42 protein-coding genes, 1 rRNA gene, 1 pseudogene and 1 other annotated feature (2 of these 45 running past the window's edge) are annotated in these 41986 nt (G+C 38.6%); of the genes and pseudogenes, 26 read left to right on the forward strand and 18 right to left on the reverse strand.

The features are described 5' to 3' along the window. From cysS to BW721_RS08940, 5 genes are all read left to right on the forward strand, one after another. Window positions 1–837: the 3' portion of a cysteine--tRNA ligase gene (gene cysS / locus BW721_RS08920; RefSeq protein WP_076767980.1), read on the forward strand. 576 nt of this gene lie to the left of the window's left edge; only the last 837 of its 1413 coding nucleotides appear in the window; its start codon lies off the left edge, out of view; the stop codon is at window positions 835–837. Further along, a complete protein-coding gene (locus tag BW721_RS08925) occupies window positions 834–1235 on the forward strand; it encodes a Mini-ribonuclease 3 (protein ID WP_076767982.1) in 402 nt (133 codons plus the stop codon). The genes cysS and BW721_RS08925 overlap by 4 nt, the downstream gene beginning before the upstream one ends. Next, a complete protein-coding gene (gene rlmB / locus BW721_RS08930; protein ID WP_083686843.1) occupies window positions 1235–2086 on the forward strand; it encodes a 23S rRNA (guanosine(2251)-2'-O)-methyltransferase RlmB in 852 nt (283 codons plus the stop codon). The genes BW721_RS08925 and rlmB overlap by 1 nt, the downstream gene beginning before the upstream one ends. A gap of 20 nt (window positions 2087–2106) precedes the next feature. Then, the gene (locus BW721_RS08935; RefSeq protein WP_076767984.1) at window positions 2107–2634 is read left to right on the forward strand and encodes an NYN domain-containing protein; all 528 of its coding nucleotides are present in this window, start codon (window positions 2107–2109) and stop codon (window positions 2632–2634) included. A gap of 156 nt (window positions 2635–2790) precedes the next feature. Further along, on the forward strand, window positions 2791–3390 hold the full coding sequence (locus BW721_RS08940) for a hypothetical protein (protein WP_076767986.1): 600 nt from the start codon (window positions 2791–2793) through the stop codon (window positions 3388–3390). A 63-nt stretch (window positions 3391–3453) separates the two neighbouring features. On the opposite strand, the gene BW721_RS08945 is transcribed toward BW721_RS08940, so the two are convergent. Genes BW721_RS08945 through BW721_RS08955 form a run of 3 tightly spaced genes read right to left on the reverse strand, consistent with a single transcriptional unit; the run spans window position 3454 to window position 7454 of the window. Beyond that, window positions 3454–5232, reverse strand: a complete 1779-nt coding sequence (locus tag BW721_RS08945; protein ID WP_076767989.1) for an AlwI family type II restriction endonuclease — start codon at window positions 5230–5232, stop codon at window positions 3454–3456. A 27-nt stretch (window positions 5233–5259) separates the two neighbouring features. Next, window positions 5260–6213: a Dam family site-specific DNA-(adenine-N6)-methyltransferase gene (locus tag BW721_RS08950; protein ID WP_076767992.1), complete on the reverse strand. Its 954-nt coding sequence runs from the start codon at window positions 6211–6213 to the stop codon at window positions 5260–5262. After that, window positions 6210–7454: a DNA adenine methylase gene (locus tag BW721_RS08955; RefSeq protein ID WP_083686844.1), complete on the reverse strand. Its 1245-nt coding sequence runs from the start codon at window positions 7452–7454 to the stop codon at window positions 6210–6212. Before BW721_RS08955 ends, BW721_RS08950 begins: the two co-directional genes overlap by 4 nt. Before the next feature lie 141 nt (window positions 7455–7595). On the opposite strand from BW721_RS08955, the gene BW721_RS08960 reads away from it, so the two are divergent. From BW721_RS08960 to rpoC, 17 genes are all read left to right on the forward strand, one after another. Further along, the gene (locus tag BW721_RS08960) at window positions 7596–8186 is read left to right on the forward strand and encodes a Gx transporter family protein (RefSeq protein ID WP_076767994.1); all 591 of its coding nucleotides are present in this window, start codon (window positions 7596–7598) and stop codon (window positions 8184–8186) included. 278 nt (window positions 8187–8464) lie between these two features. After that, the gene (locus BW721_RS08965; protein ID WP_076767996.1) at window positions 8465–10330 is read left to right on the forward strand and encodes an FAD-dependent oxidoreductase; all 1866 of its coding nucleotides are present in this window, start codon (window positions 8465–8467) and stop codon (window positions 10328–10330) included. Window positions 10331–10446: 116 nt separating this feature from the next. After that, the gene (locus BW721_RS08970) at window positions 10447–10893 is read left to right on the forward strand and encodes a NusG domain II-containing protein (protein ID WP_076767998.1); all 447 of its coding nucleotides are present in this window, start codon (window positions 10447–10449) and stop codon (window positions 10891–10893) included. Beyond that, on the forward strand, window positions 10893–11870 hold the full coding sequence (locus BW721_RS08975; RefSeq protein ID WP_335617477.1) for a polyprenyl synthetase family protein: 978 nt from the start codon (window positions 10893–10895) through the stop codon (window positions 11868–11870). Before BW721_RS08970 ends, BW721_RS08975 begins: the two co-directional genes overlap by 1 nt. 208 nt (window positions 11871–12078) lie before the next feature. Continuing rightward, window positions 12079–12576, forward strand: a complete 498-nt coding sequence (locus tag BW721_RS08980; RefSeq protein ID WP_076768000.1) for an FMN-binding protein — start codon at window positions 12079–12081, stop codon at window positions 12574–12576. 323 nt (window positions 12577–12899) lie between these two features. Beyond that, entirely contained in the window at window positions 12900–13955 is a 1056-nt protein-coding gene (locus BW721_RS08985; RefSeq protein WP_076768002.1) for an FAD:protein FMN transferase, read from the forward strand. Between the two features lie 7 nt (window positions 13956–13962). Then, a complete protein-coding gene (gene menA, locus BW721_RS08990) occupies window positions 13963–14907 on the forward strand; it encodes a 1,4-dihydroxy-2-naphthoate polyprenyltransferase (RefSeq protein ID WP_076768004.1) in 945 nt (314 codons plus the stop codon). A 111-nt stretch (window positions 14908–15018) separates the two neighbouring features. Further along, window positions 15019–15171 (forward strand): 50S ribosomal protein L33, encoded by a 153-nt coding sequence (gene rpmG / locus BW721_RS08995; protein ID WP_076768006.1) that lies wholly within the window; start codon window positions 15019–15021, stop codon window positions 15169–15171. A 27-nt stretch (window positions 15172–15198) separates the two neighbouring features. Beyond that, window positions 15199–15369 carry a preprotein translocase subunit SecE gene (secE, locus tag BW721_RS09000; protein ID WP_198031338.1) on the forward strand — a complete coding sequence of 57 codons (171 nt, stop codon included), beginning with the start codon at window positions 15199–15201 and terminating at the stop codon, window positions 15367–15369. A gap of 147 nt (window positions 15370–15516) precedes the next feature. Further along, window positions 15517–16065, forward strand: coding sequence for a transcription termination/antitermination protein NusG (nusG, locus tag BW721_RS09005; RefSeq protein WP_076768010.1), 549 nt, complete (start codon window positions 15517–15519; stop codon window positions 16063–16065). A 153-nt stretch (window positions 16066–16218) separates the two neighbouring features. Continuing rightward, on the forward strand, window positions 16219–16644 hold the full coding sequence (gene rplK, locus BW721_RS09010) for a 50S ribosomal protein L11 (protein ID WP_156892225.1): 426 nt from the start codon (window positions 16219–16221) through the stop codon (window positions 16642–16644). Between the two features lie 101 nt (window positions 16645–16745). Next, window positions 16746–17438, forward strand: a complete 693-nt coding sequence (rplA, locus tag BW721_RS09015; RefSeq protein WP_076768014.1) for a 50S ribosomal protein L1 — start codon at window positions 16746–16748, stop codon at window positions 17436–17438. 48 nt (window positions 17439–17486) lie between these two features. Beyond that, window positions 17487–17611, forward strand: a sequence feature (ribosomal protein L10 leader region). A gap of 36 nt (window positions 17612–17647) precedes the next feature. After that, window positions 17648–18148 (forward strand): 50S ribosomal protein L10, encoded by a 501-nt coding sequence (rplJ, locus tag BW721_RS09020; RefSeq protein ID WP_076768016.1) that lies wholly within the window; start codon window positions 17648–17650, stop codon window positions 18146–18148. An 80-nt stretch (window positions 18149–18228) separates the two neighbouring features. Beyond that, window positions 18229–18597, forward strand: a complete 369-nt coding sequence (rplL, locus tag BW721_RS09025; RefSeq protein ID WP_076768018.1) for a 50S ribosomal protein L7/L12 — start codon at window positions 18229–18231, stop codon at window positions 18595–18597. A gap of 114 nt (window positions 18598–18711) precedes the next feature. Beyond that, entirely contained in the window at window positions 18712–19317 is a 606-nt protein-coding gene (locus BW721_RS09030) for a class I SAM-dependent methyltransferase (protein ID WP_076768019.1), read from the forward strand. A 264-nt stretch (window positions 19318–19581) separates the two neighbouring features. After that, window positions 19582–23148 carry a DNA-directed RNA polymerase subunit beta gene (rpoB, locus tag BW721_RS09035; RefSeq protein WP_156892226.1) on the forward strand — a complete coding sequence of 1189 codons (3567 nt, stop codon included), beginning with the start codon at window positions 19582–19584 and terminating at the stop codon, window positions 23146–23148. Window positions 23149–23274: 126 nt separating this feature from the next. Then, window positions 23275–26931 (forward strand): DNA-directed RNA polymerase subunit beta', encoded by a 3657-nt coding sequence (gene rpoC / locus BW721_RS09040; RefSeq protein WP_076768023.1) that lies wholly within the window; start codon window positions 23275–23277, stop codon window positions 26929–26931. A 53-nt stretch (window positions 26932–26984) separates the two neighbouring features. On the opposite strand, the gene BW721_RS09045 is transcribed toward rpoC, so the two are convergent. Further along, window positions 26985–27707 carry a prepilin peptidase gene (locus BW721_RS09045; protein ID WP_076768024.1) on the reverse strand — a complete coding sequence of 241 codons (723 nt, stop codon included), beginning with the start codon at window positions 27705–27707 and terminating at the stop codon, window positions 26985–26987. 185 nt (window positions 27708–27892) lie between these two features. Between BW721_RS09045 and BW721_RS09050 the strand changes: the two genes are divergently transcribed. Together BW721_RS09050 and BW721_RS09055 are read left to right on the forward strand one after the other, a co-directional pair. Beyond that, complete coding sequence (locus BW721_RS09050; protein ID WP_076768026.1) at window positions 27893–28783, forward strand: DUF368 domain-containing protein; 891 nt, start codon at window positions 27893–27895, stop codon at window positions 28781–28783. A gap of 198 nt (window positions 28784–28981) precedes the next feature. Next, window positions 28982–29653 (forward strand): annotated as a pseudogene (locus BW721_RS09055) (IS30 family transposase); the annotation flags it as partial. Between the two features lie 70 nt (window positions 29654–29723). On the opposite strand, the gene BW721_RS09060 reads toward BW721_RS09055, so the two are convergent. The 3 genes from BW721_RS09060 to BW721_RS09070 form a co-directional block, all read right to left on the reverse strand. Further along, entirely contained in the window at window positions 29724–30173 is a 450-nt protein-coding gene (locus BW721_RS09060; protein WP_076768029.1) for a hypothetical protein, read from the reverse strand. 1 nt (window position 30174) lies between these two features. Beyond that, a complete protein-coding gene (locus tag BW721_RS09065) occupies window positions 30175–30375 on the reverse strand; it encodes a helix-turn-helix transcriptional regulator (protein WP_076768031.1) in 201 nt (66 codons plus the stop codon). A 362-nt stretch (window positions 30376–30737) separates the two neighbouring features. Further along, a protein-coding gene (locus BW721_RS09070; protein WP_442905244.1) for an IS3 family transposase occupies window positions 30738–31810 on the reverse strand; the annotation gives its coding sequence in 2 pieces (ribosomal slippage) (window positions 30738–31603 and window positions 31603–31810; 1074 coding nt in all). Here BW721_RS09070 and BW721_RS09075 point away from each other — a divergent pair. Beyond that, window positions 31703–32017, forward strand: a complete 315-nt coding sequence (locus tag BW721_RS09075) for an aquaporin (RefSeq protein WP_076768034.1) — start codon at window positions 31703–31705, stop codon at window positions 32015–32017. The two genes, BW721_RS09070 and BW721_RS09075, sit on opposite strands and share 108 nt — an antisense overlap. Window positions 32018–32224: 207 nt before the next feature. On the opposite strand, the gene BW721_RS09080 is transcribed toward BW721_RS09075, so the two are convergent. From BW721_RS09080 to BW721_RS09120, 11 genes are all read right to left on the reverse strand, one after another. Further along, complete coding sequence (locus BW721_RS09080) at window positions 32225–33892, reverse strand: FAD-dependent oxidoreductase (protein ID WP_076768036.1); 1668 nt, start codon at window positions 33890–33892, stop codon at window positions 32225–32227. Window positions 33893–33927: 35 nt separating this feature from the next. Continuing rightward, entirely contained in the window at window positions 33928–35001 is a 1074-nt protein-coding gene (gene arsB / locus BW721_RS09085) for an ACR3 family arsenite efflux transporter (RefSeq protein ID WP_076768038.1), read from the reverse strand. 33 nt (window positions 35002–35034) lie between these two features. Continuing rightward, window positions 35035–35373, reverse strand: a complete 339-nt coding sequence (locus tag BW721_RS09090) for an ArsR/SmtB family transcription factor (protein ID WP_076768040.1) — start codon at window positions 35371–35373, stop codon at window positions 35035–35037. A gap of 14 nt (window positions 35374–35387) precedes the next feature. Beyond that, entirely contained in the window at window positions 35388–35729 is a 342-nt protein-coding gene (arsD, locus tag BW721_RS09095) for an arsenite efflux transporter metallochaperone ArsD (RefSeq protein WP_076768042.1), read from the reverse strand. A 23-nt stretch (window positions 35730–35752) separates the two neighbouring features. Beyond that, on the reverse strand, window positions 35753–37492 hold the full coding sequence (gene arsA / locus BW721_RS09100; RefSeq protein WP_076768044.1) for an arsenical pump-driving ATPase: 1740 nt from the start codon (window positions 37490–37492) through the stop codon (window positions 35753–35755). A 19-nt stretch (window positions 37493–37511) separates the two neighbouring features. Next, the gene (gene arsD / locus BW721_RS09105; protein ID WP_076768046.1) at window positions 37512–37880 is read right to left on the reverse strand and encodes an arsenite efflux transporter metallochaperone ArsD; all 369 of its coding nucleotides are present in this window, start codon (window positions 37878–37880) and stop codon (window positions 37512–37514) included. Window positions 37881–38110: 230 nt separating this feature from the next. Next, on the reverse strand, window positions 38111–38416 hold the full coding sequence (locus BW721_RS11830) for a hypothetical protein (protein ID WP_156892229.1): 306 nt from the start codon (window positions 38414–38416) through the stop codon (window positions 38111–38113). A gap of 270 nt (window positions 38417–38686) precedes the next feature. Beyond that, entirely contained in the window at window positions 38687–38842 is a 156-nt protein-coding gene (locus BW721_RS11835) for a hypothetical protein (protein WP_156892230.1), read from the reverse strand. A gap of 67 nt (window positions 38843–38909) precedes the next feature. After that, on the reverse strand, window positions 38910–39227 hold the full coding sequence (locus tag BW721_RS09115) for a hypothetical protein (RefSeq protein WP_076768051.1): 318 nt from the start codon (window positions 39225–39227) through the stop codon (window positions 38910–38912). A gap of 117 nt (window positions 39228–39344) precedes the next feature. Continuing rightward, entirely contained in the window at window positions 39345–39494 is a 150-nt protein-coding gene (locus BW721_RS11840; RefSeq protein ID WP_156892231.1) for a hypothetical protein, read from the reverse strand. A gap of 335 nt (window positions 39495–39829) precedes the next feature. Next, complete coding sequence (locus tag BW721_RS09120; protein ID WP_076765119.1) at window positions 39830–40897, reverse strand: IS30 family transposase; 1068 nt, start codon at window positions 40895–40897, stop codon at window positions 39830–39832. A 480-nt stretch (window positions 40898–41377) separates the two neighbouring features. On the opposite strand from BW721_RS09120, the gene BW721_RS09125 reads away from it, so the two are divergent. Beyond that, a 16S ribosomal RNA gene (locus BW721_RS09125) occupies window positions 41378–41986 on the forward strand (it continues 947 nt past the right edge of the window).

A 41986-nucleotide genomic window follows, 5' to 3' on the forward strand; every position in this document is an offset into this window, starting at 1 on the left:
GATGGAATTTCTTGGGACTCACCATGGGGTAAAGGTCGTCCGGGCTGGCATATTGAGTGCTCGGTAATGGCAACCAAGTACTTGGGAGATACCATTGATATTCATGGAGGCGGACATGACTTAACCTTCCCTCACCATGAAAATGAAATTGCCCAAAGTGAAGCTAAAACAGGTAAAACATTCGCTAATTATTGGATGCACAATGGCTTTGTGACATTGGGTGATGATGGCGAGAAAATGAGTAAGTCGCTAGGAAACTTTATTTTAGTACATGATATTTTGAAAGAATTAGACCCACAAATCTTACGCTTTTTACTAGCAACGTCTCACTACCGCCGTCCGATTAAATTTGGTGATAAGGCAGTCGAAGAAGCTCGTATTAATTTTGAAAAAATTAAACATGCTTACTTAAACGCTAGCTACCGTTTAAATGATGCTGTTGAATCGGCAGAGGATGACCAAGCTATAGTGGCAAACTTTACAGCTTTAGAAGCTAAGTTCATTAATGAAATGGATGACGACTTCCAAGCGGATAATGCCATGTCGGTTATTTACCTTTATGCTAAAGAAATGAACCTTTATACAGAGCGTTCAATTGTTTCTGAAGCGGTTCTGAAGCAAGCGATGGCATTGTTGGCAAATATGATGGCTGTCTTTGGTATTACGTTTGAAGAAGAGGGCATGCTAGATGATGACATTCAAGCACTGATTGATGAGCGTACACAAGCCCGCCTTGACCGTAATTTCGGACGTAGTGATGACATTCGTGATTACTTAAAAGAGCAAGGGATTATCTTGGATGATACGCCGCAAGGAACGAGATGGAGACGAGCATGACAGATAAGCAATGGGATTTACTAAATGGCCTAGCACTAGCTTATATAGGGGATTCTGCCTATGAAGTATTTATTCGCCAACACTTACTTGAAAAAGGGTGGACTAAGCCGAATGATTTACATAAACGCGCAACCCATTATGTATCTGCTAAGGCTCAGGCTGCACTAATGCATAAAATGTTAGAAAATGATGGCTTCCTAACTGAAGACGAAGCGGTTATTTACAAAAGAGGTCGTAATGCTAAGAGTCATACGATTGCTAAAAATGCAGATGTGACTACTTACCGGATTTCAACAGGCTTCGAGGCTGTTATGGGTTATTTGCATATGACAAACCAAAATGATCGGCTAAAGGAACTTGTCGATTGGTGTATTAAAGAAGTTGAGGATGAAAAATAATGAGCAAACAAAATAGAAAACCAAACCGCCAACGACCTGATAAGGATCAAAAGCGTCGCCCGCGTCCAAATCGTGTGGCACAGGCTGATAAAAAAGATGAGCGTGTTGAACAACAGAGCGAGGATTTCGTTGTTGGTAAACATGCTGTTCTCGAAACCTTAAAATCAGATCGTGATATTAACAAGTTGTTTTTACAAGAGGGTATCGGTGGCGATAAAATTGGAGAAATTTTAGAGCTAGCTAAAGAGCGACGTATTCAAATCCAAACCGTTCCTAAAAGTAAATTGGATTTACTATCAGATAACGGTGTTCACCAAGGGATTATGCTAGCAACAGCAGCGTATCAATATGCAACTATGGATGATTTATTCGCTATTGCTGCTAAAAAGGAAGAAGATCCTTTCTTCTTAATTTTAGATGGCATTGAAGATCCACATAATTTGGGATCCATTTTACGAACAGCTGATGCAAGTGGTTGCCACGGTATCATTATTCCTAAACGTCGCGCAGTAGGATTAACCGGAACGGTTGCTAAAACATCGACAGGTGCCATTGAACATGTGCCGGTTGTCCGCGTTACCAACCTAAGCCAAACGGTTGCAGACTTAAAGGAACGCGGTGTTTGGGTGTTTGCTACCGATATGAAGGGCCAAGCATACCAACAATGGGATGCGACACTACCGCTAGCTCTTATCATTGGTAATGAAGGAAAAGGTGTTTCACGTCTTCTAAAAGATGCCGCAGATGATTTGCTAACGATTCCGATGACTGGACACGTTCAAAGTCTAAATGCTTCTGTAGCAGCAGGCTTAATGATGTATGAAGTGTTCCGAAAACGACACTTATCTTAAAAAAGAAAAGAGGTGAGATCATGAAGAAGAAGGACATCTTAGTTGTGGATGGGTACAACATGATTGGGGCATGGCCTGAGTTGGTAAATTTAAAAAATCGTGATCTCATCGAAGAGGCGAGAGATCGTCTTCTTCAAATTCTTTCAAACTACCAAGAGTTTGAAGGACGAGAAGTTTGGGTTGTGTTTGATGCCCAGTTTGTACCAGGTATTACGAAAGAGTATACCAAGTATCGGGTAAAAGTTGTCTTCACTGCACAAGGTGAGACAGCGGATACCTATATTGAAGGCATGGTAGACAAGCTAAAAACAGTTCTGTCTGAAGTGACAGTTGCAACCAGTGACTTAGCCGAACAGCAGCTCGTCTTCGCAAGAGGCGCTAACCGTATGTCTGCCAATGACCTTGCTAAGGAAATAAAACGCTCCAAACAAGCCATTCAACAAGAAAGCCGGCACTTCAAAACCACATCCCAACGCAAGCGCGGATCACTGTCAGAAGACCAGTTGGATTTGTTGAAGGATTTGAGGGAGCAGTTGATGAAAAAATAGTAGTTATTTGGAGTTGATAAAATTAATATCCTATATAAAAAGCATTCTTGTTTTGGTGGAAAAAGTAAGGTCAAAAGAGATTATGCAATCTTCGAATATAGATTTTCAGACTTTTCAACCGAGGAGCAAACACAAATTAAAGATTATGCTTTAGAATTGAAAGCGAACACAAAAAAATATGCAGCCAATGGTGGTTATGAAAGAAGTGAGGATATACAGCTAAAAGATTCATTTGCAGGCATTCTTGCTGAATTTGCAACACTGGATTTTTTAAATAGAAATTATCCTCAGAGTGCAAAAAGGCCCATTGTTACAAATATCAAAAATCAGATAGATATAGAATGGGATTATAGAAATGAAAAGGTATATATTGAAGTTAGGTCATCTTTTGTAAAAAACGGAATAGACTTCGCGTTATATGCAGTAGATAATAGAACTGGAAGAACTTTTTTTGATATTATTGGACCTTATTACCAATTACGATATAAGAAAGATTATGAGACCACAAAGGATTTGTATTTTAGAGTTTTTTTTGAAGGGGATAAAACAAGATTTATAGATAATTATATTAGTAAAAACGCTCCTTTCTACCTTGTTGGAGCAATGTCAGGCAAAGATATTATTATGCAAGGAATTAAAAAAACTATGTCCAGTTATGAGTTAAATATAAAAAAGAATCACGGCGGAGATTATTTTACTGCTCCTATAGATAAGATTTTAGATATAGAAGAATTCTTAAACCAATTTCATCCCTGATATGCTAAATAAAAGGCTTAGTAGCTATTTTCTACTGAGCCTTTTATTGTTGTATATAAAAATTTAACTTGTAAGATTTGGCATTTTTTGAGGTTCAGCATAAGGTCTAATAACTTTGTAATCTTTTATCGTAGAGACCTTCCTAGAATAGTCTACAAAATCTTCTATGTCCCATGGATAAATTTCAACGCCATTTGTCTGTTTTATCAGAGCAACTTGGTCACCTACATCTCTACTCATTTTAGATGCAATAAATAAACCAAACCATTCATTGTAGCTATTCTCTTCTGCCGTATCTTTTTTATAAGACTCAATAACATGATTTCTAATAGATGGTAGTTCGTGCTCAACCTGGAAGCTTCTTGCTTTCGAAATAGTAGGCTCTAAAATAGCGTGGATAGAACCTTCATAAACATCTATATCTGATCCAACACTATTATTTTTCCCTCCAGAAGCAGTGTGAAATGGTATTCCCTGATCATCTGCTTTATAATTTGCAATTATTTTTAAACTAGGTAATGCTTTTTTTATTACTATTGCCGATAAAAATTCTAGACGAGCAGTTTCTTTTATATATTTTAAAATATTGTGATTAGATGCTGTTTTATCAACACTATTTTTCATTTCACGTTTTAAGAAATCCCAATCATTCTTTTTAGCCCATTCCTCTATTGTCTGCTCTTTAATATCTTTTTGACTCTCTGTCTCTGGAGAATCTGATTTAAATATAAGGATTTTGTCGATGGCACCCATAAAAGATAAATATTCTTCTTTATTATCTGAAAAACTTCTATTACTAGAATAATTATCTAAAACATGGTTGATTTTTTCCATCTCGTTTGAGTTTATATCTATAAAGTTACCTGCTCCTCGCAAAGATATAAGCATTGTCAATCTTAATTTTCTTATGACTTCATCGGGTGTCTCTGTCATAATTTTTTCAAATTTATAATCTCTCTTCTTACTTTCAATAAAGCTCAGACTTGCCGGCGCTAAAACAGATTTGTCTGAATTCTCATCCATTAAATTCATTGCATATTCATAAACTGTTTCATCAGATGTTTTATATCCATACTTTTTTCTAAAAGTAATAATGATTTCAGCTAGTGTTTTATAATCATCATTTCCCCAAGTTATTATAAAAGGTATATCTTGTTTTGAAATTCCCGGACGATTGTACGTCTCTTTAAGATATTTAATTACATTTAAGACTAAAGGGAAAAAGTTTACTTCTATAGTATTACTTCTATAAGGATTATTGATTTGGTATTTTGAAAATGCAATTAAGAATGCAGATTGTTCATAACTTTCATCGTAGTTATCGTTTTTTGGATATCCATTACTATATTCTGTAATCATTAATTTTCCATTATCAGAAATTTTAACAGGCTGACCTTTAATTACTTGAACAAATCCCAATTCATTAAGAAAATTAAATTGTGTATGAAGCCGAGATTCCCAACCACCGTTCCAATTTCTTTCTTTATGAGCTGTAATTGTATTCTTTAATAAATAAATTATTTTATCAATATCTACTGTGCCTGGATCGCTATCTTCCCATTCACTAAAATAACGCCTAACTATATTTGGTGCATCATCAGATTGATCGTCTGCTGAAAAAACAAATTTGGCTGAATATTCTTTTTGGTACTTACCTAAAGTAGATTGTGTAGGAACAAAAATTTTTTGACGTATAATTTCACCTTCTATTTCAAGAGCAATTCTGTCATCTATAATTTTGCCTTCAAAATTACTTAATATAGATATGAATTGAGGGATACGACTTGGATTCCTCAAAGTTGTATCAAAAGATATAGGTTTTCTCCTTCTATTTCTCGACATGTGATATTTCCTTTCATAATAAATAGTCTAGTATACATTAGTAATATATATTTCTTTACTATCTTTTTTAAAACTGTTGTCAAATCTTGATATATAATTACTGTTGATATTGTATACATTATACTTCATTGACCATTTAGAAAGAATATCATTTTTTTTATCTTTATGATTAAGCATATTCGAGAGACCCCATTTTATACCTTTTTTATCTAACTCGTCTAAAAGGTTATAGAGACGATATTCTTCTTTTTCGTTCCACAACTTATTATAGTCACTAAAAGTAATTAAATATGGAGGGTCAAAATATAAAAAATCATTCTCAGATAGGTTTTGATTTTTTATAAAAACTTCAAAATCAAAACCTTCAGTTAAAGTTACATTGTTTGAATTATACCAACATGAATAATTTATAAGTGCTGATGTTACATTTTTATTCCAGTCAACATTACCTACTGGTAAGTTAAATTTACCCTCCTTATTAAAGCGTATCATATGGTTGAAACCATATACTAGGAGCAGGTAAAGTAAGTCAACATTTTCTTGATTTAAATTGTAATCTTTTCTTAGTTCTAAATAACTCTCTTTATTATATTTAGAAAAATAAGTTTTTTGATGTTCTGCTTTCAATTTTTTAATTTCTTCATTAATACCAAATTCAGACAAACTAAGTCCATAATGACGTATCAATGTATACATTCTTTCAATAAAGGAAAATATATTCTTAGAATTTTTTTGTAAATGATTGTGGAGCTCTAAAACTTTTTTATCTATATCATTCATGTAGTAATGGTTAGCTTGTACATTTATTGATGCACTTCCTCCACCACAAAAAACATCATAATAATTTTCAATGTTATTTGGAAATAATTCATTTAATTGATGCATTAGTTTATATTTATCACCAACATAAAATAAAGGAGATCTGATAGATTTGATTGAATTATTTACTTTATTCTTTCTGTATAATGCAGTCTCTGTCATGACTTTACCACCTTTGTAATAAAGACAAATTCTTTATGGTCTTTTAAATCAGTTTTTCCTGTATTAAAAAACTGAAATGGTTTTTCAAAAATCTTAGTTTCTCCAACCTTATTTAATGAATTTAAAATTTCATCGTGAGTTATTTTGTTTTTCGAACTGCTACTTTTAGGATTGTAAGTATTATTGTAAGTCACAACAATATAATTGGTATTTAGATTCGAAATAAGATTATCAAAAACAATAGGAGCAGATGTTTTTGAATACTCACTCATATTTTCTAATGGTGGCTTCATTGCCACACCTTCTAACTTTGGTTTGTCCCATTTAGCAATACTCTCTAATACATGGTAGAATCTAGAGTATTGTCTCGAATTATAAGGAGGATCTATAAAAGTTATATCTGCTGAAACTGACTTTACCAGAAGATTAGCATCTTCTCTATAGATTTGTATATTTTTATTCTTAGTATCGAGAGGATTAATAAGTTCAAAAGAAAAACGATCTTGTATATCTACTTTTTTTCTATATGCATCATAGTGACCAACTGTATTAGCAATTTTATCTGCAGAATAAAGTAAAGAAGCTATTAGAATAGCTCTTTCTCTAGGAGATAATGTGGTATCAATTTCAATTCTAGTTCGTATTTCTCCAATTTTTCTAGCATCATTTTCACTAAAAAATTTATTTCCAAAGTTATTTGCAAAATAATCATCATCAAATAGATTTCCTTCTATAGACTGGAATTCAGTTTTGTATTTATAAATTTTTTTGCTATCTATTATATCGTTATCAAAAAATGCTTTATAAATAATATTATTGGAATGTAAGAAATCATTTATAAACAAGGAGTCATATCTATTCATGACTTCTTTAGTTACTACACCAGTTCCGGAGAAAACATCAAAAAATGAATTACCAACGGTGTTTTCATCAATCAAATAGGTTATCCAACTTAGTAATTTATTTTTATTTCCTATGTATCTTCTATTTTCTAAATTATATTTCCCTTTTAGTAAAGTATCATTCTCGCTTCTATTTTTAATTTTTAAATTTTCTAGTTCTTCTATAACTTTGAAGCGTTCTTTTCCAACGGTTTTAGCTATAGCATCAAAATAATCCATTTTCCATTTTCCCATCTCTTTTTTATTTATACTTCTAACAGTAGCTTCAGGAATACCTGAAATCAAATGCATTTTCCTAAGATTTGAATTATTATTTTTTAAATAAGTTTCTAGAATCATAAGAATCACCCCTTAAAGTACAATAGCATATAATCCATCTAATGAACAGAAATAAAGTTATTTTGATGGATTTTATTTTAGTGAAATAATATGCTAAACTAAGGAAAGAATTCAATTACATTAGGAAGATCAGGTCTGATAATGAATAAAAATAAACGATTAATATATATTTCCTTGTTAGCAGCACAGGGCGTTGTGATTACGTTACTTGAGCGGTCCATTCCATTTCCCTTTGCCTTTGCGCCGGGAGCTAAGTTGGGCTTGGCCAATATGGTCACTATTCTAGCTTTATTTACCTTGCCTTATAAAGATAGTTTTAAAGTGGTTTGGATGCGATTAATTATTTCTACCTTTTTAGGCGGTACATTATCGACCTTTATGTATAGTTTTTCGGGCGCGTTTTTAAGTTATTTTGGTATGATTGCGGTTCGACGATTGGGACCAAAACGGGTTAGTTTAATTGGTGTGAGTGCGACGGGTGGGATTTTACATAATGTGGGGCAGTTGATTGTTGCATCCACTATCGCCCAATCTTTCAGTGTCATGCTTTATTTACCGGTTTTAGCGTTTACGGGTATTTTTTCTGGTATTGCGGTAGGTATTGCAGCTAATTATTTAATGGAGCATGTGGTTACTATCCAGAACTTTCAACGTCAAGAAGCGGAAAATGACCGTTTAACGAGAGCGTGGTATCAGGCGAATTATACAAAAGAATATCAGCAATTAGAGTGAAAAGAGTAGGTCGAATAACGACCTGCTCTTTTTTTGCGATAAAACAACTAAATAAAAAGATAATAGAATAAACATAGCCAGTCAAGCAAACGGTACCAATTAAAAAGTCTTAATAATCAAGTTTTCATTCAACTTTACATGGACATCTTTTCACAAGTATTCTATAATATTGGGGTGAGTTGATAAATAGTAAGTGAACTCTAGTTTGTTAAAAAATATACAGGCTCGAAGGAGCTAGGCACTTATTTTATTTTAGGAATTATAAAGGAGAGCATACAATGGCTAAAACAAATATTGTTGTGATTGGCGCTGGATTTGCTGGGGTAGCAGCAACGAAGAAACTTGCTAAACACTTTAAAAAGAATGACGATGTTTTAATCACGTTAATTGACCGTCACTCTTATCAAACATATATGACAGAACTTCACGAAGTAGCTGCGGGACGTGTTGAGCCCGACGCAATTCAATATGACTTAAATCGTTTATTTAATCGCAATCGAAATGTTGACATCGTGACAGACGAAGTGACACATGTTGATCATGCAACAAAAGTTGTGACAACAGCGAAAACAACCTTTAACTACGACCACTTAATCGTAGCAATGGGTGGAGAGCCAAATACATTTAACATTCCTGGTGTAGCTGAACACGGCTTCACTTTATGGTCATGGGAAGATGCTAACACTATCCGTCGTCATATTAAAGATACGGTAGAAGCAGCAGCAATTGAACATGATAAAGAAAAACGTCAAGCAATGCTAACGATGGTTGTTTCAGGTGCTGGATTTACTGGTGTTGAAATGATTGGTGACTTGATGGAATGGAAAGACCGCTTGGCAAAAGACAACAAACTTGACCCAGCCGAATTCAACTTCCATTTAGTAGAAGCAGCGCCAAACATTCTAGCGATGGTAACTGAGAAAGAAGCATCTAAAGCAGAACGTTACTTAGCTAAAAATGGCGTAAATATCATCAAAGGTAACGGTGTTGCTAAAGTTGATCCAGATGCAATTGAGTTAACAGATGGCACAGTTATTCCAACTCATACACTGATTTGGACAGCAGGTGTTAAAGCGAACTCTGATGCTGAAAATTATGGCATTGAATTGGCACGCGCAGGACGTTTAGTTGCTAATAAATACATGGAAGCTCAAGGTGTTGAGGATGTTTACTTGGCAGGGGATATCGTTTACTACGAAGAACCAGACAAAGACAACCGCCCTGTTCCTCAAATTGTTCAGAGTGCTGAACAAACAGGACACACAGCAGCAGCTAACATTATTGCTAAAATCGAAGGTAAAGAAAAGACAGAACATAAAGGAAACTACCAAGGTTTCATGATTTCAATTGGTTCACGCTACGGTGTTGCTTACTTGATGGATAAAATCCATTTGAGCGGTTTCTTAGCGATGGCAGTTAAACATTTAATTAACTTGGTTTACTTCCTAACAATTGGTTCATTGTTCTACTTTGTTAAATATATCCATCACGAATTCTTCCATATTAGAGATGGCCGTAGTATTTTCCGTAAACACTTATCTCGTTATGGTAATGTATTGTGGAATTTACCACTACGTGTATTCTATGGTAGTATGTGGCTTTTTGAAGGGGTCAAGAAAATGTTTGGTCTATTCGGCTCAACATCTTGGTTTGGTAATGAGGTTGTCCTACCATTCTCATGGTTGCAAGACCCAACCTCTGGTGCATCTGAAACAGTTGAAGAAGTTTCTAAAGCAGTCTTTGGATTAAACTATGTTTACGGTGAAGAACCAATGATGGTATTGAAAGAAATGCCAGGTTGGTTTGCTAAGATCATGGAATTCATGATTCCAAACGTGGAAGTTGCTCTATTCTTCCAAAAATTCATGACACTTGTTGAAATTGCAATTGGTTTAGCGATTATCTTTGGCTTGTTTACATGGTTAGCAAATGCTGCTACAGTAGCGCTTGTTGTATCATTCTGCTTGTCAGGTATGTTCTACTGGGTAAATATGTGGTTCGTGCCAGTCGCAATCTCATTGATGAACGGATCAGGTCGTGCGTTCGGTCTAGATTATTATGTGATTCCATGGATTTCCAATAGGCTTGGTAAATGGTGGTATGGTGACATTAAGTCAATTTACGAGCCAGGCGAAGCTAAATAAGAAGCAAAAATAAAACCAACGGAGGTTAAGGTAGGGAAACTTGCCTTAATCTCTGTTTTTGTTTATCTTTAAGGAAGAAATATGAAAGTGGTCTCAGATGGAGGCGGGGATAGAAGATGAAATATATAAAGATGATACGTCGAGGGGACGTTATTATTGTTGTGGTGTTGATGATCGCCTCTTTTTTACCATTAGGTGTCTTTAGTTATCGTCAGGCTACGGCTGATGAAGCAACGATACAAGCTGTGGTAAAGGTAGATGGTGAGGTTGTAAAAGTTTTTGATTTAGTTGATGATGGTGAAACAGAAATATTCCATTATCACGATGATCATGGACACGAAAATACGATTGTTCGCAACGGGGCATCCGTTGAGATGATAGAAGCCAATTGTGGCGACCAAGTGTGTGTGCGTATGAATGCTGTCGATGCTGTTGGTGAAACGATTCTTTGTTTGCCACACCGATTATTAGTAGAAGTAACATCAGACGAACCGGTCGATCAACCGGAAGATAGCCTAGATGTCCTTTCAGACAGCCGGCATGTAACAGGGAGGGAAAGTTAATGATGAACGTCCATCCAATGTGGAATGAATATCCAGACCTACGTGATGAGTTAACTGCTACGCTATCGCTGATTGAACAACACTTAACGATTAATAATAAGGATGTCCAAAATAAAATAAAAGAAATGCTTGCTTCAGGAGGTAAGTTACTCCGACCGGCCTATGCGCTACTGTTTTCCCAATTCGCTACTGATCGTAATGTGGAGAAATCACGAGCATTGGCAGCGGCTGTGGAAGTGTTACATATGGCAACACTTATTCATGATGATGTGATTGATGAATCAGCAACACGTCGCGGGCAGGATACTCTGAATACAGCCTATAGCAACCGAGTAGCTGTTTATACAGGCGACTATTTGTTTACGGTTTGTTTTGCTCTTTTGCAAGATTATGTGACAGATTCAAATGAAGTGCCATTAAATACGAAAGGAATGGAAACCATTTTAATTGGCGAATTGAATCAAATGTCTCGTAAATATGCGGTTAATATGCGGATGCGGGATTACTTGAGTCAAGTTAAAGGGAAAACAGCCCAATTGTTTGCCCTAAGTTGTTACTCTGGTGCCTATCAAGTAGATAATCGTGTCGCTAGGCAAGCCTATCAAATTGGTAGTAACATCGGAATGGCCTTTCAAATTACAGATGATATTTTAGATTATTCTGAGACGGGCGATGTAATCGGTAAGCCCGCTATGCAAGATGTTCGTAATGGTATTTATACGGCCCCACTCTTATATGCCATGCAAACCCATAAAAAAGAAATTGAACCTTATCTCTTAAAAGGAGCAACCATTTCCGATTCTGAAGTGCAAGACGTATTGGAGTTGGTTAAAGCAGCTGGTGGGATTGAGAAAGCTAGAGTATTAGCTGAAAAATACACCAATAAAGCGTTAAAACAAATTAATCAATTGCCAGAAAACCAAGTAAAAATTACTATATCGCGCATTAGTGAACAAATGCTTGCCAGAAAATTTTAGAAAAACAGCTAAAAACAAAGGGTTTACATCTTTTTAAGTTAAAGAAAGATAAAAATATGAGAAAAAAGAACGCTTTTTTTCTCATATTAATTACATTTTGTTTGCAATAGGTTACATACGGTGGTAATATTACGGTGTAATGAATTTGTGAAGTTTTTGGCAGGTGGGCCGAGTTCTTTGCAGAAAAAATAAAAAGGTGGTATATGACATGGCTTTAAATAAAAAATTCTCAGCATTAACATTAACATTCGCTTCTACATTGCTTTTAGCAGCATGTGGCGGTAACGATACAGACACAACTGAAGCATCATCAGAAGTAGTAAGTTCAGAAGTAGCAACTGGTTTACAAGACGGTACTTACACATTAGTTGAAAAGAACTTTGATGAAAATGGTTGGAAAGTTAACTTCACAATTGAAGTTGCTAACGGCGAAATTACAACTTCAGACTTCGACTATGTTAATGAAGCTGGCGAAAAAAAATCTGAAAGTGATGACTACCAAGCAATGATGGCTGAAAAAACTGGTGTAGGTCCACAAGATTTTATTCCAGAATTAAACGGACAATTAGTTGAAACTCAAGATCCTTCTTCAGTGGAAGTTGTATCTGGTGCAACAAGTTCTTCAGAAGGCTTCGTTAAATATGCAGAAGAATTAGTAGCTGCTGCTGAAGCTGGAAACACAGACACAATCGAAATCGATAACTAAGAAACAATAGCGGAAAGAGGGCTGGGACATGTGTCCAGCTCTCTTTTTTTATAGACTAGGGGATTATAAGTTCAGCCATCAATGTCTAGCTCCCAAGTCCTGACCTAGTGAAAAAAAGATAAATTTACCCCATTGCGCGCTTCGCTGCTCGCTAACGCATATCATTCGACTAACCGGCTGAAGCGTGAAGTCTCCTGACAATTCAGGGTCAAATGTCCTATTTTTTCATAGGCCAATGCGGACTTGTCGGCTTTTCTTAGTGTTGCTGTTTTTAGGGTATAACATGGTAAAATAGCGAGAGAAATATATAAGAGGTGGTTGAGATGAAAGAGTCCAAACGACTGTTAGGCGTTTTGGTTGTGATGTTGGGGCTTGTATTAGCGGGCTGTTCAAATGAAAAAGAAGTAGAACTGCGTAAGCAAGCTTATGAAGACACAGAATTTTTAATGGGGACCTATGTGTCATTGAGAATTTATAATGAAGGCAAAGAAGACGTTCTTGAGGACGGTTTTAATGTGGTACGCGAGTTGGCAGATAAGATTACCGGAGAAACGGTTGAATCTGATATTTCAAAAATCAATGCCGCGGCAGGTGACCATGCGGTAGTTGTATCAGAAGCCGTTTATGAATTATTGAAGATTGCTGATAGCTATAGTGATGAGATGGATGGTCAGTTTAATTATGCTATTGGTTCGATTACTAACTTGTGGCGAATCGGCTTTGATGATGCTCGGAAACCGAGCCAAGAAGAGATTGACCAAGCTTTATTAGCTATTGATTTTACAGAAGTTACTTTTAACGATGAAGAGCAATCGGTCTACTTGCCTAATGAGGCGATGGCTCTCGATTTAGGTGCGATTGCTAAAGGATACATTGCAGACCAAGTTCGTGATTTGTTTGAAGAAGAAGATATAACGAGCGCGATTATTGATTTAGGCGGGAATGTCTTTGTTATGGGTGGTTCACCAAGTCGTGACGGCGAAGTTTGGCGTGTTGGTATTCAAGACCCATTAGGTGTTCGCGGGTCGAGTGTTGGCTCTACTGTCCAATCGGATCGCTCAATTGTGACGTCAGGTATTTATGAGCGTTATTTAGAGGTTGACGGTCAGCTCTACCATCATTTAATGGATCCGAAAACAGGTTATCCCTTTGACAATGAAATCGCAGGCGTTTCTATTATTTCGGAAGACTCTGTTGATGGAGATACCTTGTCGACCCTTGTGTTTGGTTTAGGTGTTGAGGCAGGCTTGGATTATATTAATAGCCGTGATGATGTGGATGCTGTCTTTATTACGAAGGATAATAAAGTCTATTTATCAGAAGGTATTAAGAATAATTTTGAACTGACAAATCAATCATACACATTGGTAGAGGAGTAGAGTAAATATGTTAACCATGCCCGTTTTTTTAGAACTCGTTGAAATTAAGACGAAGCTTGCGAGTTTATTTCCCTTTTTATTAGGTACTTTGTTTTCAGCGTATTATTTTTCGTCTTTTGACGGCTGGAACACCTTTTTGTTTTTTGTAGCGATGATTATTTTTGATATGGCAACGACAGCTATTAACAACACCATGGATTATGTCAAAGCTAAGAATACGGAATACCGTGACGGTGAGAACATTCTAGGTCGAGCAGGTATTTCAGTCGAAAAGGCAACGCGTCTCATCGTGACCATGGTGATGGTGGCAGCTGCTATGGGGATTGTCTTAACTTACCGAACAAATAGTTTGTTGTTAGTTATTGGAGCAATTTGCTTTTTAATTGGTATCTTGTATACCTTTGGTCCGTTTCCGATTTCCCGTATGCCGCTTGGTGAAGTGCTGTCTGGCTTGACCATGGGCTTTGGTATTTTCTTTATTGCAGTTTTTATTAATGTGCCGGGAAATGAACTGATAACGTTGGTGATTGATTGGCCCGCTTTTCATTTAGAGGGACATTTGTTGAATGTTTTAATTGTCTTTCTAAATGCTTTGCCGCTTGTCTTTACGATTGCTAATATCATGCTTGCTAATAACACCTGTGATTTTGAAACGGATGTGAGTAATCATCGTTATACGCTAGTCTACTATATAGGTAAACCACTTGCGTTGAAGTTATATGGCTTGTTGTACTATGGTGTTTTTGCGGCGGTCATCTTAGCTGTAGTTTTGAGAGTGACGACCGTATGGATGTTGCTTGTTGTTTTATTATTCCCGCTTGTTCAAAAAAATATTAAAACTTTCCAAGCTAATCCGGATAAAGCATCGACATTTGCGATTGCAATTAAGAATCTTGTTCTGATTCATGGGGTTCAAATTGTAGCCCTAGTATTAGCTGTAGTATTCTCATAATTTGAAAAAGTCGATTGACAAGAAAGCTAGATAGCTCTACTATAAAGGGGTATATCTATTTTTAGTTAACGGATTTAATAAAGAGTAATAATTGAAGAGAGGTGAGCGACGATGGTTCAAAGAAATACTGCGCTAGCTTGTACTGTATGTGGTTCGAGAAATTATACCATTACACCTACTGAAAAAAGTCGCACGAGACGTTTAGAGGTTAAAAAGTTCTGTAGATATTGTGGTAAACACACGTTACACAAAGAAACGAAGTAATTTTTAATAAGAGGAGTGGGACAGACGGTGAAATTCCTAAAGAGTGTTAAGGACGAAATGAAATTAGTAACTTGGCCAACAGGAAAAGAATTAACGCAATACACAAGTACAGTTGTTGTGACCGTTCTTTTATTTGCTGTATTTTTTGCAGTAGTTGATTTTGGAATTAGTGAATTATTAGGATTATTTTTAAACTAATTTTTTACTGCCCATCAGTGAGTGCATATGGTAAAATAATGCTTGTTTTGCTATAATGTGGTCGATAAAGAAAACCTTTCTTATGAGAAAGGTTTTTTATTATACGGTAAATAACTCGAGACAAATAATAGGAGAGAAGTGAAAAGGATGGAAACGATCGAAAATGAAAAAAGTTGGTATGTGTTGCATACTTACTCTGGTTACGAAAACAAAGTTAAAATGAACATTGAGTCACGTGCACAAAGCATGAATATGGAAGACTATATTTTCCGCGTCGTTGTTCCTGAAGAGGAAGAAATTGAAATGAAAGACGGCGAAGAAAAGAAAAAAACCCATAAAACATTCCCTGGTTATGTATTGGTGGAAATGATCATGTCAGATGAGTCTTGGTATGTGGTTCGTAATACGCCAGGTGTAACAGGATTTGTTGGTTCTCACGGAGCAGGAAGCAAGCCAGCACCATTACTACCAGATGAAATTGAATGGATTCTGAAACGCATGGGTATGAGTACACGCATCCACAATATGACATTTGAAAAAGGCGAGAGTGTGACAATCACTGAAGGAGCCTTCAATAACTTGTCAGGTATAGTTGAAGAAGTGGATGCAGAAAAAGGTAAGTTGAAAGTTCTCATCGAAATGTTCGGTCGTGAAACAATCGCAGAACTCGATTACGATCAAGTTGATAAGATTTAAAAAGCGGATTTTTCCGCTTTTTTTATAAATGTTATTGCATTGCTGGAAATGATCTGTTATAATCTATCAGTGCGTTTAGGCGCATTGTAAGTGTGGGAGGGGAAATCTTAACCCCATTAAACCACATCACGAACAATCAAGGAGGTATGTATCGTGGCTAAAAAAGTTATGAAATTAGTTAAGTTGCAAATTCCTGCAGGTAAAGCATCTCCTGCTCCACCGGTAGGTCCTGCGTTAGGTCAAGCTGGCGTTAACATCATGGGATTCTGTAAAGAATTCAACGCTCGCACTCAAGAACAAGCAGGTTTAATTATTCCAGTTGTAATCACTGTGTTTGAAGACCGTTCATTCACTTTCATTACAAAAACTCCTCCAGCTCCAGTTTTACTTAAAAAAGCTGCTGGATTGGACAAAGCATCTGGAGAACCAAACAAAAACAAAGTTGGCTCTGTAACTCGTGATCAAGTAAAAGAAATTGCTGAAACAAAAATGCAAGATTTAAATGCAGCAGATATAGAAGCTGCTATGCGTATGGTCGAAGGTACTGCTCGCTCAATGGGTATTACTGTTCAAGACTAATAATCAGGCAGCTTCTCATGCAGCTTGTTACTTCGTTAAGGAGGTTTCAGGTTGCAAGTGGGAGGTAAATCCGTTAAAACCACAATCAAGGAGGAAATATCATGGCTAAAAAAAGTAAACAATTCCGTGCTGCTCTTGAGAAAGTAGAAACATCAAAACAATATACTATTGAAGAAGCAATCGCATTGGTAAAAGAAATTGATTTTGCTAAATTCGATGCAACAATTGAAGTTGCATACCGTTTAGGAATCGACACTCGTAAAAATGATCAACAAATCCGTGGGGCAGTTGTATTGCCACATGGTACAGGTAAAACACAACGCGTTTTAGTATTTGCTAAAGGTGACAAAGCTAAAGAAGCTGAAGCAGCTGGAGCAGACTACGTAGGCGACGCAGACTTGTCTCAAAAGATTCAAGGTGGCTGGTTCGACTTTGACGTTGTTGTTGCAACACCTGACATGATGGGTGAAGTAGGTCGTCTAGGACGCGTCTTAGGACCTAAAGGCTTGATGCCAAACCCTAAAACTGGAACAGTTACAATGGACGTAACAAAAGCTGTTGAAGAAATCAAAGCTGGTAAAGTTACATACCGTGCTGACAAGCAAGGTAACATCCATGCTCCAATCGGAAAAGTTTCTTTCAATAACGAAAAATTAATCGAAAACTTAAAAACTATCCACGATGTTGTTTTGCGTGCTAAACCAGCATCTGCAAAAGGTCAATACATCAAAAACGTGAGTGTAACATCTACATTTGGCCCTGGTGTTAAAGTAGACGCAACATCAGTTAAATAATTTTAAATATAACTTGACCTAGATGATTGTCTCTGTTACAATCATCTAGGTTAATTATATGTCTTACCGTAGACAGCAGGGGACGCAAGTCTTAATAACCTGCCGAGGAAGAATCCAGTTCATAACAACGGATCCTCTATGTCTAGGTGGCATAGAGTTTTTTGTTTATTCAAAAAATTCTATCAAAATCTCAGGAGGTGAACGATAAGATGAGTGAAGCTGCTATTGCTAAAAAACAACTACTAGTTGAAGAAGCTACTGCTAAATTGCAAGGATCTGCTTCAGTTGTCGTAGTTGACTACTTAGGTCTTACTGTTGCTGAGGTGACAGAACTAAGAAAACAATTACGTGAAGCTGGCGTTGAAATGCAAGTATTGAAAAACTCAATCATTTCTCGCGCTGCACAAGCTGCAGGTCTAGAAGGAATGGAAGATATTTTCAAAGGACCAACTGCTGTAGCATTTAGTACAGAAGACGTTGTAGCACCTGCGAAAATTATGGCTGAGTTTGCTAAAACAGCAACTAAGCTAGAAATTAAAGGTGGCGTTATCGAAGGTAAAGTTTCTTCTAAAGAAGAAATTGAAGCTCTTGCTAAACTACCAAACCGCGAAGGTATGCTATCTATGTTACTTTCAGTATTGCAAGCACCTATTCGCAACTTTGCATTGGCTGTTAAAGCTGTATCTGAAAAAGATAACGAAGCTGCATAACAATCGATCAAACAGACACTCACTTAGTTGGGTTGTCTAACAAAAAAATCCAAAAAACAAAACAAACGGAGGAATTTAAAATGGCATTGAATATTGAACAAATTATTGCTGACGTTAAAGAAGCAACAGTTCTTGAATTGAACGACTTAGTAAAAGCTATCGAAGAAGAATTTGGTGTAACTGCAGCAGCTCCTGTAGCTGCAGCTGGTGGCGCTGGAGAAGCGGCAGCTGAAGAAAAATCTGAATTTGACGTAGAATTAACTTCTGCTGGAGATTCAAAAATTAAAGTAATCAAAGTTGTTCGTGAAGCAACTGGTCTAGGTCTGAAAGAAGCTAAAGCATTAGTTGATGGAGCACCAGGACTAATCAAAGAAGGTCTTTCTAAAGAAGACGCTGAAGCATTGAAAGCTCAATTAGAAGAAGTTGGAGCATCTGTAACAGTTAAATAATCTGTTAAAGTGCTTAAGGGCTGGAACATTATGTTCCGGCCTTTCTTTTTGGACTAAATCCTAAAAATAAGATAGGATGTAGTTAAATAGAGTCTATGATGAGGAGTGATCGCTATGTCGGATCATTACTATACAAAGAATCCTAATGTAAAAAGTGATGAAACAACTTGGACCTTTCCACTAAAAGGAAAAGACTTCCGCTTTACTACGGATGCAGGTGTATTTTCAAAAGGGACAGTTGATTTTGGATCACGATTGTTGATTGATACATTCAAGCTTCCAGAAGAAACGACAGGGCCAATTTTAGATGTTGGTTGTGGGTATGGTCCGATGGGGCTATCTTTGGCTTATGCCTATCCCGATCGTATGGTTGAAATGGTTGATGTGAATGAACGTGCAATGGCTTTGGCTAGACGTAATGCAGCAGCAAATCATATTTCCAACATCAAAGTTTATGAATCTTCTGCTTATGCTAGCGTCGAGGGTAAGAATCGGTTTGCTGCCATTGTGACAAACCCACCTATTCGTGCCGGTAAACAAGTCGTTCACCAAATCTTAAGTGAAGCTTATGACTACTTAGAGGACAATGGCAGTCTAACTGCTGTTATTCAGAAAAAGCAAGGGGCTCCAAGCGCTCAAAAGCTGATGGAAGAGGTTTTTGGCAACGTTGAAGTGATTGCCAAAGATAAAGGGTATTGGATTCTTCAAAGCCTAAAATAGTATTGACAAATCCATGTTGCCTTGTTAAACTAATAGGTACTGTAGACACATAAGATATATGGGAATCAGGTTGAAATATTGTCCAACCGCGGTTCTAAACGGCAAAAAACAAAAGACAGAGTAATTTTTATGGAAATTGCATCGATCTTTTGGTTTTTTTTTGTCAAAAATCAGGTCGTTGCAGTCGGTTGTTAGCTAATTGTCACACTTGTAACGCAATTGTAATAAATTAGTTTCAGTATCTCTAGTCAAATTTTATGAGGGGTGAAGAAGTTGTTAGGACACAATGTTAATTACGGGAAACATCGTACCCGCAGAAGTTACTCACGTATCAGTGAAGTTTTAGAACTTCCAAACCTGATTGAACTTCAAACAGATTCTTACAAATGGTTCTTGGAAAAAGGACTAAGAGAAATGTTTAGCGATATTTCTCCAATTGAAGATCATACAGGTAACTTAGCCTTAGATTTTTTGGATTATGAACTTCATACGCCAAAATACACAGTAGCAGAGGCTCGTCAACACGATGCAAACTACTCAGCTCCTATCTATGTTAAGCTTCGTTTAATCAATAAAGAAACGGGCGAAATTAAAGACCAAGAAGTTTTCTTCGGAGACTTCCCACTGATGACAGAAATGGGAACATTCATCATCAATGGTGCAGAACGTGTCATTGTATCGCAATTAGTACGTTCACCAGGTGTTTACTACCACAATAAGATTGATAAAAATGGTAAGGAAACATTCGGAAATACAATGATTCCAAACCGCGGTGCATGGATGGAATTTGAAACAGATGCAAAGGATATTTCTTATGTACGTATTGACCGTACGCGTAAAATCCCACTATCTGTTTTAATTCGTGCGTTAGGGTTTGGATCGGATGACCAAATTTTAGAAATTTTTGGAAACAATGACAGCTTGAAGCTGACAATCGAAAAAGATGTTCATAAAGTATCTTCTGACTCAAGAACAGAAGAAGGCTTGAAAGATATCTACGAGCGTCTTCGCCCAGGTGAGCCAAAGACAGCAGACAGTTCTCGTAACTTACTATATGCGCGTTTCTTCGACCCAAGAAGATATGATTTAGCCCCTGTTGGACGTTACAAACTAAATAAGAAACTAAACATTAAAACAAGACTTTATAACCAAATCTTGGCTGAAACATTAGTTGATCCAGAAACAGGCGAAATTCTTGCTGAATCAGGTACAGAATTAAACCGTGAAGTAATGGATAGATTAAGTAGCCATCTTGATAATGGTTTGAACGAAGTTGTTCTACACCCATCTGAAGACGGTGTTGTAACAGAACCAGTTCATATCCAAGTTGTTAAAGTATTTTCAAAAGCAGATCCAGAAAAAATTATCAATGTGATTGGTAACGGCGAAATTGACGCAGAAGTTAAACATTTAACAACAGCTGACATTTTTGCATCTATCAATTACTTCTTCAACTTATATGAAGGATTAGGAAACATTGACGACATCGACCACTTAGGTAACCGTCGTATTCGTTCAGTAGGTGAATTACTGCAAAACCAATTCCGTATCGGTTTATCTCGTATGGAACGTGTAGTACGTGAGAGAATGTCTATTCAAGATGTTTCAACGATTACACCACAACAATTAATTAACATTCGTCCAGTAGTGGCTTCTATTAAAGAGTTCTTCGGATCTTCTCAGTTGTCACAGTTCATGGACCAAACAAACCCATTAGGTGAGTTGACGCACAAACGTCGTCTATCTGCACTTGGACCTGGTGGTTTGACGCGTGACCGTGCCGGCTATGAAGTTCGTGACGTTCACTATTCTCACTACGGCCGTATGTGTCCGATTGAAACACCTGAGGGACCTAACATCGGTTTGATTAACAGTTTGTCTTCATATGCAAAAATTAATGACTACGGCTTTATTGAAACACCATATCGTCGTGTTGATTGGAATACACACAAAGTAACTGATACCATCGACTATCTAACAGCTGATGAAGAAGATAATTTTGTTGTTGCCCAAGCAAACTCATTATTAAATGAAGATGGTAGCTTTGTTAACGACATTGTTATGGCACGTTACATCCATGATAACTTGGAAGTGCCGATTGAACGTGTTGACTACATGGACGTTTCACCAAAGCAAGTAGTTGCGGTAGCGACAGCATGTATTCCGTTTTTGGAAAATGATGACTCCAACCGTGCATTGATGGGTGCCAACATGCAGCGTCAAGCTGTTCCATTGATCAATCCTAAAGCTCCGCTTATCGGTACTGGTATGGAATACAAAGCAGCGCATGACTCTGGTGCAGCCTTATTGTGTAACAACGATGGTGTTGTTGAGTATGTTGATGCTAACGAAATCCGCGTACGTCGTCCAGACGGCGCACTTGATAAATACAATGTGATTAAGTTCCAACGGTCAAACTCTGGAACATGTTACAACCAACGCCCAATCATTAGCTTAGGCGAAGAAGTAGAAAAAGGGGACATTCTTGCTGATGGTCCATCTATGGAACAAGGTGAGATGGCACTTGGACAAAACATCTTAGTAGCCTTCATGACTTGGGAAGGTTACAACTATGAAGATGCGGTTATCATGAATGAACGTCTTGTTAAAGATGATGTTTATACATCTGTTCATATTGAAGAATATGAATCAGAAGCTCGTGATACAAAACTTGGACCTGAAGAAATCACTCGTGAGATTCCAAACGTCGGAGAAGACGCTTTGAAAGATTTAGATGAGCGCGGAATTATCCGTATCGGTGCTGAAGTTCGCGATGGCGATATTCTTGTTGGTAAAGTAACACCTAAGGGAGTAACTGAATTATCTGCTGAAGAACGTCTTCTTCATGCTATTTTCGGTGAAAAAGCACGTGAAGTTCGTGATACATCACTACGCGTACCACACGGTGGCGGCGGAATCGTTCATGACGTTAAAGTCTTTACACGTGAAGCAGGCGATGAATTATCACCTGGTGTTAACTTACTCGTTCGTGTTTACATTGTTCAAAAACGTAAAATTAGCGAAGGGGATAAGATGGCGGGACGTCACGGTAATAAAGGGGTTGTATCCCGTATTATGCCGGAAGAAGACATGCCATACTTACCAGATGGTACACCAGTTGATATCATGTTGAATCCACTAGGGGTTCCTTCTCGTATGAACATTGGACAAGTATTGGAATTACACTTAGGTATGGCTGCTCGCCAACTTGGTATTCATATTGCAACACCAGTATTTGATGGGGCAAGTGAAGAAGATGTTTGGGGAACAGTAGCAGAAGCTGGTATGGCGAAAGATGCTAAGACTGTCCTTTATGATGGTCGTACTGGTGAGCCATTTGACAACCGCGTTTCTGTTGGGGTTATGTACTACTTGAAACTATCCCACATGGTAGACGACAAGTTACATGCTCGTTCAACAGGACCATACTCTCTTGTTACACAACAACCACTTGGAGGTAAAGCTCAATTTGGTGGACAACGTTTCGGAGAGATGGAAGTTTGGGCACTGGAAGCTTACGGTGCTGCTTATACACTACAAGAAATCTTGACTTACAAGTCAGATGACGTTGTCGGACGTGTGAAAACTTACGAAGCGATTGTTAAAGGTGAATCAATTCCAAAACCTGGTGTTCCAGAATCATTCCGCGTATTAGTAAAAGAATTACAAGCTCTAGGTCTAGATATGAAAGTATTAGACGAAAATAGAGAAGAAATCGAATTACGCGATATGGACGAAGAAGATGACGTTGTGAATTTCGAACGTTTAAACAAACAAACTGAAGTTAAAAAAGAAGATGCAGAAACTGAGGCAGGAGAAACAAGAGAGTAAGCATAGCCGAACAAGGAACGATCTGTTCCTTGTTCCTATCTGCTTTTTGTTTCTAAAACGTTCAGATTGGCTGTTAAAGTAGGATGAGCATATTGGGCAGCTCAGCAGAAAAGGGAGGGAAGCCCCTTGATAGATGTAAATAATTTCGAACAAATGCAAATCTCTTTGGCTTCACCTGATAAAATCCGTAGCTGGTCTTACGGGGAAGTTAAAAAACCAGAGACAATTAACTATAGAACATTGAAGCCTGAAAAAGAGGGTCTGTTCTGTGAAAGAATCTTTGGACCACAAAAAGATTGGAAATGTTCATGTGGAAAATATAACGGTATCCGTTATAAAGGTATCGTTTGTGACCGATGTGGTGTAGAAGTAACGCGCTCTAAAGTTCGTCGTGAACGTATGGCGCATATCGAATTAGCAGCACCAGTTACACACGTATGGTACTTCAAAGGTATTCCAAGTCGTATGGGTCTTGTATTGGATATGAGTCCACGTGCACTAGAAGAAATCATTTATTTTGCAAGCTATGTGGTTATCGAACCAGGTGACGCAACATTAGAAGCAAAACAATTGTTAACTGAACGTGAATATCGTGAAAAACGTGCACAATATGGAAATAGCTTCCATGCTGCAATGGGTGCAGAAGCAATTAAACAATTACTTCAACGCGTTGACCTTGAAGCAGAATGTGAAGAATTAAAAGAACAACTAAAAACAGCAACAGGCCAAAAACGTACGCGTGCTATCCGTCGTTTAGACATCTTGGATGCATTCCGCGTATCTGGCAACAAACCTGAGTGGATGGTTATGGACGTTGTTCCAGTTATCCCACCAGACTTGCGCCCAATGGTTCAATTAGAGGGTGGCCGTTTTGCAACAAGTGACTTGAACGATTTATACCGCCGTGTCATTAACCGTAACAACCGTTTGAAACGTTTGTTGGACTTAAATGCACCAAATATTATTGTTCAAAACGAAAAACGTATGTTACAAGAGGCAGTGGATGCTTTAATTGACAACGGTCGTCGTGGTCGTCCAGTTGTAGGACCAGGAAACCGTCCATTGAAATCTCTATCACATATGTTGAAAGGGAAGCAAGGTCGTTTCCGTCAAAACCTACTTGGTAAACGTGTAGACTATTCGGGTCGTTCGGTTATCGTTGTGGGACCATTCTTGAAGATGTACCAATGTGGACTTCCAAAAGAAATGGCACTAGAACTATTTAAACCTTTCTTGATGAAAGAATTAGTTCAACGTGAATTAGCAGGAAACATTAAAAATGCGAAACGAAAAATCGAACGTATGGACGATGATGTGTGGGATGTTTTAGAAGAAGTTATTCGTGAACATCCGGTTCTATTGAACCGTGCACCGACGCTACACAGACTAGGTATCCAAGCCTTTGAACCTGTTTTAGTTGAAGGTAAAGCGATTCGTCTTCACCCGTTAGTATGTGAGGCTTATAATGCCGATTTTGACGGTGACCAAATGGCCGTTCACGTTCCGTTGAGTGAAGAAGCACAAGCAGAAGCACGTCTATTGATGCTTGCAGCACAAAATATCTTGAACCCTAAAGATGGTAAACCAGTTGTTACACCATCTCAGGATATGGTTTTAGGAAACTATTACTTAACAATGGAAGAAAAAGGTGCGGTTGGGGAAGGAATGATTTTCTCTACTCCAAACGAAGTGGAAATGGCTTATCGAAATGGTTATGTGCATTTGCATACTCGTATTGCTTTGTATACAAAATCATTACCAGCTAAGCCATGGAAGGATCACCAAAAAGATGCCCTTCTTGTAACAACTGTTGGTAAGGTGATGTTCAACGCTATTATGCCTGATGAGTTCCCATATTTAAACGAACCAACGCAAGAAAACTTAGAAGAAGCAACACCAGATAAGTACTTTATCGATGCAAGTACAAATGTGAAAGAATTTATTGAAGCACAAGAAATTGTAGGACCATTTAAGAAGAAAAACATTGGTAATATCATTGCTGCTGTCTTCAAAAAATTCCATGTGACTGAAACATCACGCATGCTTGACAAGATGAAAGACTTGGGTTACAGCGTCTCTACTCGTTCAGGTATTACAGTAGGTATGGCTGACATTCTTGTATTGGAATCTAAAAAAGAAATTATTGAAAAAGCTCATAAACAAGTTGAAGCAACGACAAGACAGTTCCGTCGTGGTTTGATTTCTGATGATGAACGTTACAACAGTGTTATTAACACTTGGAATCAAGCAAAAGACTTGATCCAAATTGAACTGATGAAATCTCTAGGTCAAGAAAACCCAATCTTCATGATGAGTGACTCAGGTGCCCGTGGTAATATCTCCAACTTTACACAGCTTGCTGGTATGCGTGGATTGATGGCATCACCATCTGGTAAAATCATGGAGTTACCGGTTATTTCTAACTTCCGTGAAGGACTAACAGTCTTAGAAATGTTCTCTTCTACTCACGGTGCCCGTAAAGGTATGACCGATACGGCTCTGAAAACTGCCGATTCAGGCTACTTAACACGTCGTCTAGTAGATGTTGCACAAGATGTTATCGTTCGTGATGATGATTGTGGAACTGATAGTGGTTTGGATATCATGGCTATCCGTGAAGGAAATGAAATCATCGAATCACTAGAAGAACGCCTAATCGGACGTTACGCTCAAAAATCAATTATTCACCCAGAAACAGGTGTTGTTTTAGTTGCACATAACGAGCTAATTACAGAAGATAAAGCAAGAGAAATCATTGATGCAGGTATTGAAAAAGTAACGATTCGTTCAGTCTTTACATGTAACACACGTCATGGTGTATGTAAGTTCTGTTACGGTATGAACTTAGCAACTGGTAACGAAGTTGAAGTTGGGGAAGCAGTTGGTACAATTGCCGCTCAATCAATCGGTGAACCAGGTACTCAGTTGACCATGCGTACATTCCATACGGGTGGGGTTGCCGGAGATGATATTACTCAAGGGTTACCTCGTATCCAAGAAATTTTCGAAGCACGCAATCCGAAAGGACAAGCAGTTGTTACGGAAGTAACGGGAGAAGTAATCTCAATTGACGAGAATGCTGCAGAACGTTCGAAAGAAGTAACGGTTAAAGGTGTAACAGATACACGTACTTATTCCGTGCCTTATACAGCACGTATGAAAGTAGAAGAAGGTGATTTCGTTCACCGTGGTGCGCCATTAACAGAAGGGTCAATCGATCCGAAAGAATTGTTACGTGTTCGTGATGTGTTATCAGTTGAAACTTACTTACTACGCGAAGTTCAGAAAGTATACCGTATGCAAGGGGTAGAAATCGGAGACAAGCATATTGAAGTAATGGTTCGCCAAATGTTACGTAAAGTACGTATCATGGACCCAGGTTCAACAGAAATCTTGCCAGGTACATTGATGGATATTGCTGACTTTACTGACCGAAATGCTGCTAGCATTCGTGCAGGAGAAGTTCCAGCAACAGCTCGTCCAGTATTATTAGGAATCACTAAAGCTTCCTTGGAAACAAACAGCTTCCTTTCTGCTGCATCATTCCAGGAAACGACACGTGTTCTTACTGATGCTGCATTACGTGGTAAGACAGATGACTTATTAGGTCTGAAAGAAAATGTTATTATCGGTAAGACAATCCCTGCAGGTACGGGTATGGCTCGTTACCGCAAGATGGATCCACAAGCTGTTAATATTGGTACATCTAGTGTTTACAGCATTGCTGATTCAGCAAATGCAGAAGATTCTTTTATCGGCTCAACAGATTTAACTGAAGAATAATGAGCAAAAAAGGCAGTAGGGAATTTTAATTTCCTCCTGCCTTTTTGTGTAGCTTATAAATAAAAGTACTCATTAATCATAAAAAAACTTAATGCTAGAAACGGTCCAAAGGGAATAAGCGGCTGAAAAAGAGTGGATTTATAGCGCGATAAAATAAAGAGGTAAACAATCCCCATCAGTGATGCTAAGCAAAGCGTAGCTGAAGACGCATAAAATCCAAAATAAAAACCAAAGATAGCCATTAGTTTCATATCACCGCCACCCAATCCATCTGGAACACACCAACTAGCTGAAATTCCTACGATTATCATCATAACAAGACCAAACCAAATCGGTAGTTGGTTGAGGCTATCGTTGGCAACATGATAGAAGAAAGTAAAGATAAAAAGAAGGAGTTGTAAGCAGTCAGGTATATAGAAGTAATAATAATCAATCACGGCTACTAAAAAAAGAATAGTATAGAAACAACTAAAAAAAACAAACGTAAAACCCTGATAATGAGATGCAATTATTATGAAGATGCTGCCCCCTATCACTTCAAAAACTAAGAGATTACTTTTAATCCTCTTCTGACAGTAACGGCAGCGTCCTCTCAAACTTAGAAATGAAAGTACAGGAACTAAGTCAAAGAAAGCTAATGGATGCTTACAGCTAGTACAAAACGACTGCTGAGCCATGATGGATTCTTTTCTCGGTAATCGGTCAGCTATTACACAGTAAAAGGAAGCAAAGCAACTTCCAATAAAAAAATAATAAATCATCAACATTAAACGCATCTTGTCACACCCTTTCATCTATATAATCCGCTAAAAAAGAGAAAAAGCGTTTATTTTAAAAGGAAACTTATCTTTTCATCATGGAAAAAAAGGCTATAATAAAAAGAGTTAGCTTAAACGTACAAAATAAGACGCAATAGGCTATACTACAGAAGATAAGAATAAAAGAGTGAAGGTGAGATTGAGTGGAAGAAAATCAAATTATTTTAGAAAAAGATAACCCAACAAGATGGTTGATTCGAATGTTAAAGGGAGTCGCTGTAGGAATCGGAGCTATTTTACCCGGACTATCAGGAGGCGTACTAGCTGTTATTTTTAATATCTATGACCCATTATTGAAATTCTTAGGAAATATTAAAAAGAACTTTATGGCTAACGTCCGTTACTTTATTCCAATTGGTATCGGAGGCGTTTTAGGAGTTGTTGTCTTCTCTGTATTTGTTGAAAAGGCATTTGGACAATACGCTGCTCAATTTACCTGTTTATTTATTGGATTTGTAGCAGGAACATTTCCATCGTTATTTAGAACGGCTGGTAAAGAAGGCCGAAATGGTGGCGATTGGTTAACCCTTATTGTGTCTGCTATCTTTATTTTATTAATTATGATGATGGGTAGTGCAAAACTGACCCAAATACAGCCAAGTTTCTTAGCATGGATTTTCTCTGGAGCTATGGTCGGTTTAGGTATGATTGTTCCGGGTATGAGTCCAAGTAACTTCTTAATTTATTTTGGCCTATACGACAAAATGGCGGCGGGTATCTCTGCTTTTGATTTTTCAGTTACGATTCCATTAGCAATTGGACTAATGGCCTGTGTGCTATTATTTGCTAAGTTGGTGAACTGGTTATTTGGCCGTTACTATTCTAAAATGTATCACTTCATTTTAGGAATGGTTGTCGGATCATCAATTGCTATTTTCCCAACAACCGTTTTTCCATCATTGACAACAGCTGGTTTAGCAGAATCTGGTTTAACATTGACTACTGCTATTTTATTCTCGGTGATTATGTTTGCACTAGGAACAGTCTTTTCATTATGGTTTAGTAAAATAGAAGATAAATATTCAAGAGATTAATACTGCTAAACAGCCGACCTCATGCGAGAAGTCGGCTGTTTTTTTATTTTTTAAAAAAATGATGAATTGTAATATTAAGTGCAACACTTAGGGGAAAATAAAAGAAACCCATGACGCCCTCGTGTAGAATGAAGTTACCACACTAACATTCGAACAGAGGGATCGTCATGAATTACACTCATTTTACCATAGCCGAACGAACAAATTATAGGCCGGTTGTTCAAGGGGAAACTGAGTTTTAAAACCATTTACCGTTGGCTGTATGCTGGGATGATTGACCTTCCTTTGACTGCCTTGCGACAGAAAGGAAAAAGACAGAACCCAAAGGAAACACGTGGACGATTTAATGTCGGGACGTCCATTTCGAAACGTCCAAAAAAAGTCAACAATCGGAAATCTTTTGGCCATTGGGAGTTAGATACAGTCGTTTCGGGACGTGGTCAAGCCAAAGGCTGTGTCGCTACGTTTGTCGAGCGGAAAACGCGTTTGTACATCGGTATTAAAATGCACAATCGCTCTGCCGCGTCCAAGGACGCGGCTATTCGCAAACTCTATCACGTTCTCCCCAAAATAGCGTTCCAAACATTCACGACCGACTGGGGAAAGAAATTCAGCTGTTATGCCACAATCGAATCTGACTTGAAGATCCCTGTTTATTTTTGCGATGCTTATTCCGCTTGGCAGAGAGGCAGCAACGAAAACAGCAACGGACTGTTGAGGGAATTTTTCCATAAACGGACAAACGTTGATTTTTTATCTCAAAACCAACTCCAGGAGGCAGTGGCATTAATCAATAATCGCCCACGAAAATGCTTAGACTGGAAAACACCACACGAGGTGTTCAGTGAAGAACTGTTGCACTTAATTTGACAATCTATCGTATAAAAAAAGACGATAGAGTTTTTAATTTCTATCGCCTAATTCCTTTACTATAATATTTTTAAATCTTTTTTGACCAATATATTTTTAATATTATAGAAAATTTTATTTGTACAAATGCCACTATCATTAACGCTAAAAAGGCTTCATAACTTACATATGCTACAATTAAAGAAACAATTACAATAACCATTGAAAATATAGGTATTATATTTGCTCCTGACTTCATCTTTATTAATATCACTCTTTCATCTGTTTCTTTAGTGTACATCTTTTCCAATATCTCTCTATTCCTATATGCTCTAACAAGCATTCCCATATAAAATACAGATACTAGTTCAAGACCAGTAAAAAATCCTACTACATAATCTGTCACATCTTCTTTTAATGGAAATTTATATTTTAAATAGAAATTTCCAATAATAACTGCGAGCAAGGCGACTATACATAATAAAACTAAAATACTAATTCTAGATCCTATCTCTTTTTTATAATTTTCTAATTTGTTCATATTAATCATCCTCCTCTATACTAAATATTTCTTCAATACTCATATCAAAAAACTTAGCAATTTTAAAAGCCAAAGGCAGTGACGCTATATATTTTCCAGTTTCAATGGAAGTTATGGTCTGTCTTGTTACTCCAACTTCATTTGCCAATTCTTCTTGAGTTATTTTATGCCGTTTTCTTAATTGAGAAATTGTATTTTTCATTTTCCCCCTCCAATAGCAAGCTCGCTTTGCATTTGTAGTATAGCTCGCTTTACTTTTTTTGTCAAGCATGCTTTGCTTTTTTTATAATTTCTAAAAACAAAAAAAGACGATAGATTTTTACTTCCTATCGTTTATTGCTATATTCAATCCTAGAATTAGTTTTTTTATATTCTTATTTTTTTATTTTTAATACCTTATTTCTAGTCTTCTAAAATCGATACCTTAAGGTCTATCGCTTTAAATGTAACAGTTATTCCTACTTCGTCCTTTACTGTTTTCTCAAATAGCTCAGCTATATCATATGGGGACATATCATATATATCTTCATACCATGGTATGTCAACACTAAATCAAACAAATTTTTAAAGGTTCATTAACTTGTATTCATTCGGTGTTAAATAATATAATGATCCATGAATTCGGATGCGATTAAACCAATGAACATAATCAAAAAGTGCAAGGTCAAGTTCTTGTTGGTTAGTAAAATAAGCCCCTTTAACGAATTCTGTTTTGATCGTCTTAAATGTAGCTTCTGCAACGGCATTGTCGTACGGTGTTCCTTTTTTACTGAGTGAGCGCTCAATACCGAAGGTTTCAAGTGCCTGATCGATTAATTGATTCTTAAACTCACTGCCTCTATCGGTATGAAACATTTCGAGGTCATGTAGATTGTATGGGACAGATGCAAAAGCGCGTTGAACTAAGGCAGCATCTTTGTGAGGACCTGCACTGTGCCCGATAATTTCACGATTATATAAATCAATTAAAATACATATATAATGCCATCTTTGTCCGACTTTCACATAGGTTAAGTCACTTACAATTACTTTCAATGCTTGGTCCTGATCAAACTTTCGATTCAGCGTATTACCTCTCATGGATTCATTACATGGAGATAGTGACGGTTTAAACTGAGCTACAGTGTATTTGGAAACAAGTCCTTGTTCTTTCATGATTCTCCCAATTCGACGTCTGGACACCGTCCAGCCTAGCTTTTTCAACTCCACTTTGATTTTGCGTCCGCCATAATTTTGACGGCTTTTTTTAAAAATATCTACAATTAAGTCTTTTAATTCTTCTTCTTGCTCATCACGAACCTTGGCTTCATAGTAGTAGGTACTTCTAGCGATTCCAAGGACTTCGCACATTGCTGATACCGAGTATTTATGACGGTTGTTGCGAATCACATCTACTTTCGTCCCATGATCAGCGCGGCTTGCTTTAAACTATCATTCTCCATGGTTAATTTTTTGTTTTCTTTACGAAGTTGTATCAACTCTTCTTGCTCTGGCGTACGATTGTCTTTTTCTTTGAATGACCCATTGTCATGGTATTGGCTGCAGGGATGACCATTCTTGGCAGGTTTATGATTGAACTTGTTTTGACCTTTATCTTTGTCTTGGTTATTCTGGTAACGACTGGAAAAAAAGGCGATTCACATTTAGCAGGACTGATTATCGGTTTGCTCTTGGTTGCTCTTATCGTAATGGGTGGAACAATAACGGATGTATCGTTAAATCCAGCTCGTAGTTTTGGTCCAGCTGTCTTAATGGGCGGAGCTGCACTGTCACAAATGTGGTTGTATACATTGTCGACACTTCTCGGGGGGCTTTGGCTGCACTCGTGGCTCATTATACTTTAGATTCCGAAGCGGGTGCCCCTGGAGTAGAACAAGATAAAACCCGTCCCATTGCTTAACAATGAGTAAACTGTTATCAAAAATTGCACCGTATAAATTATTTTTACTAACACCTTTTGAAGTTTATTGTTTTTATTCTTTACGCAAGGATATTTCAGTGTGTTTCCACAAAAAGAGGACAAGTGGAATGAACCATTTGTCCTCTTTTTGTTATTTTTTAGCGTCCAACATAGTTACGTAACTCTGGTAGTTCTTGTTTCCGCCAGATAGGTTGTAGACTTCCTTGAAGCCATGATTAATCAAAACGTTTTGGGCCGCATTCCCGGTCACGCCTTTATTACAGTAAGTGACGGTCGGTACGTCCTTGTCTAATTCTTCCGCACGGATTCTTAGTTCCCCTAGCGGGATATGGACGGCACCCTTTACATGGGATTTTTCATAATCCTTTTTCGAACGGGTGTCGATGATCTGGATTGCTTCGCCTTTTTCTTGAGCGGCTAATATCTTAGTCGGCGTCATCAACGGGTTACGTTTGATGGCATTATCCAATGCCATACCGGTATAAAGAACGGGATCTTTTGTCGTTGCAAACGGCGGTGCGTAAGCCAAATCTAAGTGGAAAAGGTCTTCCGCTTTGGCGCCGAAAGTAATGGCGGTAGCAAGCACGTCAACCCGCTTGTCAACACCACCTTTGCCAATAACTTGCGCGCCTAGGACACGGCCCGTCTTGCGGTCTGCCAAAGCTTTAATGGTTAATTCCTGTCCGCCCAGATATTCAGCGTGATCGGATTTCAAGTTATAAAGCGTTTCGTATTCATAGCCTTCCTGAATCGCTTCTCTTTCGGTTAAACCGCTTTGGCCGACGTGCAGGTCAAAGATTCGGAAGATCCCGGTTCCCAGTACTCCTCGGTGTTCCAGGTTTCCGCCCGTAATAACGTCCCCAGCAATGCGTCCCATTTTATTGGCCGTCGAGCCCAATGGACGGTAAATCGGTTTGCCGGTAATGACGCTGAAGCTTTCCGCCACATCGCCGACCGCATACACATCCGGCACATTGGTCTGCATTTTTTTATTCACGGCAATAGCGCCTGTAGTGCCAATCTCCACGCCCATTTGTTTGGCCAACTCAGTATTGGGACGAACGCCAACCGAGAGGAAGACGACATCAGCTTCAAGGGTTTCGCCCTTGGTGGTGGTCACACTCTTAACTGAATTTTTACCGTCAATGGTCTTCACGGTATCACTCAAAAGGAGACGAACGCCATGAGCACGCAAGTGTTCCTCGACGCGGAATGCCATATCGGCATCCATTGGCGGCATCACTTGATCCTGCATTTCCACCAAGGTTACTTCCATCCCTTTATGTACCAATTGCTCGGTCATTTCCAAGCCGATAAAACCAGAACCAACTACGACAGCTTTCTTCGGTTGCTTCAGGGAAAGGTAAGCAGTGATGTCGCGGTTATCCTGAATGTTCCGCACCTGGAAGACATTATCGTATTCATTTTGGTTGAAGGGCGGTGGTGTGAATGGGGACGCACCAGTGGCAAGCACCAATACATCATAGTGGTCCTCTTTCGTTTCCCCTGTTACGACATTCAACACTTCCAACGTTTTCGTTTCATGATTGGCTTTGGTTACTTTGTGTTCAGTAAAAATATCAACATTATAACGCTTTTTGAACCAAGCAGCATTCCGGGGAGTCAGTTGGTCAGTGCTTTCGACTTCTCCACCGATTTGATAAGGAATCCCGCAAACAGAATAAGAAATATCTTTTCCTTGGTCATAAACAACAATTTCAGCTTCTTCGGTATTTCTTCTAGCTTTTGCCGCTACGGATGTGCCGGCTGCAACGGAACCAATAATAACTATTTTCATGTTGTCTGCCTCTTTTCCATCATTTTATTCTTTATTTAGTATTCATACCCGTCAAACCAATGTTTTGTTTTATTTGAAAATTTGACTAACAATAACATCATTGGTACTTCAATTAGAACACCAACAACGGTCACAAGAGTTGCGCCTGAATCTAATCCAAACATTGAGATCGATACCGCTACCGCTAGTTCAAAGAAATTACTAGTGCCCACCATAGATGCTGGGGCTGCAATATTGTATGGCAAACGACAGGCTTTGGATCCCCCGTACCCTATAACATAAATCAAAATATTTTGAATAATTAAAGGAACTGCAATAAGTAAAATGTGGAGAGGATTCTCAATAATGGGTTGTCCTTGAGTTGTAAAAATAATAATTAATGTTAAAACCAAGCCCAAATTTGTATAACCATCAAATTTTCCAATAAAAGTATTTTCAAAATACTCTTTTCCTTTTTTATTTACCACTACGTTACGTGTAAAAATAGCAGCTACTAATGGCGCAACTATGAATAATACCAATGATAAAACTAACGTTTCCATTGGAACATCAATGTCTGTGACACCTAGTAACAACGAAACGATTGGAACATATAGTAATAGGATTAAAATATCATTTACCGAAACCTGGACCAGGGTATAGGCTGGATCACCATTTGTAAGTTTACTCCAAACAAATACCATTGCTGTACAAGGCGCTGCTCCTAGTAAAACAGCACCAGCTATATATTCTCCAGCTAACTCTGAACTAACCCACTGATTAAATACAACATAGAAGAAAAATGCGGCAATAGCGAACATCGTAAAAGGCTTAATTGCATAATTAATGAAGCTAGTCAACGCAATACCTTTGGGTTTCTTTAAAGCGCCTACCACACTAAAAAAATCTATTTTTAAAAACATTGGAAATATCATAATCCAAAGTAAAATGGAAGTTGGTATGGAGACGTTATAAAATGTCATTCCCTCTAAAGCTATTGGAACACCGGGTAAAAAATAGCCAATCAATATCCCGGCAATCATACTTAATCCTACCCACAACGATAGATATTTCTCCCAAACACTTATAGCTAGTTTATTATTTTGTTTTTTTTCTGAATTTGTCGTCATAATTATCTCCCTTTGAGTGAGGCTATACCGATATTATTGCAGAACACCAAGATTTGTCTTATCGGTCTTATTTCCTTCTTTGATACAAATACAATCCGCGGCATGTGTCAGCAAGTGAACCGTTTCCTGAATGTACTGCTTTGCTGTTTCTTCGTTAAGAGAGTAATGATGCCAGGTCCCCTTTTTTTCTGCAATCACTAATCCTGCTTCTGTTAACACTTTGATGTGATGAGAGAGAGTCGGTTGCGTGAAGTCGAAGTGTTCTAAAATATCACAGGCACACATTTCCCCACACGATAGCATGTCTAATATTTTGACACGTTGTGGTTCAGAAAGGGCTTTGGCAATCTTTGCATACGATTCGTAAGTCATTTTCAATCTCCTTTCTACTTTACGGTAGAGGCCGTTGTTTTTTCTAAGGATACACCTAACCAATCAGCAATCTCCTGGTTAGTTGGATAATCGCCGACTTTCACTATGGTATCGTTATTCAAAACAGTCACAGGCAAACCGTCTATTCCTTTTTCCTGGAGCACTTGCTGAACGGCTTCATTGCGAATAAAAGAATTTGGATTCGCACTTAGATTGTAACGGACCATTTGCTTTCCTTCTACTTTCCGAACATGTTGCATGACAGCAGTGATACGGATCAAGTTTTCATCTACAGAAGGGCCGCATACGCCGGTGCTGCAACACAATGCTGGTTCATAAATTGCTAATTTCTCCATTTTTTCGTTTCCTTTCATAAAAACTATAGTATGGTCGCCAAAGCTTTCCCTTTGAGTTCTACCGAACTCCACTCCACAACCGCAAAGTGGTTGTTGGATACTTCAGCTACTTTTTGGATCCATTTTTGTTCGTTTTGAGCCCGGGCTAGCAGCAATTCATTGGTGGTTCCGGTTGATAACATGCTGTTATTTACCACCCACCACGTATGCGCAATGTTTGCTCGGTCTAAGTCTTCCTTTAATCGAAGCGATTCGTATACTGGCGTATTTTCAGGCAGTGTGACCATCACCACTTCCGTTTGCTGCGGGTCTTGTAACACTGGCAACAACTGGCGTACCGATTCCGGCACCTCTCCTGAAGTCCGTTCCACTTCTTTGGCGTAACTTTGGGATGAATCCAACAGCAATAAGGTATGTCCCGTAGGTGCGGTGTCAATGACGACCACATCGGCGTCAACAGTTGCTACAATGTCAGCGAAACGTCTGAAAACGGCTATTTCCTGAGTACATGGGGAGCGCAAATCTTCTTCCACGTAGGCCAAGTCTTCTGGTGACATCGTTTGGCGGGCCTTCGTCAGCACTTCTTCTTGATAATCGGCTAGTTCTTGCTTTTCGTCAATGCGGCTCATTTTGATCGCGTCCGATTCTTGAATGATATAGCCCAAGTGGGCAGCAGGATCGGTTGTGGCCAAGTGGACTTTCTTGCCTTTTTCCGCCAGGCCAAGAGCGATGGTAGCGGCAATCGTTGTTTTTCCGACCCCGCCTTTTCCCATCGTGAAGACCACACGCTTATTGGTAGCCACCAAATCATCGACAACCTGTCTGAGGGCCGGGTAAGTTTCGTTTTGCAAACTTGAAGGAGCAGTAATGACGTGCTCCTCTTTTAAGAGTGAACGTAAATTTTCAAGGCCAGTCACGTTAAAGGAACGCAAAGGAATCTGTGTAGCTGGAAGTTGATTCAAGCTGGCGGGCATATTGGTTAAGGCTTCTTGCTGCTCGTCTGCAAACTTTTGCGAAACGGCATCGGTTGGCTTTTCCAACACGCCATTGACGATGAGTCGTTGGTTAAGAACACCCAATTCTTTTAGCTCGTTAGAAGCGCGTTCCGCCTCCATAATCGGCCCTTCTTGTGGCCGGGTGACTAAAAGCAAGGTTGTTTTTGTTTTATCGGCTAGCGTTTTGACCGCCCGTTCGTAGCTCTCCTTCTGATCACCTAAACCGGAAAGTTGTCCCATGCAAGATACACCAGTGGTGTTCTCGTCTAGAAAGTTATTCCATGCAGACGGTAACTGCAACATCCGCAACGTGTGGCCTGTTGGTGCGGTATCAAAGAGAATGAAATCAAATTTCTGTTCGACTTCAGGGTTGGTCAAAAAGCCAGCAAACTCGTTAAAGGAGGCAATCTCAACGGTACAAGAGCCCATGAGTTGCTCCTCCATATTGGCAATGGCAGATTCCGGCAACAGTCCCCGATAAGGGCCAACGACGGACTCCATGTATTCCTGAGCTGCTGTAATGGGATCAAAATTGGCCACATGCAACCCTGGTACTTCTTCGATTACCGTTCCTTTATTGGTCAGTTCCCGGCCAAACACATCTTGTAAGTTACTGGCAGGGTCTGTACTGACCAGCATCACGCGCTTGCCACTGTCAGCAAGTGCGACCGCAGTAGCGCAGGCAGTTGAAGTCTTGCCAACGCCGCCCTTCCCCGTAAAGAATAAGTATTTTGTTAGGTCATTTGCTATTGGTGAATAATTTTCCATCTATCATCGTTCCTTCCTTTTAACAGCAGTCGGAGTCAGCTCCTCCGCAACAGCTACCGTCAGCTGATCCTGCCATGACGAATTGAATTCCCATGAATGTCGAAATCTCATCTAAAGTAGGATAAGCGCCTTTTTTCTTTACTTCCCCATTCACCAATGTGATCGGCAACGCATCGGCCAATTCTTCTTGCAAAATAGTTGTCACAGTTGCATTGTTAACAAATTCTTGCGGGCTGCTCGACAGGTTGTACCGAATTGCCTCATAGCCTTTAACCGTGTTCAGTGCTTGAATAGCGGACGTAATCATCAATAAGTCTTCATTCACGGAAGGACCGCACACCCCAGTGCTACAACACATGGCTGGTTCAAATAATTCCAGTTTATTCATCAAATTATCTCCTTTTTACTATGCATTCCTATACATAGATAATCATCTATGTATAATATAGACCTTTATCTATCTAATGACAAGCATCTTTTATATTTTTACTATAAAACTGACTCATCTCTTCTAAATCACAATCTTTTACCATTAAAGTTCTTTTTTACTCGACATAGAAATAGCCCTTTGATAGTAAAGTTTACCTTACTCTCAAGGGGCTATTATCTTTCACATGTTTATCTTCTACGAATGGCAGCACTGGCCACCATTTTAGCTCCGGAAATGGTACTTCTTCCGCTTGTGAACCACATCGATTTTGCAACACTTGGACCCTTTATAATGACGAATCCCATCCCAATCAATCCAGCTAACTTTACCCAATTAAAATCATCAGACATGAGAATCTGTGTAAACAACAACATCGATACGATTTCCAGCAACAAGGTCACAATCTGACTCAAGAATTCCCGCCACCAAATCCCCATATAGTTGTATTCATCATTAATAATAGTTATTGCCGCAAAAACGCTCGTGAGTTCCAATATCAGGAGTTCCGCATGAACAATGCAGACCTTCACCAAGAACACGACAATGACTACCATAATGAGGGTACTGGCCACTAAAGTACTAAAGGTTGTATTGAATATTTGTACAAATCGATCCATAATGAAATACAAGAGTGTTTGTAATATTAAAACCATTGAAGATGATTTCATTATTCCTATAATAATGGACCAAATATCGGCTTCAGTAGACCCCTCGGCTTCACTAAGTTGGTAAATTATAATCTTTACCAGAACCATGACCACCAATCATATGCCGCCAAAGAAAACAAAGACACCATACAGGTTTGTAGCAAAGCCATTCAAACCCTCGTATCTAAAAATAAACTCTGATAGAATATTAAATATTGTCGTTGTCCCATCTTCCACCCATTCTTGAAACATCCGTAAAATTTTGTCACCCATTATGTCACCCCTTATTCACTAATATTGAATATTTTTCAATTGCCATTGTCTTGGTACATTGTAATTTTTAAATCATTTGAATGCATACCAAACTCCTCACTTCGAAAATCACCTGTTTATTATCAGAATCTATTTCATAGTCATCAATCACATATTTAGTCCAGAGTATTTGGTTGTTTGAGTCATCTAAAAAATCGATTTTATTTGGTATAGGATCTAATGTCGTCTCCTCAAACGGAATTTTTTCCACTAATCCTGAAATTTCTTCTTTAAAGTTATCACTAAAGTATTCTGATAGGTCACCTTCTAAAAAGGTTAGGACGCTTTCCTGCGTGTAGTCCACTACGATTTCCTTATCTTCATGACTGGCAAAGAAGGTATTCAATTGTTCTCACCTGTCATTCAGTGCTGTTTCCGGATTAAATCCCCCGCATGCCGTTAACAAAAACGTCATGCCCATCATGATTGTTATGCGCTATTTCTTCATTTTCAATCATCTCTTCTATTCCGCAAAAAATTCGAGTAACTCTTGCTCTTCTTGTGCTTCAACCTGTTCTTGTTTCAGGCGTTTCTCAGTTTTGATTGCTTCCCGTTTTTCTTCCTCAATGAGATTCACAGATTCGCGTTGCTCGACATACGTTCTTTTCTTCAACTCAAAGTTTATAAATTGCTCTTCGGTCGGTTTAGAGCGGTCATGGGTTTCTTTTATTTTCCCCTAAGTGTTGCACTTAATTTGACGCTTAATTGCAATATCAAATGCATAAAAAATTTTAAAAACCTTTATAGACAGCGAATTACTCAATAATCCAGTATTACCAATGGTTTGAAGCCTTTGTTGGCAGTGTGTATTTCGTCCCTTACCATTTTTCAGGTGAGTTGTTGGTGGTTCTGACCCAAGAGAATAGGTTGGCTGAGTCAAGAGAAGGAGCGAAGCGGCTCTTGACTCAGCTAAGCTGTTCTCTTATCCTATAAAACCAACAAAATACCTTAAGCTGCTTGTAACTTAGCTAACTCTTCCTGCAGGCGTTCTGCAGGTGTTGCATAGCCCATTATTTTTCTCGGTCTGTCGTTGATCGTATTAGTTACTGCCAGTAAATGTGCATAAGACAATGGACGCAGAGTGACTCCCTTTGGGATAAATTCTCGGAGCATGCGGTTGTGCCTCTCGTTCGTTCCTTTCTCCCAAGAAGCATACGCATGAGTAAAGAAAACCTGAACATCTTCAGTAATGCCTTCGATAAGCGACAGACTTGAAAACTCAGATCCGTTATCAGTTGTTAGGGTCTTAAACTGTTCCAGTCCCTGTTTTCTCATCAAATCAAGAACACCTTTTTGAACCACTATGGCACCTTTTCCCCAAACTTTCTTCGTTAGACAGTAGCGGGTTTTCCGTTCAACCATAGTGATGATGACAGGCTCATTTTTTATTTTCTTGCCTAATACTAAATCGACTTCCCAATGCCCAAAATCTTCTCTAGAGAGTATTTCTGGATCGCGTTCTTCGATACTGCGACCTAAGTGCTTAGCGTTATGACCTTTCGGTTCCGAAACGTTTTTCTTGCGTGGCCGCATCCGGGTCTTCATAGGTAAATCGATATTACGGATTGGGAGTACGGCAGCATTGATCAAGGCGTAAACTGTTTTCGTGCATGGTACGTGTTCGTCAGGGTGCGATTTTCTGTAAGAGTGTACAAAAGTATCCACACTATGAATCCGTAACCCCTTCATGGGTGCTAGATTTTCAGGTAAGGCAGCAAGGAAAGCTGCAGAATATTTATGATGATTCCGCGCATGCGAGTTCTCACGATTTTCTTTGTAAACCCGAGCGCCTGAGGCGGCAATATACTGCTCGTAATAATTGTGTTGATAGTCAAGTTGGCGCGTTCTGCCGCGTTTCAACTCACGAGAAACAGTCGATTGGCTGACTCCTAATTCACGCGCCATCTCCGCTTGTTTATAGGTACCGATTTTAGCCATCTGTTCCAGCTTTCCCCGTTGAATATCAGTAAGGTGTGTGAAGGTGCGGTTTTCTATGATACAATTATTATTAGTCATGTAGATACCCCTTATACTTTTGGTTTGGTCGCTTATAAGTATATCGTATCTACATGATTTTTTCGTTTATTTCCTTATGCATTTCATTTTACAATTTACCCACTTAATTTGACAATCTATCAAATAAAGAAAACAGTTGACGTCGACTTGAGCCGGTGGTATTATATAAAAGTTGCCGCTGCCGATGAGGCATATGAGCACAACACGAAACAACTTTTCAAATAAGTTTTAAAAAACTGTTGACACATAATTAACACCGTGTTAACATATAGAAGTTGTCACGACACGAGCTTAACGTAACACGTGATAACGGATTTGACCTTTGAAAACTGAACAAAGAATGAACGAACCAAACGTGCAGGGTCATTCTTATTAATAAGAATGACACAACGAATCGCGATAATAATCGCAAAAACATTAAGTCAGCAAAAAAGAGCTATTCAGCTTTTCATGTCGGGTTTCTGTACAAGAGCCCACACTTAACATGAGAGTTTGATCCTGGCTCAGGACGAACGCTGGCGGCGTGCCTAATACATGCAAGTCGTACGAATTGATTAAGGAGCTTGCTCCTTATGACGTTAGTGGCGAACGGGTGAGTAACACGTGGGTAACCTACCTTCAAGAGGGGGATAACATCCGGAAACGGGTGCTAATACCGCATAGTTTCAGCTTCCACATGGAAGCCGAAGGAAAGACGGCCTTTGTGCTGTCACTTGGAGATGGACCCGCGGCGCATTAGTTAGTTGGTAGGGTAACGGCCTACCAAGACGATGATGCGTAGCCGACCTGAGAGGGTGATCGGCCACATTGGGACTGAGACACGGCCCAAACTCCTACGGGAGGCAGCAGTAGGGAATCTTCCGCAATGGACGAAAGTCTGACGGAGCAACGCCGCGTGAGTGAAGAAGGTTTTCGGATCGTAAAACTCTGTTGTTGGAGAAGAACAAGTAGGAGAGTAACTGCTCTTACCTTGACGGTACCCAACCAGAAAGCCACGGCTAACTACGTGCCAGCAGCCGCGGTAATACGTAGGTGGCAAGCGTTGTCCGGATTTATTGGGCGTAAAGCGAGCGCAGGCGGTTCCTTAAG

Source organism: Jeotgalibaca sp. PTS2502 (genome assembly GCF_001975685.1).
In the GTDB taxonomy this organism is placed as follows: Bacteria; Bacillota; Bacilli; order Lactobacillales; family Aerococcaceae; genus Jeotgalibaca; species Jeotgalibaca arthritidis.

Excerpts from the sequence above, each read along its gene's own strand:
- BW721_RS08925 (WP_076767982.1), top strand. The coding sequence starts at position 834 with ATGACAGATAAGCAATGGGATTTACTAAATGGCCTAGCACTAGCTTAT.
- rlmB (WP_083686843.1), top strand. The coding sequence starts at position 1,235 with ATGAGCAAACAAAATAGAAAACCAAACCGCCAACGACCTGATAAGGAT.
- BW721_RS08935 (WP_076767984.1), top strand. The coding sequence starts at position 2,107 with ATGAAGAAGAAGGACATCTTAGTTGTGGATGGGTACAACATGATTGGG.
- BW721_RS08945 (WP_076767989.1), bottom strand. The coding sequence starts at position 5,232 with ATGTCGAGAAATAGAAGGAGAAAACCTATATCTTTTGATACAACTTTG.
- BW721_RS08950 (WP_076767992.1), bottom strand. The coding sequence starts at position 6,213 with ATGACAGAGACTGCATTATACAGAAAGAATAAAGTAAATAATTCAATC.
- BW721_RS08955 (WP_083686844.1), bottom strand. The coding sequence starts at position 7,454 with ATGATTCTAGAAACTTATTTAAAAAATAATAATTCAAATCTTAGGAAA.
- BW721_RS08960 (WP_076767994.1), top strand. The coding sequence starts at position 7,596 with ATGAATAAAAATAAACGATTAATATATATTTCCTTGTTAGCAGCACAG.
- BW721_RS08965 (WP_076767996.1), top strand. The coding sequence starts at position 8,465 with ATGGCTAAAACAAATATTGTTGTGATTGGCGCTGGATTTGCTGGGGTA.
- BW721_RS08970 (WP_076767998.1), top strand. The coding sequence starts at position 10,447 with ATGAAATATATAAAGATGATACGTCGAGGGGACGTTATTATTGTTGTG.
- BW721_RS08975 (WP_335617477.1), top strand. The coding sequence starts at position 10,893 with ATGATGAACGTCCATCCAATGTGGAATGAATATCCAGACCTACGTGAT.
- BW721_RS08980 (WP_076768000.1), top strand. The coding sequence starts at position 12,079 with ATGGCTTTAAATAAAAAATTCTCAGCATTAACATTAACATTCGCTTCT.
- BW721_RS08985 (WP_076768002.1), top strand. The coding sequence starts at position 12,900 with ATGAAAGAGTCCAAACGACTGTTAGGCGTTTTGGTTGTGATGTTGGGG.
- menA (WP_076768004.1), top strand. The coding sequence starts at position 13,963 with ATGTTAACCATGCCCGTTTTTTTAGAACTCGTTGAAATTAAGACGAAG.
- rpmG (WP_076768006.1), top strand. The coding sequence starts at position 15,019 with ATGGTTCAAAGAAATACTGCGCTAGCTTGTACTGTATGTGGTTCGAGA.
- nusG (WP_076768010.1), top strand. The coding sequence starts at position 15,517 with ATGGAAACGATCGAAAATGAAAAAAGTTGGTATGTGTTGCATACTTAC.
- rplA (WP_076768014.1), top strand. The coding sequence starts at position 16,746 with ATGGCTAAAAAAAGTAAACAATTCCGTGCTGCTCTTGAGAAAGTAGAA.
- rplJ (WP_076768016.1), top strand. The coding sequence starts at position 17,648 with ATGAGTGAAGCTGCTATTGCTAAAAAACAACTACTAGTTGAAGAAGCT.
- rplL (WP_076768018.1), top strand. The coding sequence starts at position 18,229 with ATGGCATTGAATATTGAACAAATTATTGCTGACGTTAAAGAAGCAACA.
- BW721_RS09030 (WP_076768019.1), top strand. The coding sequence starts at position 18,712 with ATGTCGGATCATTACTATACAAAGAATCCTAATGTAAAAAGTGATGAA.
- BW721_RS09045 (WP_076768024.1), bottom strand. The coding sequence starts at position 27,707 with ATGCGTTTAATGTTGATGATTTATTATTTTTTTATTGGAAGTTGCTTT.
- BW721_RS09060 (WP_076768029.1), bottom strand. The coding sequence starts at position 30,173 with ATGAACAAATTAGAAAATTATAAAAAAGAGATAGGATCTAGAATTAGT.
- BW721_RS09065 (WP_076768031.1), bottom strand. The coding sequence starts at position 30,375 with ATGAAAAATACAATTTCTCAATTAAGAAAACGGCATAAAATAACTCAA.
- BW721_RS09075 (WP_076768034.1), top strand. The coding sequence starts at position 31,703 with ATGGTATTGGCTGCAGGGATGACCATTCTTGGCAGGTTTATGATTGAA.
- BW721_RS09080 (WP_076768036.1), bottom strand. The coding sequence starts at position 33,892 with ATGAAAATAGTTATTATTGGTTCCGTTGCAGCCGGCACATCCGTAGCG.
- arsB (WP_076768038.1), bottom strand. The coding sequence starts at position 35,001 with ATGACGACAAATTCAGAAAAAAAACAAAATAATAAACTAGCTATAAGT.
- BW721_RS09090 (WP_076768040.1), bottom strand. The coding sequence starts at position 35,373 with ATGACTTACGAATCGTATGCAAAGATTGCCAAAGCCCTTTCTGAACCA.
- arsD (WP_076768042.1), bottom strand. The coding sequence starts at position 35,729 with ATGGAGAAATTAGCAATTTATGAACCAGCATTGTGTTGCAGCACCGGC.
- arsA (WP_076768044.1), bottom strand. The coding sequence starts at position 37,492 with ATGGAAAATTATTCACCAATAGCAAATGACCTAACAAAATACTTATTC.
- arsD (WP_076768046.1), bottom strand. The coding sequence starts at position 37,880 with ATGAATAAACTGGAATTATTTGAACCAGCCATGTGTTGTAGCACTGGG.
- BW721_RS11835 (WP_156892230.1), bottom strand. The coding sequence starts at position 38,842 with ATGGGTGACAAAATTTTACGGATGTTTCAAGAATGGGTGGAAGATGGG.
- BW721_RS09120 (WP_076765119.1), bottom strand. The coding sequence starts at position 40,897 with ATGACTAATAATAATTGTATCATAGAAAACCGCACCTTCACACACCTT.